The organism is Actinoplanes sp. NPDC019969 (assembly GCF_055562375.1).
This window is the reverse complement of the sequence record NZ_JBVHFK010000004.1, coordinates 227312-284982: the sequence shown is the minus strand read 5'-3', so window position 1 is coordinate 284982 and position 57671 is coordinate 227312. Positions and strand designations below refer to the sequence as shown.

46 protein-coding genes and 3 tRNA genes (2 of these 49 running past the window's edge) are annotated in these 57671 nt (G+C 70.6%); 26 read left to right on the top strand and 23 right to left on the bottom strand.

What is annotated here, in order from left to right; translation table 11 throughout:
- On the bottom strand, positions 1-82 hold the start of the coding sequence (locus ACZ3II_RS14670; protein ID WP_465518147.1) for an AfsR/SARP family transcriptional regulator. 2987 nt of this gene lie to the left of the window's left edge; the window shows 82 of its 3069 coding nt (coding positions 1-82); its start codon is at positions 80-82; its stop codon lies beyond the left edge, outside the window.
- Positions 83-287: 205 nt separating this feature from the next.
- On the opposite strand from ACZ3II_RS14670, the gene ACZ3II_RS14665 reads away from it, so the two are divergent.
- Complete coding sequence (locus ACZ3II_RS14665; RefSeq protein ID WP_465518146.1) at positions 288-710, top strand: acyl-CoA thioesterase; 423 nt, start codon at positions 288-290, stop codon at positions 708-710.
- Positions 711-916: 206 nt separating this feature from the next.
- Here the strand turns inward: ACZ3II_RS14665 and ACZ3II_RS14660 are convergent, their stop codons facing one another.
- Positions 917-1438 carry a hypothetical protein gene (locus tag ACZ3II_RS14660; protein ID WP_465518145.1) on the bottom strand — a complete coding sequence of 174 codons (522 nt, stop codon included), beginning with the start codon at positions 1436-1438 and terminating at the stop codon, positions 917-919.
- 246 nt (positions 1439-1684) lie between these two features.
- On the opposite strand from ACZ3II_RS14660, the gene ACZ3II_RS14655 reads away from it, so the two are divergent.
- From ACZ3II_RS14655 to ACZ3II_RS14640, 4 genes are all read left to right on the top strand, one after another.
- Complete coding sequence (locus ACZ3II_RS14655) at positions 1685-1873, top strand: hypothetical protein (protein WP_465518144.1); 189 nt, start codon at positions 1685-1687, stop codon at positions 1871-1873.
- Between the two features lie 136 nt (positions 1874-2009).
- Positions 2010-2081 (top strand) — tRNA-Gly (locus ACZ3II_RS14650).
- A gap of 38 nt (positions 2082-2119) precedes the next feature.
- A tRNA-Cys gene (locus tag ACZ3II_RS14645) sits at positions 2120-2190 on the top strand.
- 14 nt (positions 2191-2204) lie between these two features.
- A tRNA-Val gene (locus ACZ3II_RS14640) sits at positions 2205-2279 on the top strand.
- A gap of 573 nt (positions 2280-2852) precedes the next feature.
- Here the strand turns inward: ACZ3II_RS14640 and ACZ3II_RS14635 are convergent.
- Positions 2853-4505: a Na+/H+ antiporter gene (locus tag ACZ3II_RS14635; protein WP_465518143.1), complete on the bottom strand. Its 1653-nt coding sequence runs from the start codon at positions 4503-4505 to the stop codon at positions 2853-2855.
- 277 nt (positions 4506-4782) lie between these two features.
- Here ACZ3II_RS14635 and ACZ3II_RS14630 point away from each other — a divergent pair, with 277 nt between their 5' ends.
- A complete protein-coding gene (locus ACZ3II_RS14630; protein WP_465518142.1) occupies positions 4783-4986 on the top strand; it encodes a cold-shock protein in 204 nt (67 codons plus the stop codon).
- Between the two features lie 85 nt (positions 4987-5071).
- On the top strand, positions 5072-5362 hold the full coding sequence (locus tag ACZ3II_RS14625; protein ID WP_465518141.1) for a hypothetical protein: 291 nt from the start codon (positions 5072-5074) through the stop codon (positions 5360-5362).
- Between the two features lie 534 nt (positions 5363-5896).
- Here the strand turns inward: ACZ3II_RS14625 and ACZ3II_RS14620 are convergent.
- A complete protein-coding gene (locus tag ACZ3II_RS14620) occupies positions 5897-9088 on the bottom strand; it encodes an AAA family ATPase (RefSeq protein ID WP_465518140.1) in 3192 nt (1063 codons plus the stop codon).
- Between the two features lie 1226 nt (positions 9089-10314).
- Here ACZ3II_RS14620 and ACZ3II_RS14615 point away from each other — a divergent pair.
- The gene (locus ACZ3II_RS14615; RefSeq protein WP_465518139.1) at positions 10315-11667 is read left to right on the top strand and encodes an FAD-dependent oxidoreductase; all 1353 of its coding nucleotides are present in this window, start codon (positions 10315-10317) and stop codon (positions 11665-11667) included.
- Positions 11668-11713: 46 nt separating this feature from the next.
- Here the strand turns inward: ACZ3II_RS14615 and ACZ3II_RS14610 are convergent, their stop codons facing one another.
- Positions 11714-13591 carry an acyl-CoA dehydrogenase family protein gene (locus ACZ3II_RS14610; RefSeq protein WP_465518138.1) on the bottom strand — a complete coding sequence of 626 codons (1878 nt, stop codon included), beginning with the start codon at positions 13589-13591 and terminating at the stop codon, positions 11714-11716.
- A gap of 264 nt (positions 13592-13855) precedes the next feature.
- On the opposite strand from ACZ3II_RS14610, the gene ACZ3II_RS14605 reads away from it, so the two are divergent.
- Genes ACZ3II_RS14605 through ACZ3II_RS14585 form a run of 5 tightly spaced genes read left to right on the top strand, consistent with a single transcriptional unit; the run spans position 13856 to position 18642 of the window.
- Positions 13856-14701 carry a S1C family serine protease gene (locus ACZ3II_RS14605; RefSeq protein WP_465518137.1) on the top strand — a complete coding sequence of 282 codons (846 nt, stop codon included), beginning with the start codon at positions 13856-13858 and terminating at the stop codon, positions 14699-14701.
- 31 nt (positions 14702-14732) lie between these two features.
- Entirely contained in the window at positions 14733-15725 is a 993-nt protein-coding gene (locus ACZ3II_RS14600) for an AAA family ATPase (RefSeq protein ID WP_465518136.1), read from the top strand.
- Positions 15726-16601: a DUF58 domain-containing protein gene (locus tag ACZ3II_RS14595; RefSeq protein WP_465518135.1), complete on the top strand. Its 876-nt coding sequence runs from the start codon at positions 15726-15728 to the stop codon at positions 16599-16601.
- Positions 16598-17560 carry a VWA domain-containing protein gene (locus tag ACZ3II_RS14590; RefSeq protein WP_465518134.1) on the top strand — a complete coding sequence of 321 codons (963 nt, stop codon included), beginning with the start codon at positions 16598-16600 and terminating at the stop codon, positions 17558-17560. The genes ACZ3II_RS14595 and ACZ3II_RS14590 overlap by 4 nt, the downstream gene beginning before the upstream one ends.
- Entirely contained in the window at positions 17560-18642 is a 1083-nt protein-coding gene (locus tag ACZ3II_RS14585; protein WP_465518133.1) for a VWA domain-containing protein, read from the top strand. The genes ACZ3II_RS14590 and ACZ3II_RS14585 overlap by 1 nt, the downstream gene beginning before the upstream one ends.
- 333 nt (positions 18643-18975) lie before the next feature.
- On the opposite strand, the gene ACZ3II_RS14580 is transcribed toward ACZ3II_RS14585, so the two are convergent.
- Entirely contained in the window at positions 18976-20784 is a 1809-nt protein-coding gene (locus ACZ3II_RS14580) for a bifunctional sugar phosphate isomerase/epimerase/4-hydroxyphenylpyruvate dioxygenase family protein (RefSeq protein WP_465518132.1), read from the bottom strand.
- Positions 20785-20791: 7 nt separating this feature from the next.
- Positions 20792-21433 carry a TetR/AcrR family transcriptional regulator gene (locus tag ACZ3II_RS14575; protein ID WP_465518131.1) on the bottom strand — a complete coding sequence of 214 codons (642 nt, stop codon included), beginning with the start codon at positions 21431-21433 and terminating at the stop codon, positions 20792-20794.
- An 89-nt stretch (positions 21434-21522) separates the two neighbouring features.
- On the opposite strand from ACZ3II_RS14575, the gene ACZ3II_RS14570 reads away from it, so the two are divergent.
- On the top strand, positions 21523-22347 hold the full coding sequence (locus ACZ3II_RS14570) for a shikimate dehydrogenase (RefSeq protein ID WP_465518130.1): 825 nt from the start codon (positions 21523-21525) through the stop codon (positions 22345-22347).
- Positions 22341-23726: an Nramp family divalent metal transporter gene (locus ACZ3II_RS14565; RefSeq protein ID WP_465518129.1), complete on the top strand. Its 1386-nt coding sequence runs from the start codon at positions 22341-22343 to the stop codon at positions 23724-23726. Before ACZ3II_RS14570 ends, ACZ3II_RS14565 begins: the two co-directional genes overlap by 7 nt.
- A gap of 102 nt (positions 23727-23828) precedes the next feature.
- Here ACZ3II_RS14565 and ACZ3II_RS14560 read toward each other — a convergent pair whose 3' ends face one another.
- The 3 genes from ACZ3II_RS14560 to ACZ3II_RS14550 form a co-directional block, all read right to left on the bottom strand.
- Positions 23829-24605 (bottom strand): peptidase, encoded by a 777-nt coding sequence (locus tag ACZ3II_RS14560; RefSeq protein WP_465518128.1) that lies wholly within the window; start codon positions 24603-24605, stop codon positions 23829-23831.
- A gap of 1 nt (position 24606) precedes the next feature.
- Positions 24607-25857, bottom strand: coding sequence for a VWA domain-containing protein (locus ACZ3II_RS14555; RefSeq protein WP_465518127.1), 1251 nt, complete (start codon positions 25855-25857; stop codon positions 24607-24609).
- A 217-nt stretch (positions 25858-26074) separates the two neighbouring features.
- On the bottom strand, positions 26075-27241 hold the full coding sequence (locus tag ACZ3II_RS14550) for an acyl-CoA dehydrogenase family protein (RefSeq protein WP_465518126.1): 1167 nt from the start codon (positions 27239-27241) through the stop codon (positions 26075-26077).
- A gap of 65 nt (positions 27242-27306) precedes the next feature.
- Here ACZ3II_RS14550 and ACZ3II_RS14545 point away from each other — a divergent pair, with 65 nt between their 5' ends.
- From ACZ3II_RS14545 to ACZ3II_RS14530, 4 genes are all read left to right on the top strand, one after another.
- Positions 27307-28305 (top strand): polyprenyl synthetase family protein, encoded by a 999-nt coding sequence (locus ACZ3II_RS14545; RefSeq protein WP_465518125.1) that lies wholly within the window; start codon positions 27307-27309, stop codon positions 28303-28305.
- A 74-nt stretch (positions 28306-28379) separates the two neighbouring features.
- Complete coding sequence (locus ACZ3II_RS14540) at positions 28380-30113, top strand: putative Ig domain-containing protein (protein ID WP_465518124.1); 1734 nt, start codon at positions 28380-28382, stop codon at positions 30111-30113.
- A 17-nt stretch (positions 30114-30130) separates the two neighbouring features.
- The gene (locus ACZ3II_RS14535; protein ID WP_465518123.1) at positions 30131-30805 is read left to right on the top strand and encodes a prepilin-type N-terminal cleavage/methylation domain-containing protein; all 675 of its coding nucleotides are present in this window, start codon (positions 30131-30133) and stop codon (positions 30803-30805) included.
- Positions 30781-32349, top strand: a complete 1569-nt coding sequence (locus ACZ3II_RS14530) for a hypothetical protein (RefSeq protein WP_465518122.1) — start codon at positions 30781-30783, stop codon at positions 32347-32349. Before ACZ3II_RS14535 ends, ACZ3II_RS14530 begins: the two co-directional genes overlap by 25 nt.
- 22 nt (positions 32350-32371) lie before the next feature.
- On the opposite strand, the gene ACZ3II_RS14525 is transcribed toward ACZ3II_RS14530, so the two are convergent.
- Entirely contained in the window at positions 32372-33235 is an 864-nt protein-coding gene (locus tag ACZ3II_RS14525) for a hypothetical protein (RefSeq protein ID WP_465518121.1), read from the bottom strand.
- Positions 33232-33732 carry a SigE family RNA polymerase sigma factor gene (locus ACZ3II_RS14520; protein ID WP_465518120.1) on the bottom strand — a complete coding sequence of 167 codons (501 nt, stop codon included), beginning with the start codon at positions 33730-33732 and terminating at the stop codon, positions 33232-33234. The genes ACZ3II_RS14525 and ACZ3II_RS14520 overlap by 4 nt, the downstream gene beginning before the upstream one ends.
- Before the next feature lie 124 nt (positions 33733-33856).
- Between ACZ3II_RS14520 and ACZ3II_RS14515 the strand changes: the two genes are divergently transcribed.
- A complete protein-coding gene (locus ACZ3II_RS14515) occupies positions 33857-34633 on the top strand; it encodes a TSUP family transporter (RefSeq protein WP_465518119.1) in 777 nt (258 codons plus the stop codon).
- Here the strand turns inward: ACZ3II_RS14515 and ACZ3II_RS14510 are convergent.
- Positions 34621-35340: an AAA family ATPase gene (locus tag ACZ3II_RS14510; protein WP_465518118.1), complete on the bottom strand. Its 720-nt coding sequence runs from the start codon at positions 35338-35340 to the stop codon at positions 34621-34623. The genes ACZ3II_RS14515 and ACZ3II_RS14510 overlap by 13 nt on opposite strands.
- 74 nt (positions 35341-35414) lie before the next feature.
- Between ACZ3II_RS14510 and ACZ3II_RS14505 the strand changes: the two genes are divergently transcribed.
- Positions 35415-41390 carry a DUF7507 domain-containing protein gene (locus ACZ3II_RS14505; protein ID WP_465518117.1) on the top strand — a complete coding sequence of 1992 codons (5976 nt, stop codon included), beginning with the start codon at positions 35415-35417 and terminating at the stop codon, positions 41388-41390.
- Between the two features lie 114 nt (positions 41391-41504).
- Here ACZ3II_RS14505 and ACZ3II_RS14500 read toward each other — a convergent pair whose 3' ends face one another.
- On the bottom strand, positions 41505-43940 hold the full coding sequence (locus ACZ3II_RS14500; protein WP_465518116.1) for a glycogen/starch/alpha-glucan phosphorylase: 2436 nt from the start codon (positions 43938-43940) through the stop codon (positions 41505-41507).
- A 78-nt stretch (positions 43941-44018) separates the two neighbouring features.
- Here ACZ3II_RS14500 and ACZ3II_RS14495 point away from each other — a divergent pair, with 78 nt between their 5' ends.
- The gene (locus ACZ3II_RS14495) at positions 44019-44657 is read left to right on the top strand and encodes a 4'-phosphopantetheinyl transferase family protein (protein ID WP_465518115.1); all 639 of its coding nucleotides are present in this window, start codon (positions 44019-44021) and stop codon (positions 44655-44657) included.
- Here the strand turns inward: ACZ3II_RS14495 and ACZ3II_RS14490 are convergent.
- Positions 44645-46117, bottom strand: a complete 1473-nt coding sequence (locus ACZ3II_RS14490; RefSeq protein ID WP_465518114.1) for a glycosyltransferase family 39 protein — start codon at positions 46115-46117, stop codon at positions 44645-44647. The genes ACZ3II_RS14495 and ACZ3II_RS14490 overlap by 13 nt on opposite strands.
- A gap of 382 nt (positions 46118-46499) precedes the next feature.
- Between ACZ3II_RS14490 and ACZ3II_RS14485 the strand changes: the two genes are divergently transcribed.
- From ACZ3II_RS14485 to ACZ3II_RS14470, 4 genes are read left to right on the top strand one after another with little or no spacing between them, the layout of a single operon-like run.
- Positions 46500-47264, top strand: coding sequence for a 2,3-dihydro-2,3-dihydroxybenzoate dehydrogenase (locus tag ACZ3II_RS14485; protein WP_465518113.1), 765 nt, complete (start codon positions 46500-46502; stop codon positions 47262-47264).
- Between the two features lie 42 nt (positions 47265-47306).
- Entirely contained in the window at positions 47307-48455 is a 1149-nt protein-coding gene (locus ACZ3II_RS14480; protein ID WP_465518112.1) for an isochorismate synthase, read from the top strand.
- Positions 48445-50073: a (2,3-dihydroxybenzoyl)adenylate synthase gene (locus ACZ3II_RS14475; protein ID WP_465518111.1), complete on the top strand. Its 1629-nt coding sequence runs from the start codon at positions 48445-48447 to the stop codon at positions 50071-50073. Before ACZ3II_RS14480 ends, ACZ3II_RS14475 begins: the two co-directional genes overlap by 11 nt.
- A complete protein-coding gene (locus ACZ3II_RS14470) occupies positions 50073-50714 on the top strand; it encodes an isochorismatase family protein (RefSeq protein WP_465518110.1) in 642 nt (213 codons plus the stop codon). The genes ACZ3II_RS14475 and ACZ3II_RS14470 overlap by 1 nt, the downstream gene beginning before the upstream one ends.
- A gap of 76 nt (positions 50715-50790) precedes the next feature.
- On the opposite strand, the gene ACZ3II_RS14465 is transcribed toward ACZ3II_RS14470, so the two are convergent.
- From ACZ3II_RS14465 to ACZ3II_RS14430, 8 genes are all read right to left on the bottom strand, one after another.
- Positions 50791-51348 (bottom strand): RloB family protein, encoded by a 558-nt coding sequence (locus tag ACZ3II_RS14465; RefSeq protein ID WP_465518109.1) that lies wholly within the window; start codon positions 51346-51348, stop codon positions 50791-50793.
- 71 nt (positions 51349-51419) lie between these two features.
- Entirely contained in the window at positions 51420-52679 is a 1260-nt protein-coding gene (locus ACZ3II_RS14460; RefSeq protein ID WP_465518108.1) for an AAA family ATPase, read from the bottom strand.
- Between the two features lie 143 nt (positions 52680-52822).
- Positions 52823-53065, bottom strand: a complete 243-nt coding sequence (locus ACZ3II_RS14455; RefSeq protein WP_465518107.1) for a hypothetical protein — start codon at positions 53063-53065, stop codon at positions 52823-52825.
- A 33-nt stretch (positions 53066-53098) separates the two neighbouring features.
- On the bottom strand, positions 53099-53248 hold the full coding sequence (locus tag ACZ3II_RS14450) for a hypothetical protein (protein WP_465518106.1): 150 nt from the start codon (positions 53246-53248) through the stop codon (positions 53099-53101).
- Positions 53249-53299: 51 nt separating this feature from the next.
- Entirely contained in the window at positions 53300-54481 is a 1182-nt protein-coding gene (locus ACZ3II_RS14445) for a CynX/NimT family MFS transporter (RefSeq protein WP_465518105.1), read from the bottom strand.
- 36 nt (positions 54482-54517) lie between these two features.
- Positions 54518-55357 (bottom strand): siderophore-interacting protein, encoded by an 840-nt coding sequence (locus ACZ3II_RS14440; protein ID WP_465518104.1) that lies wholly within the window; start codon positions 55355-55357, stop codon positions 54518-54520.
- A 321-nt stretch (positions 55358-55678) separates the two neighbouring features.
- Positions 55679-57151 (bottom strand): hypothetical protein, encoded by a 1473-nt coding sequence (locus ACZ3II_RS14435; protein ID WP_465518103.1) that lies wholly within the window; start codon positions 57149-57151, stop codon positions 55679-55681.
- Positions 57152-57413: 262 nt separating this feature from the next.
- Positions 57414-57671, bottom strand: the 3' end of a protein-coding gene (locus ACZ3II_RS14430) for a glycerophosphodiester phosphodiesterase (protein WP_465518102.1). It continues 504 nt past the right edge of the window; 258 of the gene's 762 nt are visible here — the last part of the coding sequence; its start codon lies off the right edge, out of view; the stop codon is at positions 57414-57416.

Below are 57671 nucleotides of genomic sequence, written 5' to 3'. Positions count from 1 at the left end.
GATGCCGCTGTTTGAGAGCGCCCAGCGCGACGACCCGTTCCCCCTCGGCTGCCTCCACCGGGCCCAGAAGCCGGAACCGCACCACACCCCCCTCCGACACGGACGTTCGCGCCGGCCAAGCCTAGGTGGGGGAGTCGTCACCGTCTATGTCGATCTCATCTGCCGCCCGCCGCGCCGATCAGCCGGGTGATCCGCAGCAGCGGAGGCGGCGTGCTTCTCGTCACCGCCTTTGTCATACGGCAGCCACGGGGCCCTCTCCGGGGTTCGCTCTGTGCCACGATCGGGGCATGGCAGACCTGTTCCAGGTGCGTATCGCGGTTCGTGGCTACGAGCTCGACCTTCAGGGGCATGTGAACCAGGCGGTCTATCTGCAGTACGGCGAACACGCCCGCTGGCAGTGCTTCCTCGCCGCCGGCCTGGGCCCGGGCACCCTCGCGGCGGCCGGGATCGGGCCGGTCGTTCTGGAGACCACCATCCGCTATCTCAAAGAGCTGCGCGCCGGCGACGAGGTCGACGTGACCTGCCGGTTCCTGTGGGGCGAGGGCAAGACGTTCCGGGTCGAGCAGGAGTACACCCGCGCCGACGGCGCCCCGGTCGCGACGGTGACCGGGGTGGCGGGCGTGCTGGACCGGGAGACCCGGCGGCTGGTCCCCGACCCGGCCGGGCGGTTGCGGTCCCTGGCCTCCGATCCGGCCGCGATCAACCTCTGAACCCTTCTCCGGTACGGGCCACGCGGCGTCCCGTGACTCGCGGCGGCCACGGCAGGCGTTCCCTCACGACCGTCCGGCGGGTGCGGGCCATGCATGCCGTCCCGGTCACCCCCGGCTGGTTCTCAGGGCTGTCTCGGCAACGCCGAGACAGCCCCCACGGCCAGCCGGAACCGCCCGGCTTCTTCGGCTTCAGGAGTGCTTCGGGGTCAGGTGCCGGTGCCGGTGTCCTGCTGCTGGGTGCCGGAGCCGGGCTGCGTACCCGTACCGGAATCCGTGCTGCCTTGCGTGCCGTCCGGCGTGCCGCGCATGCCGCCACCCTGCGTCCCGCCCGGACCGCCACCACCGACGAACCTGCCACCGCCGGGTCCGCCCTGCTGGGTGCTCTGCTCGGTGGGGGTGGCGCCGATCGCGGACATGACGGCGGCGGTGATGCCGGAACTGGCTATCGCGGTGACCAGGACGGCGGCGATCAGGGTCAGCTTCGGGTTCTTCGGCTTGCGCGCGGCCGGTTGCGGCGCCGGCGGCCCGGCCGGGGGAAGCGGACCGTTCGAGTCGGTCGATCCCGCGGCGGGCACGGGCGGGGCGATCAGTTCGGCAGTGACCGGTGGCGCGTCCTCCGCCGGCTTCGCCGGGGCGGTGGGGATCGGCTCCGTGGGCGGCGCCCACGGATCCCGGGCGGCTGTCGTCTCCGCCGGGGAAGCGGTGGTGAGCTGGTTGTCCGCTGTCATCGGTGACCTCCTGGGCTGCGTCGGCGGAGACCATCGTGCGGAGGAAGATTGTGCGGGTTCTGTGTCCCGGCCAGGAGCGCGCTGTCCGCCCGGTCCGCGGAGTCGCGCGGCACCCCGGCCGCGTGATCGACCCGTTCGGACGGCTGATGCCCGCTGCCGGACCGGCTGGATCTCCTCCGACGGGCGACCGGTATTGCGACGGCCCCGGAACGTGCGAGATTGTCGCCCGTGTTCGAGGAGGCCCCCATGGAAGATGCATTTCTGGCGTACACCGCCGGTCACGCCGACGGCGAAGCCGGCCACCGGGACCGGATCCGCGCCGATCATCCGGAGACCGGACAGGACTACCGGGTCGGTGTCGTCGACGGCAGCGTGGCCGCGTTCCAGGCCGAGCTGGTCGCCGAGGTCCGCCGGCTGCTCGGCGGGAGCCACTAGTCGACAGCCGCCCCTGCCGGACCGGTGCAGGGGCTCTGACCAGCGCGTTCACCCGGAAGTCGGGGGGTGCTTTGGCAGGGCCGGGGAGGCTCGGCTAATGTTTCATCCGTCGCCGGGGGAAACGCCGGAGAGACAAGCGGAAGTGGCGCAGTGGTAGCGCATCACCTTGCCAAGGTGAGGGTCGCGGGTTCGAATCCCGTCTTCCGCTCGGAGAAGGCTGTTGCTGATCCTTGCATCGGCCGCCTCGGTGGAGTGGCCGAGAGGCGAGGCAACGGCCTGCAAAGCCGTGTACACGGGTTCAAATCCCGTCTCCACCTCGCTTTACAGTGCGGGGCGATTGGCGCAGCGGGAGCGCGCTTCCTTGACACGGAAGAGGTCACTGGTTCGATCCCAGTATCGCCCACCAGAGTTTATGCAGTTCAACGGCCCGTTACCGGGATTCTGGTAACGGGCCGTTGGCGTTGTGCTCCTTACGATGGGAGCGTTGTGGGAGCGCAAGATCATCTAGGGTGATACGGCTCGGTGGTCTGCTCCCGTGGGTGACCGGGCGGCCGCTGGATCGGTGTTACGAGGTCCGATGTTCATCAAGCCGCGTGCCAACGTGCGGTTGCGGCCGGTGGGGGTGTGTGAGTGGCCTGCCAGCGGGCTTGGAGGCAGTTGGTGATGCGGGTCGTCATTGCCGGGGTGACGTGGCTGTAGATGCCGCGGACGCCGGGTAGGCGGTGGCCGAGTCGGCGGGCTTGGGCTACCTCGGGAATGTCGTGTTCGATGAGCCAGGTTTTGTGTGTATGGCGGAGGTCGTGCAGATGCAGGCCTTGGATGATCGGGGCGGTGCGGGTCTCACACCCCGACCAGTGCGGTCTTCTCCTGTGAGAACCGTTTGTCATGTGGTCCTCGGTGAGGCGGGGCTCCGCCGGGATTCGGCCTCATCGCTGCGCGGGTGTGGACGAGAGGGCGACCGGACCCGCTGTAGTGAGGTTCACCTGCGAGTCGGTCGGTCCGGGAGCAGCCGCTCTTCGTGATCGAGTTCGCGCTCGAGGACGCGCAGGCCTTCGTCGGGTAGCCGTCCGGCGTCGCGCCAGCACAGCAGTTCGTCGCGTTGGGCGTCGATGACCACGCGGCGTACGTGCAGCGCGGCCTCGTATTGCGGTGAGATCGGCGTGCCGGTCGTGTCGTCGTTGGCGCGCAGGAGCACGATGCGGTCCTGGTAGCGGTCGAGCCGGGCACGCAGTTGCTGGCGCATCGTTTCGATGACGGGGGCGCTGATGTCGTCGTGTTCCTGTTGCTCCAGGTCGTCGAGTGCGGTGAGGGCTGCCCGTACCGACGCTGATCGGGCTTCGTTACGCAGTTGGGCCTGATCGTTGTTGTCCGCGCGTAGCCCGAGCAGGCCGACGATCGGTGCGAAGGTGAGGCCCTGGCCGACGAGGGTGACGAGTACGACGACGAAGGTGCAGAACAGCAGCAGGTCCCGAGCGGGGAAGTCGGCCCCGGTATCGGTGGTCAGTGGCAGGGTGAAGATCGCGGCGAGGCTGATGACTCCCCGGGTTCCGGCCCAGCTGAGCACGACGACCTCCCTTGCCGACCATCGTGTGGGTTCCGTCGCCCGGGGGCGGCCGCTGCGGGGGCGTGCGCGGAGCAGTGCTGCCGGCAGGATCAGGGTCAGCAGAAGCCACAGTGGTCGCAGCAGCAGGACGACACCCACGGTGACGGTGACCGCGGTTACCACGGTTGCGGTGTCGTATCCCGCCAGCCCGTCGATCACCTGTGGTAGTTGCTGGCCGATCAGCAGGAAGACCAGGCCTTCGAGCAGGAAGTCGACCAGTTTCCAGACGGCGCTCGTCTGCAGTCGCCCGGCGCCGGAGGCCGATCGTGGCGTGTGGTGCCCGACGATCAGCCCGGCGACGACCACCGCCAGGACACCGGAGACGTGGATGTGCTCGGCCAGGAGGTAGGCGCCGAACGGGGTGGCCAGCGAAACCGCGTTGGCCAGCATCGGATCCGCGCTCAGGGGCCGTGACAGCAGGCGCACCAGGAAAGCGGTCAGTACTCCGACGAGGGCGCCGCCGGTGGCGACGATCAGGAATCTGCCCAGCGCGGTGGGCGCGGAGAAGCCGTCACCGGTTGCCGCGGCGACGGCTACGCCCAGGATGGTCAGGGCGGTGGCGTCGTTGAGCAGTCCCTCGCCCTGGATCACCGTGATGATGCGTGGCGGTAGCCCGGCCCTGCGGCCGACGGCCAGCGCGGCTACCGGGTCGGGTGGTGCGACGGCCGCGCCGATCGCGACACCGGCGGCCAGGGTCGCCCCGGGCACCAGCCAGGCGAAGCCCAGACCGATGAGCAGGGCGGTGATCAGGACCAGAACGACCGACAGGCTCACCACCGTCGTCAGATTGCGGCGGATCGCGAGCATCGAGGAGTCCAGGGCGGCGCTGTAGAGAAGCGGCGGCAGGACGAGGGTGAGGATGATGTGCGGCTCGAGGGCGATGTTGGGGCCGGGCAGCAAGGCGTACCCGATACCGATGATCGGCAGCAGGGCGGCGGCGGGCAGCCCGGTCCGCGCCGCGATCCAGCGCACCACGGCGACCACGGCGACCGCGGCGAGGACAAAGACCAGAACCGACTCGACATTCACCGGCCAATCCTCGCGGACCCGCCCGCGAACAGCGAAAACCGGCGAGTTGGAACCGTGGCGTCCGGGTCCGCGCGGAATCCGGGTGGAAACCAGTAATTTCCGTGCTACGGTTGCCCGGTTGCAGTTTTGATTTCCTTAGACGTTTTCGGCGCCTCATGGATTTTGTGATCCGTGCAGGCGCTTTCGTTTTTTGCGTGTCGGTTCCGGCGCGGGTGATCAACGCGGCGGCGTCAGGGTCCGCACGGTGCGGCCCCTGCAAGCCTGCGAAGGAGCAGACATGACGACAGGTACCGTGAAGTGGTTCAACGGGGACAAGGGCTTCGGTTTCATCACCCAGGACGACGGCGGTGCCGACGTCTTCGCCCACTTCTCCGCGATCTCGGCCAGCGGCTTCCGCAGCCTTGAGGAGAACCAGCGCGTCGAATTCGACATCTCCCAGGGTCAGAAGGGCCTGCAGGCGGAGAACATTCGCTCGCTCTGACCTGCGATCCTCGAACGGCGGCCCGACTGGTTCAGCGGGCCGCCGTTCGGCATTTCCTCAATCTATCTAGCGGTTCATTCTGGTGATGTTCCGTGACCAGCCACACGTGCTTTTTCGCCGTGCCGTCCCCAGGAGCACTTACATCACCACGATCGTTACCATCGCGCCCGCGCTGGACACCCTCACCGGAATCCCGCGTTTCCGCCGATCGGTCACTGCCGACGACGGCAGCAAGACCGGCGCATCGTTTCTCGCTGCCGCCGCCACGGACCCGGGTCCGGCCCCTCGTGCCGCGGACCGCGGCGAGACGGCCATGCGCCGGCTACGCCACCCCTTCGCCGTCATGGCCAGCACGGTAACGCCGTCAGGCCGCTGACCTGACCGAACTTGAACCCGGACGTCAGGTCGCTGGATTTCTCCGGCGGTGATCAGAGGGGTTGGTGCTGGAGTAGCTCAGCCTCATTCGGGTGCCGGTGGTATCCATGCTGGTACAAGCGCGTTCGATGAGCTGGAGTCCGGTGACGCGCCGTCGCTGGGTGCCGATCCCTGCTACAGCGGGTATGAGTGCCGGGCCGGCACCGCACAACCTGTTGAGGTCTGGGCCGTGGATGCGGATCAGGTCCCAGGCATAGCCGGGGCGTGCGCCGGCGAACCCCGCGGGACCGTACTGGTTCATCGCTGCTCCTGGAATGGCTGACAGCGCCACCAGGGTCCGGGGTAGCGATTTCGGCGCAGACGGGCAGTGGTCCGTACGGCGCGGGTCAACGGTAGCGCGAAGCGGGCCTCCTGCGGTGCACCGGTTCGCGGATCCGAGTCGTGGGCGCACACGGCGATCTTCGGCCGTCGGCCAGGACGCCGCGGCCCTTGCGCAGCCGGACCAGCTCCAGCTCGGTCGGGGACCGGCCGGCGGTCAGGGCGCCACCACATCCTCCGGCAGCAGGGTGGTCAGCGCCTCCCGGGTGACCGTCGCGCCGCGCAGCCGCAGCGCCTGCCGTCCGGTGGCCAGCTCGAGGATCTGCCGTACGGCGCGGGCGTTGCCGAACCCCGGGTCCCGCCGCAGCCCGGCCAGATGGGCGCGCAGCGCGGTCCGGGTCTCCGGGGCGATCGTGTAGTCCTGCTCCTCCGCCATCCTGGTGAAGATCTCCAGCAGGTCCTCGTCGGTGTGCGGCTCGAACCGGATCGGCGGCCGGAACCGGCTGGCCAGACCGGTGTTGGCGGCCAGGAAACGGGCCATCTCGTCGGGGTATCCGGCGGCCACCACGACCACCTCGTCCCGGTGGTCCTCCATCAGCTTGATCAGCGTCTCGATCGCCTCCCGGCCGAAGTCGGAGCCCGGCCCCTCGTGCGGGGTCAAGCTGTACGCCTCGTCGATGAACAGCACACCGCCCCGCGCCTCGCTGAACTTCGCCCTGGTCTTCAGTGCGGTCTGCCCCACGAAACCGGCCACCAGATCGGCCTGGCCCACCTCGATCACGGCGCCGTTGGCGAGCACGCCCAACGCGGTGAGCAGCCTGCCGTAGATCCGCGCCACCGACGTCTTGCCGGTGCCCGGTGGCCCGATGAAGACCAGGTGCCGGCTCAGCGGCTGGACCGCCATGCCGTGCGCCGCCCGGTGCTGCGCCAGCTCCACCTGGGCGACCAGGGTGGCCACCTCCTGTTTCGCCTCGGACAGCCCGACCAGCGCGTCCAGTTCGGCGAGCAGGCGGGTCACCTCCGCCTGATCGACCACGCCGACGCCGACGGCGATGCCCGCGGCCCGGCCCGCCGCGGCGACATCCTCCGGGCGCAAGGTCGTCAGCGAGTCACGGTCCCGAGCGTCTTCCTTGATCGTACGATCGGCGAGGCTCTGCCTCATGTCGTGGAAGACCTGCCGTGCCGCCCGGGCGTTGGCGAACCCGGGCGTCCGGGCCAGCTGCGACAGCGCCGTGGTCAGCGCCACCGCGGTGTCGGCCGGCACCGTGTACTCCTCGTCGGCGGCGAACTTCGCCACGATCTCGACCAGCTCCGCCGGCGTGTAGTTCGGGAAGTCGATGGTCGCCCCGAACCGGCTCCGCAGCCCCGGGTTGCTGTTCATCAGCTTGCGCATCTCGTTCGGGTAGCCGGCCGCGATCACCACCGTGTCGTCCCGGTGATCCTCCATCAATTTCATGATCGTCTCGACGGCGTGCCGCCCGAAGTCCCGGCTCGAACCGTCGTCAGCGGCCAGCGCGTACGCCTCGTCGATGAAGAGGACCCCGCCCCGGGCCCGCCGGAACGCCGCCCGGCTCAGCTTCTCCGTCTCACCGATCACCGAACCGACCAGAGTGGACCGGTCCACCTCCTCGACGTGGTTGCGCCGGATCACCCCGAGCGCCGAGGCGATCGCCGCGTACCGCCGCGCCACCTCCGTCTTGCCCGTCCCCGGCGGCCCCGCGAAGATCAGGTGCCGGTGCGTGACCCCGCGCGGCAGGCCCTGCGCCTCCCGGCGGCGCTGATGCTCGATCAGGTCCGCCAGCCGGCGGATCTCGGTCTTCACATGGCCCAGCCCGATCATCGCGTCGAGCTCCGCGAGCGCCACCTCCAGGCTGGTCACCGGCTGATCCGCCACGGACGGCCGGCCCGGCCCGGACTCCGCGTCGCCAGGCCGCTGGGCTCCGGGTTTCCGGCCGCCGAATTCGGGGTCGCCGGGCCGCCGGGCTCCGGGTTCCTGGCCGCCGGGCTCCGGCAGCGGACCGGTGTGACCGGTGAACGTCACCCGGGGCGTGCCGGTCAGCACCACGTCGTCGCCGTTGCCGGTGGCCGTGCACTCGGCCACCGCCAGGGCGCCGCAGTCGGCGAACAGCAGGCCGGTCCCACGCTGATCGGTCACCGACACCCGGATCAGGTCACCGGTACAACCCTCGCCGGCGAACAGCCCGGTCTTGCCGCCGCTGACGACGGCGCCGGCCACCGACAGCCGGGTCCGCTCGGCGAACAGCCCGACCAGGGCGCCGGAGATCCGGAACCCGGTGCCGGTGAGCCGGGCACCGACCGCCGCCACACCGGTGTCGGCGGCGCCCTCCACGGTGAGGTCGTGCACGGTCACGGCGCCGTCCTGGACACCGACGGCGGTACGGACGTCGCTGATCCGTACCGTCTCCAGCCGCACCTCGGACGCGACCCCGCCGACCCCGACCGCCGGCAGGCTGGTCCGCAGATCGGTGATCGTCAGCTGCGAGTACTCGCCGCCCGCGTCGGCCACCGCCAGAGCCTGCCCGGTGCCGCCGGTCACCGTTACCCGCCGCATGGTGGGCGCCGCGCCGCTCAGCACCGAGATCCCGGTGGCGACACCGGTCAGGCGCAGGTCGTCGAAGTGCGTGGTGGCCCGCTCCCGCAGATGGATCGCGGTGTCGGAGGCCGACCGCTCGACCGAACAGTCCTCGAACACACCGGCCGCGGCACTCACCATGATCGCCTGACCGGGCAGGTCGTGCAGCCGGGCCCGGCGGATCGTCGGCCGCGCACCGCTCTCCACCGCTATCGCCGGCAGCCGGCTGCCGGTCACGTCCACATCCGAGCAGGTGCCGGTGGCGCCGTTGCGCCAGTACAGCCCGTTGCCCCGCGGATCCCGCACGGTGCAGCCGGTCACGTCCACCGCGCCACCGTCGGCCACCACCGCCGAGCCGACCGGCCCGATCGTGCACCGGTCCACCAGACCGGCCGCGCCGACCACGTGCACACCGTTCGCCTCACTGGACCGGATCCCGCAGCGCCGCACGGTGACCCGGCCGGCCGAGACGTACACCGCGGTACCGGCCGCCTGCACCTCGCAGTCCTCCAGGGTCAGCTCGCCGCCGCCCACCACGATCCCGCCGTTGTTCCGGTCGGTGGCGGTCAGGTGCAGCCCGGAGATCGCGACCGCGCCACCGGTGACCTCGACGACCGGCCCCTGCCCCGACGACCAGCGAACCGTCCCACTGCCCCGGGCCGGCACGATCCGCAGCGCCGCGAAGATCCGGATGCCCTCGTGGTAGTCCCCGGGCGCCAGCACGATCGTCGACCCGGGCGCCGCCGCCGACACCGCCGACAGAATCGTCTGGTGATGCCCCGCCCACCCCGGCGCGACGTGAACGACACCGCTCATCGGTTCCCCCCGCCGAGTGCACTGTGGATGACCACAGCAGACTATGCGAACGGTTCCGTGCCGCCGTGTGGGCTCACGCCCGTGATCATCGATCCCCGAAAGTGCTCCCACCATCCGGAGCGGCCACGTTTCCTCGCCTTCCCGTCGAGACGGCCGACCAGCCTCGGTTACCGCCCCTTGCGACTCGTTAACCGCGCCCGGCGACTCGTCGGCCGTGACTTGTCGGCCGCGACCCCGTGATTCGTCGGCCGTGACTCGTTGTCCGCGACCCCGTGTCTCGTCGGCCGTGACTCGTTGTCTGCGACCCCGCGACCCCGCGACCCCGCGACCCCGCGACCCCGCGACCCCGCGACCCCGCGACCCCGCGACCCCGCGACCCCGCGTCTCGTCGGCCGCGATCTCGATGGCGCAGACGTAGCGATTTTGAGCAGTCGGCAACCAGAACCGGCCGTCGCTTCGCAGATCTTGTGCAGCGCGCACCGGTCTCCCCGCCCCAAGATCGCCAAGGCTTGCGATCTTGGGGCGGAGGCGCCGGTTTCCCGAACCGGAATGCACAGGTTCGAGCAGGATGCCGATCTTGTGCGCCCCGCCCTGATGCCAGATCCCCGAGATCGGCCGCGTGGCAGCTCTGCTGCGGGAGCGCACGCCCGGCCGTCGCGGTGTCGCCGGGGCGAAGCGCGCGACGTGCCAGCCCTCGGAGAACCCCCGTTCGACGGTGGATCTTGGCTGGCTGGTTGTCATGGCTGTCTCGGGGCGGTTGAGACGGCCATGACAACCAGCCGGAGGGCGGGGCTGAGCCGGACGGCCCGCCAGTGGACGGGCCGTCCGGCTGTTGTTGGGGCCTCGGCCTGCCGAGGGATGGACGCCGACGTCCCAAAAGGGCGGGAAACAGACGCAACCGACCACCGCTGTCTACGGTGCTTGTCGCGACGGGGTGGGCGGTGGTTCTCAGGTGACTCAAGGCGGGCCGGTCTGGGTGATCTTTGGGGATGTCCGTGTGGGTGACGGGTGGTCCTAGGATTCAGTCTGTGGGGTGAGAGGGAGACCTGTTACACAGATTTGGGTGTTTGCGCAGCTCAGCGGCCTGCGTAAGGCTGCCCTAAGTCCGTTTTGGGCGCTTTGGTGACCAGGGTCGCATTGATCTAAACCTAGGTTGAGGTTTTAAAGTCGCTACGTTTGCCGTCGATCTTGGCTGACGGATCCGAAGCGCGAGTTAGGAAGCGACCATGAACCGCCCCCTGCGAGTTGCCGTCATCGGAGCCGGCCCGGCCGGTATCTACGCCGCCGACCATCTGATCAAGGCATCGGAGACGGTCACCGTCGACATCTTCGACAAGCTGCCGACCCCTTACGGCCTGATCCGGTACGGCGTGGCGCCCGACCACCCCCGGATCAAGGAGATCGTCAACGCCCTGTTCCGCATTCTGGACAACCCGCGGATCCGGTTCATCGGCAATGTCGAGTACGGCAACGACGTCAAGCCGGAGGAGCTGAGCCGCTTCTACGACGCCACGGTCATCTCGACCGGCGCCGAGAAGGACCGTTCGCTCGACATTCCCGGCATCGACCTGCAGGGCAGCTTCGGCGGCGCGGACTTCGCCTCCTGGTTCAACGGCCACCCGGACGTGCCGCGCGACTGGCCGCTCGAGGCCAAGGAGGTCGCCGTCATCGGCGCCGGCAACGTGGCGATCGACGTCGCCCGGATCCTCGCCAAGACCGCCGACGAGCTGCTGGTCACCGAGATCCCGGACAACGTGTACCAGGCGCTGAGGAACAGCCCGGTCACCGACGTGCACATGTTCTCCCGGCGCGGTCCCGGCCAGGTCAAGTTCACCCCGCAGGAACTGCGCGAACTGGACCACTCGCCGAACGTCGAGGTGATCGTCCACCCCGAGGGCATCGAGTTCGACGAGGCCAGCCTCGAGGCGATGCGGCAGACCCGGCACATCAAGATGTGTGTCGACATCCTGCAGAACTGGGCCGTCCGTGACCCGCGGGACCGCCCGCGCCGCCTGCACCTGTACTTCCTGCAGGCCCCGGTCGAGGTGCTCGGCTCCGACGGCAAGGTCGTCGGCCTGCGCACCGAGACGCAGGAGCTTACCGGCGACGGCTGGGTGCGCGGCACCGGCGAGTTCACCGACTGGAACGTGCAGGCGGTCTACCGGGCCGTCGGCTACCTCAGCTCGGCGCTGCCCGACCTGCCGTTCGACACCAAGACCGGCACCATCCCGCACGTCGCCGGCCGGGTCATCGACCTGGACGGCGAGCACATCCCCGGCATGTACGTGGCCGGCTGGATCAAGCGTGGCCCGGTCGGCCTGATCGGCCACACCAAGGGCTGCTCCGGCGAGACCGTCGCCAGCCTGCTCGAGGACGCCGACAAGCTGCCGGCCGCCGCCGAGCAGGACCCGGCCGCCGTCGTCACCTACTTGGAGCAGCGCGGCCTGCCGGTCACCACCTGGGCCGGCTGGCAGATCCTGGACGCGTTCGAGATCGCGCTCGGCGAGCCGCACGGCCGCAAGCGGATCAAGGTCGTCGACCGCGACGAGATGACGAAGATCAGCCGCGGCGAGAACTGACGAAGTGCGGAAGAGCTGCCGGGGTACGTACCCCGGCAGCTCTTCTCTATTTGATCGGCGGGATGCGGCGGCGGACGTCCTCCGTCGCGCTCGGGCCGGCCTGCCAGGCGGCCACCCACGGGGTGTCCGCGGGCGGGGCGATCACACCGTCCTCCAGGAACGCGTACCGGCCGCCGAGGACCCGCCGTGCCGCCTCCACGTCCAGGCTGTCGGTGTTGTCCCACAGGCCGGCGAAGAGCGCGTCGGCCCGGATCCGGGCCTGCCGGCAGAACAGGTCGGCCAGTTCCCGGCCCTCCGGGTGCTCGCCGGCTTCGGCGTGGGCGCGCACGCACACCGACGTCATGGCGAACAGTTCCGCCCCGATGTCCACGATCCGGCCCAGGAACACCTGCCGGCGCTCCAGCCGTCCCTGCCAGCGGGACATCGCGTAAAACGTGGACCGGGCGAGCTTGCGGGACGCGCGTTCCACGTACCGCAGATGGGCTGCCAGGGGGCCGAAGTCCCCGTACCCCGCAGGGTTTTGACCCGCACCGACCGCAAGCGTGGGCAGCCACCGTGCGTAGAACGCGCCCGCCCGTGCCCCCGCACGGGCCTTGCGGCCCAACCCGGCCTCCGGATCGATGATGTCGCCCGCGACGGACAGGTGCGCGTCGACCGCCTCCCGGGCGATCAGCAGGTGCATGATCTCGGTCGAACCCTCGAAGATCCGGTTGATCCGCAGGTCACGCAGGATCTGCTCGGCCTCCGACGGGCGCTCGCCGCGGGCCGCCAGGGAGTCGGCCGTCTCGTAGCCGCGTCCGCCGCGGATCTGCACCAGTTCGTCGGCGACCAGCCAGGCGATCTCGCTGGCGAACAGCTTGACCAGCGCGGCCTCGATCCGGATGTCGTTGCGGTGGTCGTCCGCGATCAGGCAGCAGAGATCCAGCATGGACTCCATCGCGTACGTCGACGCGGCGATGAACGCGATCTTCTTGGCCACCGCCTCGTGCTCGCCGACCGGCCGCCCCCACTGCACCCGCCGGGCCGACCACTCGCGGGCGATCGCCAGGGACCGCTTGCCCGCGCCGACACACATCGCCGGCAGTGACAGCCGGCCGGTGTTCAGCGTGGTCAGCGCGATCCGCAGGCCCTTGCCGAGGCCGCCGATCACGTTGGCCTCGGGCACGAACACGTCGTGGAACCGGGTCAGGCTGTTCTCCAGGCCGCGCAGGCCGACGAAGGCGTTGCGCCGCTCCACCGTGATGCCGGGGGAGTCGCCCTCGACCACGAACGCGGTGATGCCCTTGTCCGGGACCCGCGCCATCACCACCAGCAGGGTTGCGACGGTGCCGTTGGTGGCCCACAGCTTCACCCCGTTGAGCCGGTAGCCGCCGTCCACCGGCTCGGCGACGGTGCCCAGGCGGGCCGGGTCGGAGCCGACGTCCGGTTCGGTGAGCAGGAACGCGGACACCTCGCCGGCGGCGAGCCGGGGCAGGAACGCCTCCTTCTGCGCGGGCGTGCCGAACATCTTGAGCGGCTGCGGCACCCCGATCGACTGGTGTGCCGACAGCAGCGCGCCGAGCGACGCGTTCACCGAGCCGGTCATGGTCAGCGCCTGGCAGTAGTGCAGGTTCGACAGGCCGAGACCGCCGTACTCGGTATCGATCTTCATGCCGAAGGCGCCGAGCGCGGCGAGCCCCTGGAAGACCTCGTCCGGGATGCGGGCCTCGCGTTCGATGCGGGCGCCGTCCACGTCGGAGCGCAGGTACGCCTCCAGACGATCGAGGAATTCCGGGCGTGGGCCGGCCGGTGGCCGCGGATGGATCAGGTCGAGCCGGAACCGGCCGAGGAACAGTTCCTTGCCGAAGCTGGGTTGGCGCCACTCGGACTCGCGAGCGGCTTCAGCGGTCTGCCGTGCCTGTTTCTCCGAGACGTTCGTGCTCATACGCACCCTCCTTCTGCGCCACGCTACGCACTCCGGTTACCAGGCGGTAGGCCGTGTCGACGAGGACTACGGCGTTGGTAAAGATGATCGTTCTAAGAACACGCTAAGAACACGGCCACCGGCTATCCGCCGAATCCAGGCTTTTAGCGGGCTTTGCGCCGAATGGGCGGAAATAGCGTTCCGGAAATCATCAGAAGTCTCATGGCGAATTCCTAGGAATGGCTTCTAGGGTCGATGAATGCTGAGTGTGGCGGTCGTGCCGTGATGACGGTGCTCCGCCCGGACGGGCCGGACGCTCCGGAGCCCGTTCCGGAGGAGCCGAAGACCCGGTGGAACACGGCCGGCCTGCGCCGCAAGGTGCTCATCGGCGCCGTCGTGGTGTGGGCCGTGGCGATCACCGCGCTGGTGGCCGTCCGCGGCGGCGCGGATCCCGCCGCACCCGTGGCCGCCCCGCAGGCCTCGCCCTCGGCCTCCCCGGCCCCGCTCACCGTGGCGGAGATCTACCAGGCGCTCGCCCCGTCGGTGGTGCTGATCCGGACCACCGGGCACGACTCCGCGGACAAGGCCGAGGCCGGCACCGGGACCGGCGTGATCGCCAACGCCGACGGCACCGTCCTCACCGCACTGCACGTCGTCGACGGCGCCGAGGCGGTGAATCTGACCTACGCCGACGGCACCACGGCCGCCGCCGTGGTCACCAGCCGCAACCCGGCCCAGGACATCGCCACCCTGACCCCGCAGAAACTGCCGGAGACCCTGGTTCCGGCCGTGCTCGGCGGCGGCGGCGCGATCGGCGACGACGTGGTGGCGATCGGCAACCCGCTCGGCCTCACCTTCAGCACCACCAGCGGCGTCGTCTCCGGGCTGCAGCGCCGGATCGACGGCGAGACCGGCAAACCGGACATCGAGGGGCTCATCCAGTTCGACGCGGCGGTCAACCCGGGCAACTCCGGCGGCCCGCTGATCAACGACCGCGGGCAGGTGATCGGCATCGTCATCGCGCTCGCCAACCCCAGCGGCGCCGGCACCTTCATCGGCATCGGTTTCGCCGTCCCGATCGGCTCCGCCCTCGGCGGTGGCGAGGGTGACGGCCAGGCACCGCCCCTCTGATTCCCGTGCGACCAAGAGCAAGGACGGATACATGAGCTGGACCGACGCCCCGCCCGCCTCCGCCGGCCCGATCGAGAAGGTGCTCTACGAGGTCAAGAAGACCATCGTCGGCCAGGACAACCTCCTGGAGCGGCTGATCGTGGCGCTGCTGGCCCGCGGGCACATCCTGGTCGAGGGCGTGCCCGGCCTGGCCAAGACCCTCGCCGTGAAATCCCTCGCCGAGGCGATCGGCGGCGACTTCCACCGGGTCCAGTTCACCCCGGACCTGGTGCCCGCCGACATCGTCGGCACCCGGATCTACCACCAGCGCAGCGGTGAGTTCCAGGTGCAGCTCGGCCCGGTCTTCACCAACCTGCTGCTGGCCGACGAGATCAACCGGGCGCCGGCCAAGGTGCAGAGCGCGCTGCTGGAGACCATGCAGGAACGGCAGGTCACCATCGGCCGCGAGACCCATCCGCTGCCGAACCCGTTCCTGGTCATGGCCACCCAGAACCCGATCGAGAACGAGGGCGTCTATCCACTGCCCGAGGCCCAGGTCGACCGGTTCATGATGAAGGTCGTCGTCGGCTACCCGAGCGTCACCGAGGAGTTCGTCGTCGTCGAACGGGCGCTCGGCCGGGCCGCCACGATTCAGAAGATCATCGACCCGGTGGTGCTGGCCGGGCTGCAGGACGAGGTCGACCGGGTCTATGTGGACCCGTCACTGATCGAGTTCGCGGTCAACCTGGCGCACGCCACCCGCGACCCGGCCCGGGTCGGCCTCACCGACCTCGCGCGGTACGTCACGTTCGGCGCCAGCCCGCGATCCTCGATCAGCCTGGTCCTGGCGGCCCGGGCGCTCGCCTACATCCGCGGCCGGGAGTACGTGGTGCCCGAGGACCTCAGCGACCTGGCCCTGGACGTGCTCCGGCACCGCCTCGTCCTGTCGTACGAGGCACTCTCCGACGAGGTCACCGCCGACCTGATCATCGCCAAGATCCTGGCGAACATCACGTTCCCGGAACCCGCGGGCCGGGGCCGGTAGATGACCGGCACCCCCGACCGGTTGCTGCGGCGCCTCGAGTGGAAGCTCGGGCGCCGCCTCGACGGGCGCCTGCAGGGGTCCTACCGGACGGTGTGGCACGGCGCCGGGCTGGACTTCACCGACCTGCGCTCCTACACGCCGGAGGACGACGTACGGCACATCGACTGGAACGTGACGGCGCGCCTGGACGAGCCGTTCGTCCGGCAGTACACCGAGGACCGGGAGATGACCGCCTGGCTGGTCGTGGACCGGTCGGCGTCGATGCGGGCGGGGAAGTCGTCGTCGGCGGCCGAGTTGGCGATCAGTATCGCCCGGTTGATCTCCCAAGGCGGTAACCGCGTCGGGGCTCTTCTCTTCGACAATCAGTCGCACCGGGTGGTCCCCCCGCGGGCCGGGCGGGATCAGGTGCTGCGGATCGCGCGCGATCTCACCACCACCCTTATACCGAAAAAATCGGACAAAACTACGGATTTGGCGGCGATGCTACGGCTGGCCGCGACCACCACGTCGAAACGCCGCAGCCTTGTCTTCGTGATGAGCGACTTCATCGGCGACCCCGGCTGGGACCGCCCTCTCGCCCAGCTCAACCACCGCCACGAGGTCGTCGTCATCCGCGTCGTCGACCCGGCCGAGATGGACCTGCCCGACCTCGGCCTGATCCTCGTCGAGGACGCCGAGACCGGGGAACAGCTGCTCGTCGACACCAGCGACCCGCTGCTGCGGGCCAGGCTCACCGAACAGGTCGGCGCCCGCGAGGCCGAACTCGCCGACGGCATGCGCAAGGCCGGGGTCGACGCCCACCGGATCACCACCGACCAGGACATGCTCACCACCCTGGTCGACATGGTCCGCCGATCCGGACGGAGACGCCGGTGACCTTCCTGTACCCGGCGATGATCGCGGTCGCCGCCGTCCTCACCGCGGCTGCCGTCTACGGCTACACCACCCTGCAGAAACGCCGTACCGCCGCGTTCCGGGCGGCCGGTTTCGGGCCGCCGAAAGGCTTCCGGCGCCACCTGCCGTACGCGCTCCTGCTCGCCGCCCTCCCGGTCATGCTGATCGGGCTGGCCCGCCCGCAGGCCGAGGTCGCCGTCCCCCGGGTCGCCGGCACCGTCCTGCTCGCCTTCGACATCTCCAACAGCATGTCCGCCACCGATGTCGCCCCGAGCCGGCTCGCCGCCGCGCAGGCGGCCGCCACGACGTTCGTCGAGGACCAGCCGGACACCGTCGACGTCGGCGTGCTCGTCTTCGGCGACACGGCGCTGCTGACCCAGGCGCCGACCGACGACCACGCCGCCGCGATCGCCGCGATCGGGCGGGTCGCGCCCAGCGGCGGCACCTCGCTCGGCCAGGCCATCCTGGTCGCGCTCGGCACCATCACCGGCAAACCGGTCAGCCTCCCGGAGGAGGGCGCGGCCCCGGCCGGCCCGGACCTGGGGTACTGGCCGTCCGCGACGATCGTGGTCTTCTCCGACGGCGAGGAGACCGGCGGGCCGGACGTGCAGGCCGCCGCTGAACTCGCGGCCGCCGCCGGGGTACGGATCCAGACCGTCGGCGTCGGCACCGCCCAGGGCGCCACCGTCGAGGTCGACGGGTTCCAGCTCGGCACCGCCCTCGACGAGACGCTGCTGACCACGGTGGCGCAGGTGACCGGCGGGGCGTACCGGCAGGCCGGGGACGCCGCCTCGCTCGCCGCCAGCACCGGCGCCATCGACCTCCGGCTCACCACCGAGAAGAAGCCGATCGAGCTGACCGCGCCGTTCGCGGCCGTGGCCCTGCTGCTCCTGACGCTCGGCGGGCTGCTGGGCACCCGCTGGAACGGAAGGATCGTCTGATGTCGCTGAGCTGGCCGTGGGCGCTGCTCGCGCTGCTGGCCGTACCCCTGCTGCTCGTGGTCCGCTGGTGGCTGAACCGGCGCCGCAAGCGGAGCGCGGTCACGGTGTCGAGCATCGCGCTGATCCGGGCCGCGCTGCCCGGCCGGACCGCGTGGCGCCGCCGCGTCCCGGTCTACCTGTTCCTGGCCGGCCTGGTCGCGCTCGCCGCCGGGGTGGCCCGGCCGCAGGCGTCGGTCGCGGTGCCGTCCAACGACACCACGATCCTGCTGGCCATCGACGTGTCCGGCTCGATGTGCAACACCGACATCGCCCCGAACCGGCTCGCCGTCGCCGTCGACGCCGCCCGCGAGTTCGTCGAGTCCCAGGAGGGCGACACCCGGATCGGGCTGGTCGCGTTCTCCGGGATCGCCGGGCTGCTGGTCCCGCCGACCGCCGACAAGCAGCCGCTGCTGGAAGCCATCGACAACCTGAAGACGGCCCGCGGCACCGCGATCGGCCAGGCCATCCTCACCTCGATCGACGCCATCGCCGAGATCAACCCGGAGGTGGCCGCGACCGGCGTGGAACTCAGCGGCGCCACCCCGGACGGCACACCGGTCGACTACGAGCCGGACACCATCGTGGTGCTCACCGACGGCTCCAACACCACCGGCGTCGACCCGGTCACCGCCGCCGAACAGGCCGCCGCCCGCCGCCTGCGCGTCTACACGATCGGGTTCGGCACCACCGACCCGCAGCAGATGGTCTGCACCGCCGACCAGGTCAGCGGCGACTCCGCCTTCACCGGCGGCGGCTTCGGCGGCAACGGCTTCGGTGGCGGCGGACGCGGCGGCGGCAACCGGGAGATCGACGAGGAGGCGCTGACCGAGGTCGCCGACCTGACCGGCGGCCGCTACTTCAAGGCCCAGGACGCCGAACAGCTCACCGACGTCCTCGGCGACCTGCCCCGCGAGTTCGGCCTGACCAGGCAGAACGTCGAGATCAGCGTCTGGTTCCTGCTGCTCGGCACGCTGCTGGTGACCGCGGGCGTCACCCTCTCCCTCTGGTGGAACCGCGGCCCCGCGCCGCGTCGCTCACCGTAAACCCTTATTCGGTACGCCGTGCGCCGCCCCGCCGAACTCGACCGTCCCGTCAGCCTCCCCGCGAGGCAGGCGACGGGTCACGGCCGACTCGCGGCCTGCGGGCCGAATGCGGTGGTCCCGGTCACCCCAGCCGTCGCTCAGACCTGTTTTGCGTCTTCGGAAGCCGGTGTGGGTGACGGCTGGCGGTTGTGGCGGTTCGTGAGCCGTCGTTCAGGCCGGTTTCGGGTCTTCGGAAGCCGGTGTGGGTGACGGCTGGCGGTTGTGGCGGTTCGTGAGCCGTCGTTCAGGCCTGTTTTGCGTAGCCTGCGCCGGCGGGCCGAACCTTCGGGACTGCTACGGCGTACCGGGAGAAGGGTTTGAAGTAAGGCGGCGGTGACGTTGGGCGGCCATCCGGACCGGGGCGTTGGGTTCGCCGAAGCGGGCGTAGCCGTGGCGGCGTTCGACGATCTCGAAGAAGACGCGGCCGCCGAAGACGGGGGTGTAGAGGTGCAGCAGTTCGCCGCCGGACGGGTCGCGGTCGTAGAGGATGCCGTGGCGGCGCAGCGTGGCCAGGACGTCGTCCGGGAGGGCGAACCGGGCCGCCAGGTCGTCGTAGTAGTTGTCCGGGACCGGCAGGGTCGGGCAGGTCAGGGCCGCGGCGGTGGCGACGATGTCGTCGGTGGTGAACGCGACGTGCTGCGGGTCGGCGACCGCCGGCGCCCACTCGCCGCGGCGCAGCAGGGCGACGGTGAGGGCGACCTGGACCGCGCGGGTCGGGTCGGCGACGGCGCGGGAGCGCATCAGGCCGAACGGGGCGGCGTACTCCTCGGTGGCGAGATGGTCCAGGCCCAGCACCGAGTGGTAGAACAGCCCGGCCTCGTCGAAGTGGTCGAACGGCTGCGCCAGGCCCAGATGGTCGACGGTGAGCAGGCCGGCGGGCGCGGCGCCGGCCCCGGTGGGCAGGAAGTCGGACCGCCAGTCGTCGCCGGGTGGGGTGACGAAGACGCTGGTGCCGTCGGGGGCGGTGATCGCGGCGAGTTCGGCCTCGCCCGGCTCGCGGACGTTCGGGTGGGCGGGGGCCAGCAGCGCCGCGGCGCGGTTCAGTGAGCGGGCCGGATCCTCGGAGGTGACGGCGAAGGCGCTGATCGCGGCGGGGCCGGGCCGGGTGACGGCGCTGTTCAGGACGATGCGGCAGGAGTTCTGTTCCCAGAGTTCGACGGGTTTGGTGCGGTGCTGGCCGGTGTGCGCGAAACCGAGGCCGCGCAGCGCGGACCGGAGTTCGGGGCCGGATCGGCCGTCGACGTCGAACTCGGTGAAGGCGTGCCCGGCCAGCGCGGGGGCCGGCGGCAGGTGCGGCGAGATCTGATCCTCGAGGGCGATCAGGGAGCGCATCGCGTCGACGGCGGTGCGGGCCGGGTCGGACTGCCGGAACACGTCGTTGAAGACCTCCAGCGACAGTGGGCCGTCGTAGCCGGCGGCGAGCACCAGGCGTACGAAAGCAGGCAGGTCGAAAGCGCCCTGACCGGGGAAGAGCCGGTGGTGGCGGCTCCACTGCAGCACGTCCATGCTCAGGTGCGGGGCGTCCGCCAGCTGCAGGAAGAAGATCTTGCCGGGGGTGATGTCGGCGATCCCGGCGGGGCTTACTTCGCGGGACAGTACGTGGAACGAGTCGAGGCACAGCCCCAGCGCGGGATGGTCGGCGCGTTGCACGATCCGCCATGAGCGGTCCCATGTGGAGACGTGACGACCCCAGGCCAGAGCTTCGTAGGCGATCCGCATGCCGTGGTCCTGGGCGCGCCCGGCCAGGAGCGCCAACTGTGAGGCGGCGAGATCGTCATCGTCGATCGCGTCGAGGGAGACCGAAGAGCAGACGAGGACGGTGTCGACGCCGAGGTCGGCCATCACCGCGAACTTCCGGTCCGCTCTGTCCAGATTTTTCGTGACAAGGTCGGCGGGGACCGCCTCGAAGTCACGGAACGGCTGGTAGAGGTCGATGCTGAGGCCCAGGTCGGCACACCGTTTCCGGATCTCGGACGGTGCGAGCGGAGACACCACGAGATCGTTCTCGAAGATCTCGATGCCGTCGAACCCGGCGGCGGCCGCGGCCGTCAGCTTGTCGTCGAGGGTCCCGGACATGCACACCGTGGCGATCGACCGCCGCATTGCTACCTCATTTCCGTAAATATCCTGTCACCAGGTCGCCGAGCATGGTGCGGTAGTGCTCGCGGTGGTCCGGGGCGAGCAGATCCCGGTCGAACAGCGCGCCCCAGGTGTGCCGGTTCGCGACGCGGAAGAAACAGAACGAACTGATCATCATGTGTACGTCGAGCGCGTCCACGTCGTCCCGGAAGAGGCCGTCCTCGACGCCCCGGGTGAGGACGCCGGCGAGCAGGTCCACCGCCGAGCTGTTCAGGTCGACGAGCCGGGCGACATGGTTCATGTGTTTGGCGTGCTGCGCGTTCTCGACCCCGACCAGCTTGATGAACGCGGGATGCGCCTCGTGGTGGTCGAAGGTGACCTCGGCGAGCCGGCGGACCGCGGCCACCGGGTCGAGGTGGTCGACGTCGGCGGTCCGTTCGGCGGCCCGGATCTCCGCGTACGCCCGCTCCAGAACGGCCAGGTAGAGCTGCTCCTTCCCGCCGAAGTAGTAGTAGATCATCCGTTTCGTGGTGCGCGTGCGGGCGGCGATCTCGTCGACCCGGGCACCGCTGTAGCCGCGTTCGGCGAACTCCTCGGTGGCCACGTCGAGGAGTTCGGTTCGGGTGCGTTCGGCGTCGCGCCGCCGTTCCGCCACGGCCTTCTCCTGCGTCATGGCACCAAGTCTGCCGTGGGCCTTGACAGTGTCGGCCGTCACACCCGATAACTAACGTACCAGTTCGTACATAAGAAGTGGAGATCGATATGGCGTCCTGCCGATGCGGGTTGATCGGGACCGGGATCGGCACGTCGCTGTCACCGGCGCTGCACGAGGCCGAGGGGCGCCACCACCACCTCGGGCTCACCTACGAGCTGTTCGACGCCGAGCACCCCGCGGACCTCGAACGGCATCTCGACGACGCCGAACGCGCCGGCTTCGCCGGGCTCAACATCACCCACCCGTTCAAACAGCAGGTCATCAAGCACCTCGACGACCTGTCACCGCAGGCCCGGGACATCGGAGCGGTCAACACCGTGGTGTTCCGGGACGGGCGGCGGCAGGGCCACAACACCGACGCGTACGGGTTCGCCGAGTCCTTCCGTGGGCAGCTGTCCGGCGCGGCCACCGGCCACGTGGTGCAACTGGGCGCCGGGGGCGCGGGGGCCGCCTGCGGTCACGCGCTGCGCGGCCTGGGCGTGGACCGGCTGACCATCGTGGACCCGGACCCCGGCCGCGGCGCCGACCTGGCCGATCGTCTCGGCGCCGAACACGTGCGGGAAGCCGGGCCGGACCTGCTCGCCGACGCCGACGGCCTGGTCAACGCCAGCCCGATCGGCATGCATCACCACCCGGGGATGCCGCTGCCCGCCCTGGCGCTGCACCGCGGCCTGTGGGTCTTCGACATCGTCTACATGCCGGTCGAGACGGAGCTGCTCCGCGCCGCCCGTGCCGCCGGCCTGCAGGCGGTCGGCGGCACGGCGATGTGCGCCTACCAGGCCGCCGCCGCGTTCGAGCTGTTCACCGGGCGTACCCCCGATATCGCGCGGATGTTGCTTCACCTCTCCCACCTCCTGGAGCGGCAATGTTGACCGACACCACCACCCGTGAACTCCCCGAACCCTTGTCGCTGCGCAGAATGATCGGCCCCGGCATCATCGCCGTCGGGATCGGCATGGCGGCCGGCGAGATCATCCTCTGGCCGTACCTGACCGCGATCGGCGGTCTCGGCCTGCTCTGGCTGGCGTTCACCACGCTGGCCGTGCAGTTCGTCATCAACATGGAGATCGAGCGGTACACCCTGGCCACCGGGCAGACCGTGATCGGCGGCTTCTCCCGCTGGTGGAAGGGCTGGGGCATCCTGATCTGCCTGGCCGGCGCGTTCCAGTACGTCTGGCCCGGCTGGGCGACCAGCGGCTCCACCGTCTTCACGTACCTCGTCGGGGGTGGCGACCCGGTCTGGATCACCGTGGCCAGCCTGGTGATCGTCGGCGTGCTGCTGTCGCTGTCCAAGGTGGTCTACAAGACCGTCGAGCGGGTGGAGACCGTCAAGGTCGCCCTGACGCTGTTCTTCCTCGCCGTCGTGGTCGTCTTCGTCATCTCGCTGACCACCTGGGGCGACGGCGCGAAGGCCACGGTCACCGAGTTCGGGCAGATCCCGGCCGGCATCACGTTCACCATGCTGCTCAGCGCGATCGGCGCGGCCGGCGCCGGCGGTGTGCACAACCTGGTGCTGAGCAACTGGATCCGGGACAAGCGGTACGGCATGGGCGCCCACGTGCCGCGCCTGATCTCGCCGATCACCGGCCAGGAGGAGGCGGCAGGCGGCGACCGGTACACGTTCCCGCTCGACGAGACCTCGCTGGGCCGCTGGAAGGTGTGGTGGAAACGGGCGAACGCCGAGCACCTGGTCACGTTCGTGGCGGTCTGTTTCGTGACGATCGGCGTGATGAGCCTGCTCGCGTACGAGACCCTGTTCGGCCGCAACGACCTCAAGTCCGACCCGTCGTTCCTGCGGATCCAGGGGAGCATCTTCGAGGCCGAGGTCGGCACCTGGCTCAAGCTGCTGTTCCTGGCCGTCGCGGCGGTGTCGCTGTGGGCGGCGGCGATGGGCCTGCTCGACATCATCGGCCGGGTCGCGTCGGACTTCCTGCGCCGCAACTACCTCGAGGGTTCGACCCGCTGGACCGAGCCGCGCCTCTACCTGATCGTGGTGTGGGCGGAGATCGTGCTCGGCTCGGCGATCCTGCTGGCCGGTTTCAGCCAGCCGCTCGGCCTGCTGATCGTCTCCACCTGCGCGGCCTCGGTGGTGACGCTGCTCTACTCGATCCTGCTGGTCCGCCTCAACACCAGAGATCTTCCGGCTCCGGTACGGATGAAGGGCTGGCGCCTCGGCGGCATGATCGTGGCGATCGCCTTCTACGGCTTCTTCGCCGTCGCCATGGTCGTCACCCAGCTCGACAAACTCTGAACCCCGCGTGTGGATTTCGGCCGCGTATGACTGCCGAAATCCACACGCTTTCCGGTGTGTGTAGTTCGGCCGCGATACGCGCCCGAACTACACACGCGGGGTTCAGGCCCGGCGCTTGCGGGTCCAGGAGAAGCCGATCAGGCCGGTGATCGCGGCGAGCACGCCACCGCCGGCCGTCCAGATCCAGCGGGACGAGAAGTCCGGCAGCCAGTCCATCGACAGAGAGAACGTTCCGTCCTCCTCCGCGACCGGGGTGGTCGTCGGGACGCTGGTCAGCACCTTGCCCGGCTTGTTGTTCGGGAACAGCGGCGCCGACAGCTCGCCCTGGTCGCCCCCGGTGTCCCCGGTCGGGGCCGTCAGATCCAGCGTGACGCCGACCGGCAGGCCCAGGTCCTTCTCCGGCAGTTCGGTGGACACCTTGACGAAGTAGGTGCCCGGCAGCGGGTCGCCGTCCCACGGCTCGGCCCAGGACCGGATCTGGCGCAGCCGGCAGCCCAGCTTCACCTCGGTGGCCGTGGTGGCGGCGATCGGGCTCTGCTCACCGGCCACGCACGCCTGCCGGCGCCGCAGCCCGTCGAAGACCTCGACGGTCCACGCCTGGGAGCCGGTACGGTCGGCGGCCGGCGGCAGGGTCACCGCGATCGCCAGTTCCGGGCGCTGCCCGGCCTCGGCGGGGAACGACCAGTACAGGTAGTCGCCGGTCACGGCGGCGACCTCGACCGGCTGCCCGGGGGCGATCGGCACCGCGGTCAGGAACGAGGTGCCGACGGTGTTCACCCCCTTGATCGGGGTGGGCCCGTCCGACGGGTCGGCGAGCGCGGGCGGGGCGGCGAGCGCGACCAACGCGACCGCCGCCGCGGTGACGAGGAAGGACCTCATGTCAGTTCTCCCTCCACTTGGCGACCCACCAGCGGGTCAGCCAGCCGGCCAGCACACCGGCGACCAGGCCGGCGATCGCGAGCACGAACAGCAGCAGCCAGCCGCGGCCCAGCCCGGGCGCGTCCGGCGCCTGCGAGGCCGCGACCACGTCGATGCTCAGCTCGACCGGCATGCCGGGGGCCCCGGCCGCGGTCGCCGAGGCGAACGAGTTGCTGACCACCAGGCAGACCTCGCCCGGCTTCGCGTCCTCGCCGGCCTCCTCCGCCGTCGCCGACCAGCGCAGTCCGGCGGAGAGCACGTCGGAACGCCCGCTGCCCGCGTCCACCCCGCGGACCAGCTCACGGCCGTCCACGGTGGTCGCCGTCAGCAGGATCCCGTAGTCCCGGTTGAGCGGCCGGTCCAGGGCGATGCTGACCGACGCGCGGACCTCCTGGTCCGCGGTCAGGGGCACCCGGTAGAAGCGGTGCTCGCCGATCAGCTCCCGGTCGGTGTAGACACCGGCGTCCAGCAGCGGCGCGGTCGCGCAGTCCTTCGCGCCGGCGACCACGGCCGGGGTGACCGGCACCGGCGTCGCGGCCCGGTCCACGAGCTGCTTGATCCGGTCGGTCAGCTCCTCCTCGCTCTGCGCGGCGGCGTACGTGCCACCGGTCGCCTGCGCCACACAGACCAGCTGCTTGCGGGTCTTCTCGTCGGGCGCCAGGCCGAGCGTGTCGACGACCAGGTCGGTGCCCTGCGCGGCCAGTTGCCGGGCCACGTCGCAGGGGTCCGGCGGGGTGCAGGTGTCCTCGCCGTCGGTGATCAGGACGATCCGGCGGGCCGCTCCCTGCCCCTCCAGGTCCTTCGCCGCCGAGCGCAGCGCCAGCCCGATCGGGGTGTAGCCGGTCGGTTTCAGGGTGGCGATGGCGTTCTTCGCCGCGACCCGGTTGACCTGCCCGACCTTCACGATCTGCTGGGTGTCCTGGCAGCCGAGCTTCTTGTTCTTGCCGCCGTACGTCGCCCCGAGCACCCGGATCCCCAGCTGCGTCGTCTCCGGCAGCGCGTCGACCACGTCGTTGAAGGCCCGCTTGGCGACCGTCATCCGGGTCTCGCCGTCGATGTCGGCGGCCTTCATCGACCCACTGACGTCGAGCACCAGCTCCACCACGGGCGGCTCGGTCTCGGTCTCGTCGGCGTGCGCGGGGGCCGCTCCCATGAAGGCGGAGGCCGCGATCAATCCTATTGCTGCCACTAAGGACAGTTTTCTATGGACCACGCGGCAAGATCATAAAGACACTTCATTCGTACGGGTCAACGGCACCCCCCAACCGCGCTGCCGCTCCCGTGGCAGTCCTCCGCGATGTCCGCGGTGGTTCCGGCCGAATCGCGGCCGGCGGGCTGTGCGCCAGCCGGATCCGACCGGCCTGCCGAAAGCCCGCGTTTCGGTCCCGGCCGGTGCGGGCGGCGCGCCGCGGACCCGGAAAGGGTTCGACCTATCGGTAGGCGGCGTGGCCGGTCAGGGTCTGGCCGATGACCAGGGTGTGGATCTCGGAGGTGCCCTCGTAGGTGAGGACCGACTCCAGGTTGTTGGCGTGGCGGAGCGGGGAGTACTCCAGGGTGATGCCGCTGCCGCCGAGGATGGTGCGGCACTCGCGGGCGATGGCGAGGGCCCGGCGTACGTTGTTGAGCTTGCCGACGCTGATCTGGTGCGGCTTGATCGTGCCGGCGTCCTTGAGGCGGCCCAGGTGCAGGGCGAGCAGGGCGGCGGTGTTCAGGTCGACCGCCATGTTCGCCAGCTTCTCCTGGGTGAGCTGGAAGGCGGCGATCGGCTTGCCGAACTGGATCCGCGCGTTCGCGTAGTCGATCGCGGTGCGCAGCGCGTCGAGGGCGGCCCCGGTGGCGCCGAAGACGATGCCGAAGCGGGCCTCGCTCAGGCAGCTCAGCGGCGCGCCGAGACCGGTCGCCAGCGGCAGCCGGGCGGAATCGGGCAGCCGGACGTCGTCCAGGGACAGCTCGCCGGTGATCGAGGCGCGCAGGGACAGCTTGCGCTTGATGGTGCGGGTGGTGAAGCCGGGGGTGTCCTTCGGGACCAGGAAGCCGCGGATGCCCTCGTCGGTGCGGGCCCAGACGGTCGCGACGTCGGCGACGCTGCCGTTGGTGATCCACATCTTGGAGCCGTTGAGGAGCCAGTCGCCGCCGTCGCGGACCGCCCGGGTGCGCATGTTCGCCGGGTCGCTGCCGAAGTCGGGCTCGGTCAGGCCGAAGCAGCCGAGCGCCTCGCCGGCCGCCATCCGCGGCAGCCATTCCTGTTTCTGCTCCTCGGAGCCGTACTTCCAGATCGAGAACATCGCGAGCGAGCCCTGCACCGAGACGAAACTGCGCAGGCCGGAGTCGCCGGCTTCGAGTTCCAGGCAGGCTAGGCCGTACGCGACGGCGCTCGTCCCGGCGCAGCCGTAACCGTCCAGGTGCATCCCGAGGACGCCGAGCTTGCCGAGTTCCGGGGCGAGTTCGCGGGGGAAGGTGCCTGCTTCGAACCAGTCCGCGACGTACGGCCGGACGTGCTCGGCCACGAACCGGCCGACCGTCTCGCGGATCTGCCGTTCCTCGTCGCTGAGCAGGCTGTCGAAATCGAGAAGATCGAGCGGATCGGTGATGGTCATGCCCTGATTCTGCAACGACGGGCTCGTCAGCGTTCTCCCAGCGCCCATGATCTAGCCTCTTGATCATGGCGGCCTCGATACCTGGACTGAGCGACCTCGTCGATCCCGGCGTCCGCGACGCGGTCGCGGCCTTCCTGGCGGAGGTGGAGAACGACCTGCGGGCCGCCGTGCGGAGCCCCGACCCGCTGATCGACGAGGCCGCCGCGCACCTGGTGCGGGCCGGCGGGAAGCGGTTCCGCCCGCTGACCGTCTCGCTCTGCGCCCAGCTCGGCGACCCGGACCGGCCCGAGCTGCTCACCTCCGCGGTGCTCATGGAGCTCACCCACCTGGCCACCCTCTATCACGACGACGTGATGGACGAGGCGCCACTGCGCAGGGGCGCGGCCAGCGCGAACTCGCGGTGGAGCAACCGGATCGCCGTGTACGTGGGTGACTTCCTGCTGGCCCGGGCAGCGCAGATGGCCGCCGGGCTCGGTGACGAGGCGGTCCGGTTGCAGGCGAGCACCCTCGCTCAGCTGGTGCGGGGCCAGCTGGCGGAGACGGTCGGCCCACGGGGCGGCGACCCGATCCGTCACCACCTGCGCGCGGTCGAGGACAAGACCGCCTCGCTGATCGCGACCTCGGCCCGGTTCGGTGGCCTCTTCTCCGGCCTGCCGGCGCGGCACGTCGAGACGCTCGCCGAGTTCGGCACCGCGATCGGCATCGCCTTCCAGCTCTCCGACGACCTGCTCGACATCGCCTCCGAGACCGCCCAGTCCGGCAAGACGCCCGGCACCGACCTGCGGGAGGGCGTGCCGACCCTGCCGGTGCTCTACGCGTTGTCCGATCCTGCGGCCGGCCATCCCCGCCTGCGGGAACTCCTTGCGAAGGGCCCTCTCACGGACGATGCGGAACACGCCGAGGCGCTCGGTCTGCTGCGCGAGTCGGCGGCGCTGAAACAGGCACGGGAGACCGTGCACGGGTATGCCGCGGCGGCCCGGGGCAGCGCCCGCACCCTGCCGGCCGGAGCGGCCCGCCGGGCGCTGGAGCAACTCTGCGAATACATCGCGGACCGAACCGGCTGAAACTCTCCACTCCCACGCCTCGCTGCCGATGGTGGCCTAGAAGAGGTCTGCGTCCGAAAGCAGCGGGGAGTGAGATGCGTAGCGAACGTGTCGGCCGTCATGGCGATGAGGGATTCACCCTCATCGAGATGCTGGTGGCGCTCACCGTGCTCAGCGTCACCATGGCCGGGCTGGGCGCGTTCTTCGTGAACAGCTCGCTGACCGTCGCGCAGCAGCGTGATCAGCGCAACGCCGCGGTGCTCGCGAGCAACGTGCTGGAGCAGATCCGCGCCCTCGAGGAGGCCGCGCTGCTCGACGGCCGTGGCCAGGCCAAGGTCGACAAACAGTTCCAGGACGCCGCCGCCGGTCCTTTCAAGGACAAATTGAAGCCGTACTTCGACAACATGGATGCCGAGGGCATCGCCGGCGCGAGCGGCGGCGAGAACGCGGCCCTGCCGACCGCACGGAAGACGTCGAGCGTCAGCGGCACCACCTTCGGGCAGACCGTCTTCGTCGGGCCCTGCGAGGTGTACGTGGACCTCGACGACGACAACTGCGTCCGGCCACTGGAGGCCGGCAATCCGAAGCGGCCGGACGATCTCTGGATCCTGCAGTACTTCCGGGTGGTCGTGCTGATCGACTGGCAGAACAAGAGCTGCACCGCGAACATCTGCGGTCACGTCGCCTCCACGCTGATCTCCCGCAAGGCGGACGACGCCGCGTTCAGCTCCAAGCGCGGCTGGCCGGACATCTGGCCGCCGTACATGAAGACCTTCTACCGGGGCATCAGCAGCGTCAACGTCAAGATGAACGTGCGCGGCGGCAACCTGCCCAACCACTGGACCGCGGTCAACCTGCCGGACGGTCTCAAGATCGACGAGCTGACCGGCAACATCACCGGAACTCCGACCAAGGTCGGCACCTGGTCCTACGCCACCACGGGCACCTTCATCAGGGTGGTCGAGAACGAGGCGCCCGCCGGTTCGGTGTCCCCCCGGGCCGACCAGGACACCACGTTGACGTGGAAGGTGGTCGAGCCGCCCACCCTCACCCTCAACCCGGCGCCGGTGAGCAACATCGGCGCCGCGGTGAACCTGAAGCTGCTGACCGGTGGAGTGGCGCCGTTCACGCTCGCCGCCGTACCGGCGCTGCCCGCCGGGCTGACCCTGAACGACGACGGCTCGATCACCGGCACCGCGACCCAGACCTACACCACCACCGTCACGGTGGCCGACGTCAACGACATGAAGGCGTCGCTGACCTTCACGCACACCGTCTACCAGCCGCTCGCCGTCACCACGGTCACGGACCAGAAGGTGGCGGTCCTCTCGACGGTCACCATCCCCGTGACGGCCACGGGCGGCGACGGCAAGTACACGTACAGCGCCACCGGTCTTCCGTCGGAACTCGCGATCGATCCCGCTTCGGGCGTGATCTCGGGGCTGCCGGTGCTCACGCCGGGCCGCTACCTGCCGGTCGTCACCGTGAAGGACGGGCGGGGCGCCACGGTGACCAGCACCTTCGTCCTGGAGGTCATTTCGCCGGACGGGCTGCGGATCACCTCCCCGGCGGGCAACCTGACCACGCCCCGGAACCAGAAGGTCGACCTGACGGTCACGACCAACGCCGACGAGATCGGCGCGAAGGGCACCAAGATCGACGTGGTCAGCGAGCTGACGCTGCCGCCGGGCGTGACGTGGAACAAGGGCAAGGGCGCCTTCAGCGGCACACCGATCGTTCCCGGCACGTACCTCGTCACCGTGACGGCGACCAGCACGAACCCGGTCACGGCGAACGCCCTCTTCGCCTTCGTCTGGACAGTCAGTTGAACGGGGAGGAGTCCCGCATGCGGCAGTGGACATGCCGCCGGCCGGCCGGCGACGAGGGTTTCTCGCTGACCGAGGTGGTGGCGGCGATGGCGGTCATGTCCGTGGTGATGGCCGTCGTCACGACCTCGCTCATCCGGATGTTCTCCGATGTCAAGCGGACCGAGCAGATGGCGGTCGCCGCCGACCAGCTGGACAACAGTTTCGGACGGCTCGACCGTGAGCTGCGGTACGCGACCCACGTCTCCGCTCCCGGGAAGGGGGCGGACGGCACCCGCTGGTACATCGAGTACGCCGTCCCGCCGCGGCAGAAGCTGTCGACGGACATCACCGATCCGCAGTCACGCTGCCGGCAGCTCCAGTTCGACACCAAGGAGAACGCCTTGCGGCTGGCGACGTGGGAGCTGCCGAACCTGACGCCGAGCAGACCGGCCACTCTCGCCACGGACGTCTTCCTCGACGAGAGCGCGCTGCCGTTCACCGTCTACCAGCCGGGTCCCGCGACCACGACGGTCACTCCCGGGCTGGTCTCGGTGCCGGGCAACAAGTACTCGATGATCCAGCTCCGCTTCAAGGCGACGAGCGGCGACCTGGATCAGCCGGTCGACCTCACCTTCACCTCCCAGAACATCACCAGCGACACCATTGCCAGCCCGCAGACGGAGAAGCGATGCAGCCAAGCAGCGAGGCCGTGACCATGACGAAGCCGCGGGGAACCGACGACGACCGTGGGTCGCTGACCATGGCGCTGCTGGCGGTCGTCATCGGGCTGTCCCTCTCGGTGGCCCTGCTGCCGGTGGTGGTCCGCCAGGTTCAGAGCTCCCGGGTGGTGAAGGACCGTACCGTTGCTCTCACCGGGGCCCGGATCGGTTTGGACGTCGTGATGGCCCGGGTCGCTGCGGCCTCCTACGGCACCGCCGACGAGAAGACCGGCCTTCTGGAGAACCTGCCGGGTTGCCTCATCAAGGGCGACGCCGGGGTGGGCGGGGAGAAACTCCAGTACGAGGTGGAGATCAAGTACTACAAGGAGGACGGCACGTACATGCCGTGCCCGATCAAAGAGGCCCCGAAGACCGCGAAGCTGTTCTCCAAGGGCGTGGGCACTCTCAACATGGCCGCTCCGGGCAGCGCCAAGGAGGAGTACCTCTCCCGCAGCCTGGACGCGACGTACACCTTCAAACTCGACAACCGGAACCTGCAGAGCACCGGTGGTGTGATCCGGATCGACTCCTCCACGACCGGCTTCCTCTGCATGGATGCCGTGACGAACTTCCCGGCGCCGGGCGCGCCGCTCAAGATGCGCACCTGCAACGGCGGCAGCACGCAGCAGTTCGAATACACCAAAGAGCTCTACATCAAACTGGTCAATTCCACCTCGGCCACCTACCCGAACGGCATGTGCGTGTTCGCGGCGACGGATCACGCCGTGGGCAAGCAGGTCGGTTTCCAGCCCTGCCCGAGTCCGAGCGGGACCATCAACCCGCTCTACCAGTGGAGTCTCGACAACAGCAGCTTCCTCAAGTCGACGAGCGCCGACCGGAAGGTGGAGAACTTCTGCATCAGCCTGACCACGGCGAACAAGGTCGACTCCACCGTCCAGCTGGGCTCCTGCGGCAGCAGCAACTCGGCCGTGAACGTGTGGCGGTTCGACGCCGGGGTCGGCGCCGGCATGGCCGGCGAGGAGACGTACCAGCTGGTCAATTACGCCCAGTTCAGCCGCTGCCTGGACGTCACCAGCCGGTCCACGTCCTCGACGTACATGATCGCGTGGTTCTGCAAACAGGACCCCAACGGTGTCGTCGACTGGAACCAGACCTGGCTGCACCCGGTTCCGGTGGAGCCGGCGACCGAGAAGAAGGGCGTCATCTACGTCATCACGGGTGGTTCCCGGTTCTGCCTGAAGTCGCCGCTGGTGGCCACCTCCAGCAGCTGGGTGACGGTGACGAAGACCGGCTGCCCGCAGACGAACGTCACCGCCCTGACCGGCATCTCCTCCGACCTGATCTGGAACGTGCGGCGCGCCACGAAGAGCTACACCACCAGTTACCGCATCGAGGACAGCGCGGGTTTCTGCCTGCAGCCGACCGACCTGAAGACCGGCGTCAAGAACGTGGACCTGCACGCGGACGGGACGAGCAAGGTCAAGGTCGCCACGTGCAGCAGCTCCGAGCTGCAGAAGTGGAACGCCCCGCCGAACATCAGCAACTCCAGCCCGATCACCGACATCATCGAGAACTGACCACTGCCGTGGCCCGTACCACTCAGAAGAAGTTGCCGTAGACGTCCAGCGAAGCGGACCCGGTGGCGGCGACGGCCTGGTAGGTGTCGCCGCCCGCGCCGCGGCCGCCGGCCGGGTAGGTGTATTTCGCCGTGAACGTGTAGGTTCCCGGCGCCAGGGTGTCGGCTGAGGCGAGGGTGAAGCGGTAGAGCAGCGCGCCGGGCTCCTCGGTGACCGCGGTGGTGACGCTGGCGCCGGGCGTCTGCTTGGTGCCGCCGCGGGAGACGAGACCTTCGGTACGGGCCACCCGGATCACCACCTCCAGCGCGGTGAGTTCCTCGGTCGTCTTCAGGGTGATCACGCTCGCGCCCTGGGTGTCGCCGCTGTCCGGGTCGATCGAGCCGTCCGACCAGAGCGGCCCCTGCGACTCGCGGGTGAACCCGGGCTGCCCCTTGGTGAGCCCCGGGGACGGGGCCGTGGTGGCCGGCTCGCCACCGGCCGGGGTGGTGCGGGACGGGGACGGCCGGGTGGTGGTGGGACTCGCCGGGGTGGGACTCGCCGGGGTGGCAGGCGACGGGCTGCTCACCGCGGGGCGGGGAGCGGTCGTCGTGGGCGCCACCGTCGGCGCCGCGGTCGTGGGGGACGGCTGGGCCTCGTCCCGGTCGTCGGCGCCGGCCAGGGCCCACGTGCCGACCCCGCCCCCGCCGAAGATCGCGACGACGGCGGCGACGACGGCGGCCATCCGCACCCGTGGCCCGCGCCGGCCGGGCATCGCGGCAGGCCGGCGGGAACCGCTCTCCCGCATCGCGGCCATGGAGATCCGGTCCAGCATGGCCTCGCGGTCCGGGGTGTGCGCCTCGGCCTCGACCCGCAACGCGGCCCGCAGTTGCTCGTCGGAGAGCCTCATCGTGCCGCCTCCCAGCCGTCGATGCGGACATGGTCGCCCAACAGGTCGGCGAGCTGTTTCGCGCCCCGGGAGGTCGCGCTCTTCACCGCGCCGACGGAGATGCCCAGGATCGTCGCGACCTCACGTTCCGGCAGGTCGAAGGCGTACCGCAGGACGACGCAGGCGCGCCGCCGATGCGGCAGCCGGCGCAGCGCCCCGCGCACGTCGAGGACGGCCGGAACGTCGGTGTCCCGGTCGCGGCGCAGCGCGTCGAACGAGAGCAGGCGTTCCCGGCTGCGGCGGCGTACCCAGTTGCGGGCCAGGTTCATCACGATGCCGTGGCCGTAGGCGACCGGGTCGTCGGCCGCGTTCACCCGGTCCCAGTGCCGCCACACCTCGGTCAGCGCGTCGGCGGCCAGGTCGTCGGCCACGTCGGTCTCGCCGGTCATCAGGAACGCCAGACGCGACAGCGAGGCATGATGCCGCTCGAAATACGCGCGGAACGCCTCGTCACGCATCGGCACCCCCCGCGGCATTGTTCGGACCGGACGACGGTAGAGATCTTGGCAGGTGTACGGCAAGAGGAGTTCGGCCGGTGAGACACGAATATCAGCCGAACGCCGGGGACGGTAGGTTCGCCCGGTGGACACCGGCTGGCAGACCGGCCTGGCCGGGTTCGCCGCCGGGCTGCTCATCTCGATCGTGACCGCGCCGGTCGGCGTCTCCGGGGCGGTCTTCCTGCTGCCGGTCCAGCTCAGCGTGCTGCACGTGCCGAACCCGGCGGTCACCCCGACGAACCTGCTCTACAACGTGGTCGCCGGCCCCGGCGCGCTGCTGCGGTACCTGCGCTCACGCGGGTTCGACCGGGCGCTGACCCGGCTGCTGATCGCCGGCACCCTGCCCGGTGTGGTGCTCGGCGCGTTCCTGCGGGTGTTCGCGCTGCCCGGCCCACGGATGTTCCGGTACGTGGTGGCGGCCGTCCTGCTGCCCCTCGGGCTCTGGCTCTGCCTGCGCGCGGTCCGCCCGGCCCGCCGGATCCGGACGCCGCTGCGGTCCGGCGCGGTCGCCGGGCTGGGCCTGCTGGCCGGTACGGTCGGCGGCGTCTACGGCATCGGCGGCGGCTCCCTGCTCGGCCCGATCCTGGCCGGTCACGGCATCCCGATGGCCACCGTCGCCCCGGCCGCCCTGGCCTCGACGTTCGTCACGTCGATCGCGGGCGCCGGCGCGTACGGCCTGATCGCGGTCACCACCGGCGCCGGGGAGATCGCCCCGCACTGGGTCCTCGGCCTGCTCTGCGGCCTGGGCGGCCTGATCGGCGGTTACCTGGGCGCCCGCCTGCAGCGAAGGATCCCGGAGGCCGCGCTGCGGTTCCTACTCGGCGCGCTGGCCGTCGCCCTGGCCGTGTCCTACCTGCGCTGAAGGTGCCGCAGGAAGCGGCCGGGGTCGGCGAGGAAGGCCCGGGTCATGGCGACCGGCTCGGCCTGGTCGTAGGCGACCTCGGTGACGGCCCCGCCGGGCCCGATCTCCAGGATGGTGGCGCCGGGGCAGGCGAGCAGGACCGGCGAGTGGGTCGCGATCACGAACTGGCTGCCGGCGTCGACCAGGTCGGCGATCCGCAGCAGCAGGGCGAGGCAGCCCTGCACGGACAGCGCCGCCTCCGGCTCGTCGAGCAGGTACAGCCCGGCCGGCCCGAACCGATGCGCGGCCAGGTCCAGGAACGATTCGCCGTGCGAGCGCTGGTGCGGGGAGACGCCGCCGTAGGAGGCGGTCACGTCGAGGCGCTCGATCTCGGTGGCGACGTTGTAGTACGACTCGGCGCGCAGGAAGAACCCGGTGCGGGGCTTGCGGCCGGGGTGGCGGACCAGGGTCAGGTGCGCGCCGAGCGACGACTCGGTGGCCCGGGTGGCGAAGTTGAACGAGGTGGTGCCGCCCTCGGGGTTGAACCCGGCGGCGACCGCGATCGCCTCGATCAGTGTCGACTTGCCGCTGCCGTTGTCCCCGGCGAGCATCGTGACCGGGGTGGGCAGGCGCACCTCGCCGTGGCCGGAGAGGGCCCGGACGACGGGCAGGCTGAACGGATAGCCCTGATGCGGTGTCTCGTCCAGCCGGATCGCCCTGATGAACACGACGGCCACGTTACCGGGAGCGCGATCGCACGAAACCGGAACAAATCTCATATCCGCCGCATATCTTGAGGCCTGTGTTCGGACGGATCCTGCTCAGCGCCATCCTGGGCACGCTGCTCGTGGCGTTCCCGTACGAACGACGCCCGGCCCTGGCCGCGCCGACGGTCTGCCCGGCCGCGACCACGCTGACCAACGGCGACTTCGAGACCCCGGTCATCCCCGAGGGCACCTACAAGGTGATGTCCCAGACCCTGGTGCCGGGCTGGCTCACCACCGCCTCGGACAACCAGATCGAGCTGTGGCACGAGATGACCGGCAACAAGTACGCCGCGCCGGACGCCGCCGTCGGCACCCAGTACGCCGAACTCAACGCGAACCTGGTCTCCACCCTCTACCAGGAGCTGCCGACCGTGCCCGGCGAGACGCTGCGCTGGGAGCTGCGGCACCGCGGCCGGCTCGGCACCGACACCATGGGCGTGTGGATCGGGCCGGCCGGCTCCGAGGCGCTCGGCGTCAAGCAGGGCGGCGACATCGTCGACCCGAACACCGCGTGGGGCTCCTACTCGGGCATGTACACCGTTCCGTCCGGGCAGACCACCACCCGCTTCGCGTTCCGGTCGATCTCGGCGGCGCAGAACAAGCCGACCCACGGCAACTTCCTGGACGCCATCAGCTTCGGCACCTCGGCCTGCCTCACCACGACCACCTCGGTCAGCGCGGCCACGGCGAACATCGGCGACACGCTCACCTACACCGTCGCCGCCCGCAACGACGGCGGCAACCCGGCCCGGCTGTCCGTGCTCACCGACACGCTGCCGGCCGGCGTGAGCTACGTGCCCGGCTCGATCCGGTCGATCACCGGGTCGGCCAGCGCCACGGTCAGCGACCCGGCGGACGGCGACACCGGCGAGTACGACCCGGCGAGCCGGACGATCCGGGTCCGGGCCGGGGACGGGGCGGGCGCCTCGGCCGGCGGCACCCTTCAACCGGGCGAGACCCGCGCCTTCAGCTACCAGGTCACCGTCGACACGGCGACCGCCGGCTCCACCGTGAGCAACGACGCCACCGCCACCTACACCGACGCGCTGACCGGCAACCGGCCCACCTCGGTGTCCGGCGCCGCCGCCACTGCCGTCGCGCCCGCCGCCGACCTGTCCGTGACCGCCGTGCTGAGCAGCGCGGGCGTGGTCGCCGGGCAGCGCGCCGAGATCACCGCCACCGCCACCAACACCGGGCGGAACACGGCCACCGCGGTGAAACTCGCCGCGACCGTCCCGCCCGGGCTCACCGGCATCGGCGCGACCGCGCCCGGCGGCACGTGCGCGATCAGCGGGCAGGTCGCCACCTGCGACATCGCGGCCCTGCCGGTCGGTGCGACGGTCACCATGCGGGTCGGTGCGGACGTGCCGTCCGCGGCCACCGTCGGCGCGCAGGCGGTGCTGCCGGTGACGATCAGCAGTGCGACGTACGAGATGAGCGCCGCCAACAACAGCGCCTCGGTCAGTGCCGCCGTCACCGCGATCGGCGACCTGGGCGTGACGATGACCGCGTCACCGCCGGTGCCGGTGGCCGGCGACACCGTCACCTACACGATCCCGGTCACCAACACCGGGCCGTCGATGGCGCGGCAGATCGGGCTGTCCGACCCGGTCGCGACCGGGAACACGTACGTCAGCAGCAGTGTCTCGGGCGGCAACGGCGGCGCCTGCGCCTACACGGCCACGGCCCGGATCGTCGAGTGCGGGCTCGGGCCGATCGACACGGGCGTCACCGTCACCGTCACCGTCGTGATCCGGCTGGGCGCCGGCGTCACAGCGATCAACAACGCGGTCTCGGTGGTCTCCCTGACCCCGGACCCGAACGTCGCCAACAACAACGTCTCGGTGCAGTCGGCCGGCACCGCGGTCGCCGACGTGGGGGTCTCGCTCAGCATCGGGGCCGCGACCGCGTACCCCGGCGAATCGGTGTCCTACTCGCTCACCGTGACCAACAACGGGCCGTCCGAGGCGACGAACGTCTCGTTCAACACGGTGGTGCCGCCCGGTATGACGATCGTCCGGCCGGCGTTCTGCACGGCCACCGCCTGCACGCTGGACCGGCTCGGCCCCGGCGAGACGAAGACCCTGAACGGCGTGTCCCAGCTCGGCTGGGACACGCAGGCCGGCCCCGGCCAGGCCACCACCACGGTGATCTCCCCGACCACGGACAACGTGAGCGTCAACGACACCGCCACGGTCGCCTTCACGGTTCTGCTGCGCAGCGACGTCGGCGTCACCCAGACCGTCTCGAACCCGGGCGGCGGCGCGGTGGTGGCCGGGGAGAACCTGCGCAGCGCGGTGGTCGTCGGCAACAGCGGGCCGACCCGGGCCGAGGGCGTGGTGGTGCGGCAGGCGGTCCCGGCCGGCTGGGAGGTCCCGTCCGCGACCGCCCCGGGTGGCACCTGCGTCTTCCAGACCACCGGCGCCTGGAGCGTCGGGACGGTCACCACCGTCGGCGGGGTGTGGGACTGCACCCGTACCGTCCTGGCCACCGCCGCCACCTGGAACGTCACGTTCGAGGGCCTGTTGCCGGCCGCGTACGCCGGCGTCGCGGTGACCCGCGTCGCCGAGGCGAGCACCTCCTCGCCCGACCCGGCGGCCGGCAACAACACGGCGACCGGGACCGTCCCCGTGCAACGCCGCTCCGACCTGTCGATCACCCAGGCGCTGATCACGGTCCCGCCGATCGTGCAGTCCGAGGAGGTACGGTTCCGGGCCACCATCCGCAACACCGGGCCGTCCGATGCCCGGCAGGTGATCGTCCGGGACGAGCCGCAGGCCGGCCTCTCGATCACCTCCGGCGTGCCGAGCTCCGGCGCTTACAGCGGCTCGACCTGGACGATCCCGGTGCTGGCGGCCGGCGCCACCGCGATCCTCGACTTCACCGGCATCGCCCAGGGCTACGGCGCCCTCACCGGCCGGATCACCGTCGTGTCGTCGGAGAGCACCGACCCGGCCGCCGCCAACGACACCGCCACGGTGACCATGACGGTCGCCGCGGCCGCCCCCGCGCTGGGCCTGACCGTCACCCCGGCGGTGTCACCGCTGTCGAACCAGAACGGGGTGCAAGCCGGTAACACGATCAGTTACCAGTACGCGGTCCGCAACACCGGCAACCTGACGATGAGCCAGATCGGCGTGACCGGCTCGAAGGGCGGGACCGCGTCCTGCCCGCAGACCATCCTCGCGGCCGGGGCCGGGCCGATGATCTGCACGGCCGGGCCGTACCCGGTGGCACAGTCCGACATCGACAGCCGGCTCCCGGTCACCGACACCGTCCGGGTCGTCGCGGCCACCCCGGGCGCCGCGAACACCAGCCAGTACGGCCTGGTCACCGCGAGCGTGCCGGTCGCCGTCGCCACCGACTCCCTCGCCGTGCTGGTCACCCCCACGGTCAGCCCGCCCACCCGGCAGAGCGCGGCGGCCGTGGGCGACACCGTCACGTACGCGTTCGAGGTCACCAACAACGGCAACCTCACCATGTCGTCGATCACCGTCACCGACGTCCTGCTCGGCCCGGTCAACTGCCCCGGCAGCCTCGCCGTGGGGGCCTCGGCGTCCTGCGTTCCGGTGCCGCACACGGTGACGCAGGCACAGGTCGACGCGGGGGTGCCGATCGCGTCGAGCGCCACCGCGCGGGGGATCCCGGCCGGTGGGGTGCTCACCCCGTACGGGCCGTTCACCTCCGCCGTCGCCGTGGAGATGCCGGCGCCGGTGCTGACCCTGGACGTGGATCCGCAGGTCACCGGGCGGGCCGGAGCCGGCGACCCGATCACCTACGAGTACGAGATCGCCAACGACGGCAACGTCACGATCAGCGCGCTCGCCCTGGTCGACGCGATCGGCGGCAGTGCCGACTGCCACGGGCAGACCACCCTCGCCGTGTCGGCCACGCTCACCTGCCGATCGACGGCGCCGTACCTGGTCACCCAGGACGATGTGGACGCCGGCGCCGATATCCGCAACAACGCCGTGGTCACCGGCCAGGGCGCCGGAACCGGCCACCCGCCCGCGTCGGCGCAGATGTCGGCGCCGGTCCGGGTGGCCGTCGCCGCGCCCGCCCTGACCATCCGGGCCACCGCCGCCGTCGACCCGCCCGAACGCGCCGGCGGCGTCGAGGCCGGGGACGTGGTCACCGTGGATCACCTGGTCACCAACACCGGCAACGTGACGATGCGGGACGTCTCGGTGACCGGTGATCCGGTGCCGGTGTCCTGCCCGCGCAGCACCCTCGCGGTGGCCGCCTCGATGTACTGCGCCACCACGCAGGGCTACCCGGTGTCCCGCGCGGACGTGGACGCCGGAGTCCCGCTGTCCTTCTCCGCCGCCGTCCTGGGGCGGCAGCCGAGCGCCACCGCGCCCACCGAACAGGCCGCCACCACCGTCACGGTTCCGGTCGCCCCGGCGTCCGGCCTGCTCACCGTCGTGGTCACCCCGGCGGTGACCCCGGCCGCGCACGCCGACGCGGTCGAGGCGGGCGACCGGATCGATTACACCTATCTGGTACGCAACGCCGGTAACGTCACGATGCGCCGGATCGACCTGACCAGCGCCCGCTTCGGGCCGATCACCTGCCCGGGCGTGTCGGTTGCGGCCGGCGACACGATGACCTGCGCCGCGCCGTCCGGCTACACGGTCACCAGCGCCGACGTGGCCGCCGGGAACCCCGTCGTCGAGAAGGTCCGGCTCACCGCGCAGACGCCGGCCGCCACCACGCCGGACGACTTCGGCTCGTTCACCTCGGAACTCCCGGTCATGGTGCCGGCGCCGTCGCTGACCATCGAGACGTCCGGCGCCGTACGGACCGCCGGAGTACGCAAGATGACCGGGATACGGTCCGCCGTCGAAGCGGCCGCCGGGGACACCGTCGCCTGGACCTATCTGGTGACCAACAACGGCACCATCTCGATGGGTACGGTCACCGTCGTCGCCGCTCTCGGCCGGGACGTCAGCTGCCCGGCCGCCACCCTCGCCGTCCGCGCGTCGATGACCTGCACCGCCGCCGCCTACCCGGTGGCCCAGGCGCATGTCGACACCGGCGGCGGGATCACCGAGACCGCGTACGTCACCGGCGTCCCGGACTCCGCCACCGCCGTCCAGCGGTACGGGCCGTCCACCGCGACCGTGCCGGTGGTGTCCGGCGCCCCGTCGCTGACCCTGACGGTGACCGCCGTGACCAGCCGTGCCGGGGTCGAGGCCGGCGACACCGTCGGCTTCCGCTACCGGGTCACCAACGACGGCGACGTGACGATGACGGGTGTGACGGTGGCGAGCGCGATGTTCGGTTCCGGCGCCTGCCCGGAGACCACCCTGGCGGTACGGGCCACCGTCGTCTGCGCCACCGCCGGCACGCATCGGGTCAGCCAGGCCGAGATGGACCGGGGCAGCGCGTTCCGGGAGACGGCCCGGGTGATCGGAACCCGGCCCGGCCACGACCCCGTCTCGTTCCGCCCGGTCGCCGTGACCGTCCCGCTCGCCGCGGCCCGCCCTGTCCTGACCGCCGCCCAGACCGCCACCTGGACCGATGTGGACGGCGACGGGGTCCTCAGCGCCGCCGACGACGTGACCTCGCAGATCGTCGTCACCAACACCGGCAATGTCACCGTCACCGCGCTGCGGATCACCGGCCTGCCCACCGGCGTCACCTGTGTCCCGGCCACCCTCGCCCCGGGCGAGAAGGCGGTCTGCGTCTCCGGCGTGTACCACCTGACCCGCCAGGAGATCGTGTCCGGCCGCTACACCAACGAGGCGCGGGCGACCGGCTCGCTGACCCGCGCCGACGCGGGCGACGAGGTGGAGGCGACCGCCCCGGCGAGCGTCGTCACCCCACGCCGCCCGGACCCGGCCGGCCCGCCGGGCGCCCGCCCGGACATTCCGCTCACCGGGTCCCCGGCCACCGCCCTGGCCCTGACCGGCGTCCTGATCCTCGCCACCGGCGGCCTCCTGCTGGCCGGCTCGCACTCCCGCCCGCCCGGCCGCCACCGCCTGCCGGCCCCCGGTCGTCATCGTTAGACCCCGGCTGGTTCCGGGGGCTGTCCCAGCGAAGCCGGGACAGCCCCCGGAACCAGCCGAAAAGCAGGTGGGACGGCGCGTCAGCGACGCGCCGTCCCGGTGCTGCGGCAGACCTCAGCCGTCGTGCGGGACCGGCACCGGGGCGACGCGCCAGATGCGGGCGGCGTAGTCGGCGATCGTGCGGTCGGAGCTGAAGAAGCCGCTGTGCGCGGTGTTCAGAATGGACATCCGGGTCCAGCGTTCCCGGTCGCGCCACGCCTGCTCGACCTCTTCCTGGCAGTCGAGGTAGGAGCGGTAGTCGGCGAGCGTGAGGTATTCGTCCCAGTTCATCAGGGAGGCGGCGACACGCTGGCCGGATTCGCCGAACGTGCCGGAGCCCAGCGCGTCCAGGGCGGCCCGCAGCTCCTTGTCGTGTTCGTAGTAGCGGTGCGGGAAGTACCCGTTGATCCGCGCGTTGGCGGCCTCGTACGCGTCCAGGCCGAAGAGGAAGAAGTTGTCCTCACCGACCCGGGCACGGATCTCGATGTTGGCGCCGTCCAGGGTGCCGATGGTGAGCGCGCCGTTGAGCGCCAGTTTCATGTTGCCGGTGCCGGACGCCTCCTTGCCGGCGAGCGAGATCTGCTCGGACAGGTCAGCGGCCGGGATGATCCTCTCGGCGAGGGTGACGTTGTAGTTCGACGGGAAGACCACTTTGAGGTACGGCGAGACGACCGGATCCCTCTCGATCGCGGCCGCGACCGTGGCGATCAGCCGGATGATGTCCTTCGCCGCGTGGTAGGCGGGCGCCGCCTTCCCGGCGAACAGCACCGTGCGCGGCACCCAGTCGCGGCCCGGTTCCTGCCGGATCCGGTGGTACAGGGTGATCACGTGGAGCAGTTTGAGCTGCTGCCGCTTGTACTCGTGGAACCGCTTGATCATCACGTCGGTGAGCGAGTCCGGGTCGCCGGCCGCCAGGTCCACCTTGTTGGCCCGTTTGATCGCCTGCCAGCGGTCCCGGAACGAGGCGTCGTCGGCGAGCCGCTCCAGCCCTTCCAGGCGTTCCAGGTCGCGGATCCAGGTGTCGGTGCCGAGGCCCTCGGTGATCAGGTCGGACAGCCGCGGGTTGGCGATCCGGACGAACCGGCGCGGCGAGATGCCGTTCGTGACGTTCTGGAACTTGGCCGGCCACAGCTCGGCGAAGTCGTTGAGCACCGTTTCGCGCAGCAGTTTCGAGTGCAGTTCGGCGACGCCGTTGACGGCCTCGGTGCCGACCACCGCGAGGTGCGCCATCCGGACCATCCGCGGCTCCTCGCCGATGATCGACATCCGCCGCAGCCTGGCGTGGTCACCGGGGAACCGGGCCTCGACCTCCCGCAGGAACAGCATGTTGATCAGGTAGATGATCTCCAGGTGGCGGGGGAGCAGCCGCTCGAACATGTGCACCGGCCACGTCTCCAGCGCCTCCGGCAGCAGGGTGTGGCAGGTGTACGCGAAGGTCTTCCGGGTGATCTCCCAGGCCCGGTCCCACTCCAGCTCGTACTCGTCGACGAGCAGCCGCATCAGCTCGGCGATCGCGATCGTCGGATGGGTGTCGTTGAGCTGGATCACCGTCTTCTCGGCGAAGTCGTCCCAGCCCTCGTTGCGCAGCCGGAACCGCCGGATGATGTCCCGCAGCGAGCAGGACACCAGGAAGTACTGCTGCTTGAGCCGCAGCTCCCGGCCCAGTTCGGTGCTGTCGTCGGGGTAGAGGACCTTGCTGATGTTCTCGGCGCGGACCGCCTCCTCGACCGCCTCGGCGTACTGCCCGGCGGAGAAGCGGGACAGGTCGAACGACGCCTCACTGGCCTTGGCGCTCCACAACCGGACGATGTTGACGGTCTCGGTGCCGTAACCCGGGATGAGCATGTGGCTCGGCTCGCCGAGCACGATCTCGCCCGGCACCCACACCTTGCGGGTCTGCGAGCCGGGAACCGGCTCGGTGTGGCCGTAGAAGCCGACGGTCTGCCTGTCGTCGGGCGCCGGGAACTCCCACGGGTTGCCCTGGAACGCCCAGTCGTCGGGCAGCTCGGTCTGCCCGTTCTCGGTGATGACTTGGCGGAAGATGCCGAGGTCGTAGCGGATGCCGTAGCCCACCGCCGGGATGTCGCGGGTCGCCATCGAGTCGACCAGGCAGGCCGCGAGCCGGCCCAGGCCGCCGTTGCCGAGGCCCGGCTCGACGTCGAGGCCCTCCAGGTCCTCGATGCTGAAACCGAGGGCCTTCACCGCCTCGGCGGCGATCTCACCGGTGCCGGAGTAGAGCAGGTTCTGTTCGAGCTGCGCGCCGAGCAGGTATTCCGCGGAGAGGTAGTAGACCCAGCGGGGGTTACTGGCGTAGTGCGCGGCGGCGGTTCTGGCGCGTCGTTCGGCGAGGCGGTCGCGGACGGTCTGCGACAGCGTCTCGTACGCGTCCCGCGCGCTCGCCGACTCGACGGTGGTGCCGCGCCGGTAGTAGAGGTTGCTCAACAGGTCCTGCTGGAACTCTTCGGCGGTCTTGCCCAGTTTGCGTAGACCGATGCCCTGTCGAAGATCCATGCCGCCATTGTGCCTCCGTGAGGTTTCCAGCGAATGCCCTTCGCGTATTCGGCCGGCCGGGGGTGACACACTTCCCTGGTGCTCGATGCCCTACTGCCCTCCTCGGTGATCACCGCCGAGGCGTTCACCGACGACCCCGACGAGCCCTGTTTCCCGGGCGAGGAGGACCTGATCGCGACAGCGGTGGCGGGCCGCCGGCGGGAGTTCGTCACGGCCCGGCGCTGCGCCCGTGAGGCGCTGGTGAAGCTGGGGTTCGCGCCGGTGCCGATCCGGCCCGGGCCGCGCCGGGAGCCGATCTGGCCGGCCGGGGTGGCGGGCAGCATCACGCACTGCGCCGGGTTCCGTGGCGCGGCCGTCGTCCGGACCGCCGATCTGGCGAGCGTGGGCATCGACGCGGAGACGCACGCCCCGCTCCCGCCGCGGGTGATCGGCGCGGTGACCGCCCCGGGCGACGTGGAGCATCTGGCGGCGCTGGCCGAGGCGGATCCGTCGGTGCACTGGGACCGGCTGCTGTTCTCCGCGAAGGAGTCGGTCTACAAGGCCTGGTTCCCGCTGACCCGGCGGTGGCTCGGGTTCGAGGACGCGCGGATCGAGATCGACCCGGCCGCCGGCGCGTTCACCGCGTGGCTGCGGGTCGAGGCGCCCTGGCCCGCGATGCACGGCCGGTTCCTGGTCGGCGACGACCTGGTGGTGACGGCGGTCTGTCAGGAGAAGTGAGCCAGCCGGGGCCAGACGTCAGACCACGGCTCGGTGCGGCGGCAGAGGTAGACGCGGGCGCCGACCTCCTCGTTCTCGACGCCGAGGGAGTTGCTCAGCCGGGCCCGGGTCTGGCAGGCGCCGAGCATCGCGGACGCCCGGTCCGGCTCGGCCTGCAGGACCGCGATCACCACCGTCTTCGACTCCGGCGGCGGGCCGTACCGGTGCAGCTCGTTGTGTCCGCTGTAGACCTCCGGCAGGCCGAGTGACGGGCCGTACCGATCCAGGGCGCCGGCCTCCCCGTAGTTGCCGGTGAACAGCACCGCCTTGCGCCGGTCGGCCTCGGCCAGGCCGGCGTGCACGGCGCCGACCTGCCACACGTACTCCCGCCAGCCGATCTGATCGGCGATCGTCTGGTTCACCTCGGCGGGCAGGGACCCGGCCAGCCGGTCCACCGGGATCACCGGCAGCGAGCCCAGCACCCCGGCCACGGCGGTGATCAGCACCCCCGCGCCGGCCAGCGCCTTCCGCCCGGCGCGGCCGGCGGCCCACCGTTCCACCGGCACCGCGCCGATCGCGAGAAGACCGAGGAGCAGACCCACCGGATAGTACGGCTGACCGGCCGTGACCAGCACCAGCAGCAGCATCAGCGGGTACGCCACGGCGATCGCGCGGAGCACCCGCAGCCGGGGGTGCCGCAGCACCACGACGATCCCGGCGATCCACACCGGCGGCAGGGTGAGCAGCGCGAACTGCAGCGGCAGCAGCATCCGCCGGGACTCGCCGCCCTTGTCCGCCGCGATCGCCGCCGCCATCTCCGCCTGCGGGAACCCGTTGGCCACCTGGTAGATCAGGTTGGGCAGGCCGATCACCAGGGCCAGCGCCGCGCCCGCCCACAGGTGCCGGGAGCGCAGCGCCGACCGTGGCCCGGCCAGCAGCAGCGCCGCGCCGAGGCAGAGCAGCAGGAGCACCACCAGGTGCTTGTTGTAGAGCCCGAGCCCGGCCACCACGCCGGCGCCGAGCCAGGCCCGGGGGCGGTCCCACAGCAGGGCCCGGACGGTGCAGAAGAGCACCCCGAGCCAGACCAGCAGATCGGTGGTCGTGGTGGATGTCACATGTGCCGACGAGAGCGGGAAGACGCCGAAGACGGCGGACGCCGCGATCGTCTGGGCGACCCGGCCACCACCGGTCTCGCGGGCGATCAGCGCGGCCACCACGGCGGTGAGCCCGAGCAGCACCGCGGCCGGCGCCCGGATTGCCCAGAGGGTGTCGCCGAAGGCCTCGATTCCCAGCCTGACCAGCATCGGCGTGAACGGCGGCTGGTCGGCGTAACCCCACTGTGGATGCTCGGCGAGGAGCCGGAAGTACAGCTCGTTGCGGTGGTAGCCGTATCGGTTGGAGGTGATCAGAAGCAGTAGCGTGACGGAGGCCGCGATCAGGCCGACCGGCCACCAGGCGATCGGCCGGCGGGCAGACTCCATACGCTGCGTCGTCACTACGTCACTGAGCGCATCGACCACGTGCCCCACCGTACGGGCCGTACGCCCCGCGCTGCCAATGTCATTTCTGCCAATCGGCTCCCAGGACGCAGTTTCCGCAGCCCCGGCAGGCGCCGTCGCCGTCCACGGTCCCGTCCGTGCGCAGCGTGTAGGGGCAGGGATCCCCGGTCGGCGTGGCGTAGCGCTCGTCCTTGCGGGGCTGTACCGAAACGGTCGTGGTCATGTCCTCATTGGCGCACGGGAGGGATCGCGCGGTCCCGGGCCGAAAGTCCCCCTCTGCCCGCCGCGTGGCGTCAGTGCTAGGTTAGCCTTACCTAAGTAAGGAGCCGTCTGTGGACAGCAACGACATCGCCGGTGAGGCCTGGTGAGGGGCCTCGACGGCAAGACCGCTCTGGTCACCGGAGCCGGTCAGGGCATCGGCCGGGCCGTCGCCCGGGCGCTGGCCGCCGAAGGGGTCCGGGTCGCCGCCACCGACCGCACCGACGAGGGCGTCAAGCAGCTCGCCGACGAGCATCCCGGCATCCTCCCGCTGGTCGCCGACGTCACCGACGCGGGCCTGGTGGAGGCCACCGTGGACGCCGCCGAGCGCTTCCTCGGCCCCCTCGACCTGCTGGTCAACGTGGCCGGTGTGCTGCATCTGGGCGAGGTCGTCGACCTCACCGACGAGGACTGGGCACATACCTTCGCGGTCAACACCACGGGCGTCTTCCACACCAGCCGCGCGGTGGCCCGGCGGATGGTGCCCCGCCGCTCCGGCGCGATCGTCACCGTCTCGTCGAACGCGGCCGGCGTGCCACGGACCGGCATGTCCGCCTATGCCGCGTCCAAGGCCGCCACCACCATGTTCACCAAGTGTCTCGGCCTGGAGCTGGCGCCGCACGGGATCCGCTGCAACGTGGTCGCCCCCGGCTCCACCGACACGCCGATGCAGCGGCAGCTCTGGACCGGCGGCGTGCCGTCGCCGGTCCTCGACGGGGATCCGGCCAGCTTCCGCGTCGGCATCCCGCTCGGGCGCATCGCCACCCCGGAGGACATCGCCGACGCCGTGCTGTTCCTCGCCTCCGACCAGGCGCGGCACATCACCATGCACGACCTGTACGTCGACGGCGGAGCCACCCTCCGAGCCTGATCACCGACCGGCTCGTCCTCAGCCGGTGAAGGGAGAATCTTCGTGTCCGTCGCCGTCTCCACTCTCGACGGTGCCGACCTGCTCGACGCCTACACGGCCACGCAGTCGTCGGTGTTCGTGTCGCCGGGCGGCACCCTGCTCGCCGAAGGCGTTCACGAGGAGGTGAACACGTCCGGTCTGGACGGCCTGCCCGAACAGGTCGCCGACGTGTTCGCCACCTGCGGGCACCCGGTACGGACCGTCGTCGGCGCCGTCCCGTTCGCCCCCGACGCCCCGGCCCGCCTGATCGTCCCGGAGCGTCTGCGCCGGGCCGCCGTGATCGGATCGGCCCCGGCGGTGCCGCCCGCGTCGGCCGCCCGGGAGAGCCTGCCGCCGATCCCGGATCCGGGGTACGTCGCGGCGGTCGCCCGCGCCGTCGAGGACATCCGGGCCGGCGCGTACACCAAGGTGGTGCTGGCCCGGGCGCTGCGGCTGGCCGCCGACGGGTTCGACCCCACCCCGGTGGTGCGGGCGCTCGCGCTGAGCGGCGCCGGCAGCTACACCTTCGGCATCGACCTCGGCGGCGGCCGCACCCTGTTCGGCGCCAGCCCCGAACTGCTGGTCGCCCGGCACGGCCGGACCGTCAGCGCCAACCCCCTGGCCGGTTCGATCCCGCGCAGCACCGACCCGGCCGAGGACGCCCGCCGCGCCGCCGGCCTGCTGGAGTCCGCCAAGGACCTGCACGAGCACACGTTCGCCAGCGAGGCCGTCGCCGAGGGCCTGCTGCCGTTCTGCCGCGATCTGCGGGTGCCGTCCGAGCCGACGCTGACCGCCACCCCCACCATGTGGCACCTCGGCTCGCGGATCACCGGCGAGATCCGGGACCCCGACGTGTCGTCGCTGGCCCTGGCCACCGCCCTGCACCCGACGCCCGCGGTGTGCGGCACCCCGGCCGCCGTGGCCCGCCGGGCGATCGCCGAGCTGGAACCGTTCGACCGGGGTTTCTTCGCCGGCATGGTCGGCTGGAGCGACGCCTCCGGCGACGGCGAGTGGGCGGTCACCATCCGCTGCGCCACGTCCGGCCCGGACGGCCTCGAGGTGTACGCCGGCGCCGGCATCGTCGCCGCCTCCGACCCCGACTCCGAACTCGCCGAGACCACCGCCAAGCTCGGCACGATCCTGACCGCGCTGGGAGTGTTCGATGTGGCCTGACGACTTCGCCGACCGCTACCGCAAAGCCGGTCACTGGACCGGGCAGACCTTCGACGACCTGCTCCGTACCGCCGCGGACAGGTTCGGCGACCGCATCGCTGTCGTCGACGGCGAACGCCGGATCAGCTACCGGTCACTGCGCGAGCGCGCCTTGCGGCTCGCTGCCGGTTTCCACAACCTCGGGGTACGCCATGGCGACCGGGTCGTGGTCCAGATGCCGAACGTCGCCGAGTACTTCGACGTGATCTTCGCCTTGTTCCGGCTGGGCGCCCTGCCGGTGTTCGCCCTGCCCGCGCACCGCGCCGCCGAGATCGGCTACTTCTGCTCGCACACGTCGGCGACCGCGATCGTGACCACCGACGTGTACGACGGCTTCGACCACCGCACCCTGGCCGCGGTCGCCGGCTCCGCCCGGATGATCGTGGCCGGCGACCCGGGCGACCACACCGCCCTCGCCGACCTCTACGTGGACGGTGACCTGCCGCCCGGCCCCGTCCCCTCGGACCTGGGTTTCCTCCAGCTCTCCGGGGGCAGCACCGGCCTGCCGAAACTGATCCCGCGCACCCACGACGACTACCTCTACAGCGTCCGGGAGAGCGCCGGCATCTGCGGGCTCACCCCCGGCAGCTCCTACCTGGTCGTGCTGCCGGTCGCGCACAACTTCGCGATGTCGTCGCCCGGCGTCCTCGGGGTCTTCCACGCCGGCGGCACCGTGGTCCTCTCCACCACGCCCGACCCGGCGACCGTGTTCCCGCTGATCGCCCGCGAACGGGTCACCATCGCCGCCCTGGTCCCGCCGCTCGCCCTGCTCTGGCTCGACGCGGCGGAACGTCTCTCCCCGGACCTGTCCAGCCTGGAGGTGCTGCAGGTCGGCGGCGCCAAACTGCTCGACTCGGTCGCCGCGCGGGTCGGCCCGGTGCTCGGCTGCAAACTTCAGCAGGTCTTCGGGATGGCCGAGGGACTGGTCAACTACACCCGCCTCGACGACGGCGACGACATCGTCCTGCACACCCAGGGACGGCCGATCTCCCCCGACGACGAGGTGCTGATCGTCGACGACGCCGACGTGCCGGTGCCGGAGGGGGCCGTCGGGCATCTGCTGACGCGGGGCCCGTACACCATCCGGGGTTATTGGAACGCAGAGGCTCACAACCGGACCGCGTTCACCGCCGACGGCTTCTACCGCACCGGCGACCTGGTCCGGCGGGTCGGCGGCGGCTACCTGATCGTCGAGGGCCGGGCCAAGGACCAGATCAACCGCGGCGGCGAGAAGATCGCCGCCGAGGAGGTCGAGGACCACCTGCTCACCCACCCGGCCGTGCACGACGCGGCAGTGGTCGCCCTGCCCGACGACTACCTGGGTGAACGCACCTGCGCCTTCATCGTGGTCAAGGACGGCGCGACCGCCCCGCGGCTGCCGCAGATCCGCGCCCACCTGCGGGACCGGGGACTGGCCGCCTTCAAGATCCCGGACAAGCTCCGGGTCGTCGACCGCTTCCCGGTCACCGGCGTCGGCAAGACCAGCCGCCGCGAGTTGCGCACCCTCCTCCGTGACCTGGCCACCACCCCCGGCGCCTCCTCTGCCGCCACCCCTGGCACCTCGAAAGGAACCGACTGATGCTTCCCCGCATCACCCCGTACCACGTTCCGAGCGGCTTCACCCGTTCCGCCGGCAAGGTGGACTGGCGGGTCGAGCCGTCCCGGGCCGCGCTGCTCGTGCACGACATGCAGAACTACTTCCTCGCCCCGTTCGGCACGGCCGACAACGCCCTGCTCTCCAAGGTGATCGGCAACATCACCACGCTGCGCGAGCACGCCGCCCGTACCGGAATCCCGGTCTTCTTCTCCGCCCAGCCCGGCGGCCAGTCGGCTGAGGAACGCGGCCTGCTCCAGGACTTCTGGGGCGACGGCCCGCCCGCCGACCCGCGGGCCCTGGCGATCACCGACGCCCTGCGTCCCGCCCCCGGCGACGTGGTCCTGACCAAACGCCGCTACAGCGCGTTCGTCGGCACCGACCTGGCCGACCGGCTCGGCTCCCGCGACCAGCTGATCGTCACCGGCGTCTACGCCCACATCGGCGTCCTGGCCACGGCTCTGGACGCTTTCATGCGCGGCATCCAGCCCTTCGTGGTCACCGACGGGGTCGCCGACTTCAGCCCCGCCCACCACGCCGACGCCCTGCGCCACGTCCAGACCCGCTGCGGCGTGATCAGCTCCACCAGCGACCTCACCGCCGACCTGCTCACCCCCGCCGCCTGACCTCGCCGGCGGCCCTCGAACAGGCCCGGTGTGCCGGCCCTTCCTCGGTCCCGGCACACCGGGCCGTCCCATCGGATCAGCCCTCCGGTCCTTCCACCGCCGTAAGGAACCGGTGCATCCCCGACGACGGATTGTCGTGCGGAAAGGACACACCCGCGCTCGCATGCCGATTGTCGAGCCGGAGCGCCCGGCGAGCGGCCTCCTTGCGCAACGGCATGTAGAAGCCGGCGTCGATGCCCTTGCCTTTACGCCCTTCCAGCGCCCGGCTCGCTCTCTCGACCACATCGGTGTTGTCGAATCGCGGATAGTCTCGGTGATGCAGGATCAACCACAGCTCGAAGCACGGGTTGGAGACCGCCAGGTTGATGTCATGTGCCTTGGCGAGTGTGGTGGCCGCGTGCAGACTCGGATGGTTCTGCGGCCATTCGACGTCGAACAGGCACCAGCACTCGTCGACCTCGGGGTCCTTCTTCCGCTCGACCGCCATCCGCACCAAGGTGATCGGCGCTCCCTGTTCAGGGTGGATCTCCAGGTTGAGGGCCGTGTTCTGCTTGACGTGCGGTAACCGTTTGATCCCGTTGACGTAATCCGGCTCGGACTTCTCTCCTTCGCAGAAGACCACGACGGTTCGCAACTCTGGACGCTTCCCCGTCACACGCTTGAGCGGCTTGCCGCCCCGTCGACGTTGGCTCACGCCCCCGGAACTCATCCGATAAGGCCCAGTGCGCGCAGCAAACTCGTCTGATCGACCTGTGGAAGCGCGCCGAATCGTCCGTGCAGATAGGCGCTTTCAAGGTTCTGCGATCTGCGTACCCGTTCCCCGGCGAATTCCGCCAGAGCGCCCAGCCGGGTGGACCCGTCGGGACGTTTGTCGGTGAGCCAGACTTCGTCCCTGTTCAGATGGCCGAGCAGGCTCGTGTCATGGGAGGTGAAGATGAGCTGCGCGCCGTGCGGGTTGAGCGTCCGGCTACCGAAGATCTTTAGCAGTTCCGCGGACACCGTCGGGTGAAGGCTGCTGTCGAGTTCGTCGAAGGCGATCGTCGAGCCCTGCTGCAGAGCCTCAAGGACAGGGCCGATCATCTGGAACCAGATCCTGGTTCCTTCGGATTCCGCCGCGAAGTCGAGGGGGAAGGTGCGTTCTCCGGCTTCATGGATGAGGCGCATCCTTCGCCGTCTCATCCGGACCCTCGGAGCGTCGTCGGGGAACAGCTCTTCCTGATCGATGACGACGTCGGAAATCCCCAGGTCGGCGAGTCGGAGCATGGCCAGTGCGCGCTGGCGATCCCCTTCCAGCTGCTGCGCGTCCTCGAACAGCCGCATGGTTTCCCGGGTGCTCAAGAATCCTGGGGTGAGCGACCGGGACGGGCTCTTGATCATGCGTGACTGCAAGGAGAGGCCGAAAATCTGAATCTGCGAGAGCTTCGTGGCGAATTCGGCCACCGGAGCCTCGTTGAGGCGGCGTGCGACGGACAGCGCCAGGGTGGTCGGTGTGAGCAGTTCGCGAGTGCCGGACAGGCCGCCGAGGCCTCGTTGTACTTTCAGATCGAGATCGTCGCGTTCGAAGATCCGCCGCCGCTTCTTCTCCGGGTAGTGGAACAGCCCTTCGTAGTGGACTTTCTCCCGGCCCAGAGCGAGCAGGTATTCGAACCGGATGCCGTCGATCAACAGCTCGAGCACGAACTCCGTGGGCCGAGCCTCTTCGCTGAAGGCGAAGGGGTCGACGGGGATCTCGTCTTCCCAGGAGCGCAGGGAGTGCACGACCGCGTCTCGCAGCCAGGCGAGCGCCGCGATCACGTTCGATTTCCCGGAAGCGTTGGGGCCGTAGATCGCCGCGACCGTCAGCAGGCTCTCGCCGAGATGAGGTGCCTCCCGGGCACCCTCGCGGTCACGGTCGACCGCCACCATCGACAACTCCACGTTCTCGTCGAGCGAGCGGAAGTTCGATGCCTCGAACCGGATCAACACCGCTCCACCATACCTGTTGCTCTTCTGCCGACACGAAGGCATTCTCGCCAGAGTCTGACGAAAACCGGGCCTTATCAGCGCCTCTCGTGCTCAATGGAGCCGTCTTCTCGACGCCCGCGGCCGCGAACGCCTCGGCGACGTCCTCAGCAGAACTCTCGGACCAGCTGCTGCTGCAGGGTGATCGCCGACTGATCCGGCACCGCCTGCCAGCAGAAGTCGAAGATGCCGTAGACCACGTCGCCGACCAGGCCCTCCGGGGCTTCCTGGCAGGCGATTAGGGCGGTCATAACGGAATGCACGGCCAGGTCACCGGCGTCGGCCTGCACATCGAGGAACGAATCGACCAGATGCTGCGGCAGCTCCGGTCGTTCCCGGCCGGCCGCCACCGCTGCCCGGCCCGCCGTCAGCGCGGCGGTGATTCAGTTGAGGGCCTCGGGTGGCTCGATCGGGTTCAGGCGTTCTACCGTGCCCTCGATCGCCCGGATCGCCAGGGCCAGTCCGCGCCGCCGGTCGAGCCCGGCGAATCGTGCCCGTAGAGGCGCCATCTCGGTGTCCCAGTGGTACGTCACTCGCCCATCCTCGCCGTGCCGTGACGGCCCGGACAGCCGGGGCCGGACCGGTCAGATCTGGCGGTTACGGCCGGCGGCCATGCCGGCGATGATCTGCGGGATGGTCAGGGCGACCATGAAGCCCAGCGGCAGCCGCCAGCCGCCGGACCAGTCGTGCAGGGCGCCGACCAGGATCGGGCTGGGGATGGCGATGAGGTAGCCGACGCTCTGGGCGAAGGCGGACAACCGGACGACCGTGCCCGGATTCTTGCCGCGCAGCGCGATCATGGTCAGGACCAGGGGGAACGCGGCGTTGGCCACGCCGAGGAGGATCGCCCACAGCCAGGGGGCGGCGGCGGGGGAGACCCACAGGCCGGTCCAGCCGGCGATGCCGAACAGGCCGAGGGCCAGGGCGATGTGGCTCTGCGAGCGCAGCCGGCCGGCGTACGCCGAGAGCAGGAACGACAGTGGCACGCCGAGCAGGGAGGTGACCGCGAACAGCACCCCGGCCAGCGATGGGGACAGGCCGGCGTCCCGGTAGATCTCCGGCAGCCAGCCGATGATCACGTAGGCGGAGGTGGACTGCATGCCGAAGTACACGGCGAGGGCCCAGGCGACGGGGTGACGGCTCACCCGTACCGCGGGTGGGTCTGCGGAAGCCGCACCGGCGGTGGCGCCGCGCGAACGGGCCAGCAGCAACCACGGGGGAAGCGCGACCAGTGCGGCGAGTGACCAGATCGCCAGGCCCGTCCGCCAGTCGTCGCCGAAGGCGCCGGTGATCGGGACGGTCGCCGCGGCGGCGGTGGTGGCGCCGATGTTGAGCGCCACCGAGTAGAGGCCGGTGACGGTGCCGACCTGATCCGGGAACCGGTCCTTGACGATCGACGGCAGCAGCACGTTGACCAGTGCGATGCCGGCCAGGGCGACGGCGCTGAACAGCAGGAACGGTGCGGGATGGCCGGTGTACGGCCGGATCGCCAGGCCGGCGGAGAGCAGCAGCAGACCGGCCAGGATCACCCGGGACGGGCCGAACCGCTGGGCCAGCCGGGGCGCGGCCAGGCCGATCGAGGCGAAGCAGACCACCGGCACGGAGGTGAGGAGCCCGGCGACGGTGGCGCTCATGCCGAGCCCGGTGCGGATCTCGGTGAGCACCGGGCCGATGCTGGTGACCGCGAGCCGGAGGTTGACCGCGGCCAGCAGCAGGGCCGTCAACGCGAACAGGCTGCCGGTACGGGTCTTCTCACTGATCACCACGACACCCAGCGTATCGGGTGCTCGCGGTCACACTCCTTACACCGTCGCGGCTTGTTCCTGCTCACGCTCGACTTGCTGGTTCCACTCGCGCTTGCTGGACTGCCAGCCGTCCTCGTTCAGGCCGCGTCGCCAGTACCCCGAGATGGACAGCTGATCCATCGTCAGACCGCGCTCGAGACGCAGGTGCCCGCGCAGCTCCTTGACGAACGTCGCCTCGCCGTGCACGAACGCCTGCACCCGCGCGTCCGGGAAGGTCAGCCCCTTCACCGCCTCGACCAGAAGCTCGCCGACCTGCCGGTCGCCCCGGTGCAGCCAGACGATCTCGGCACCGGCCGGCGCCTCCAGTTTCTGCTCCTCGTCCGGGCCGGCGACCTCGATGAACGCCGTGGCCGGCACTCCGTCGGGGATCCGCTCGAGGGAGGCGGCGATGGCCGGGAGGGCGCTCTCGTCGCCGGCGAGCAGATGCCAGCCGGCCTCGGGGGCCGGCAGATAGCCGCCGCCGGGACCCATGAACCGGAACGCGTCGCCCGGTTTCGCGGACGCCGCCCACGGCCCGGCGATGCCCTGGTCGCCGTGCACCACGAAGTCGACCCACATCTCGCCGATCTCCGGCAGCCATTTGCGCACCGTGTAGGTGCGCACGACGGGCCACTGCTCACGCGGCAGCGTCTCCCGGATCACGCCCTGGTCGAACGGCTGCGGATAGGTCACGCCGGGAAGCGGGAAGAGCACCTTGATGTAGTGATCGCTGAACTGCCCGGCCTCGATGTGAGCGAGCGCGTCACCGCCGACCACGACACGCACCATGTGCGGGGTCAGCTGCTCCACCCGGGTGACCACACCCTCGTGGGCCGGTCGCGCGGGTCTGGTCGCCATGGTCGCACCTCACTGCCATCGGGAAGATCCGGCAGGTAAGGCTACCCTTATTCCGGGCGTTCAACCGCCCCCGTGCAGGTATTCGTGAAAGTCTGCCACCCCGGGCCGCCCTCCGGCACCGCTTGCCGGAATCTTCCGGCCATCCGGCCCGGCAAGGCCAAGAAGCGGATGTGGTACGCCGTGAGCCGCCCCGCGCCGGACCACGACGCCCGTGGCAATCCCCGGCGACGGGGCTGCGGCGTACGACCGCAACGCCCCTCACGGGCGAAGCGGCCCATCAGGATCGGAGAGCGGGCAGGACGAATCCTGCCCGCTCCGGGATCACCGCCAGTTGTTACGGGGCCGGGCCCGCAGGAACGCCGTGATCACCAGGCCGACCAGCAGCAGCACCGCGCCGCCACCGACCCAGGCCAGGTTGTTGCTGATCAGGTCGAGCGGCCCGCTCTGCTTCGCCGGCGGCTCGGCCAGGGTCTCCGAGGTGCCCGCCGGCTTGTCGGGCGCGCCGTCGCCGTAGTCCTCGGCCAGGGCCGGCCCGTCGGTCTCGGTCGCGCCCGGATCCGGCTCGTCGAACTCCGGCGCGGTCGTCGTCGCCTTCTTCGTCGTGGTGGTCTTCGGGGCGTCGTCACCGCCCGTCGTCTCGCTCGTGTCGTCCTCGGTGGTCGACTCCACCCTCGCGGGCGTCCGGGTCGGTGTCGGCGCGGGGGCCGTGGTGGCCTTCGTGCCGCCGTTGTTGCCGTTGTTGCCTGCGGCGTTCGCGTCGTCGTCGCCGGCCGCGGTGGTGGTACGCGTCGCCCGCGGCGTCGCGGTCACCGTCGTGCGGTTCGGCGTGGCGGTCGCGGTGGCGCCACCGCCCGGCGTCCCGGCCGGCTTGGTCGTGGCGGGCTTGGCCGGTGCGGTCGTCGGCGGCGTGGTGGGCTGTGCGGCGCCGTTGTCGTCCCCGCCGCCGTTGTTGTTGCCGCCCCCGTTGTTCCCGCCGTTGTTGCCGCCCCCGTTGTTCCCGCCGCCCTGGTTGCCGCCGTTGTTGTTGCCGCCGTTGTTTCCGCCGTTTCCGCCCTGGTTCCCGCCGTTGTTTCCGTCGTTTCCGGCGGCGCGGACCGTGATGCGGACCGAGTCGAGCGCGGGCGTCTGGTTGGCCCGCTCCATCATCGGGATGCGGTGCGAGCCGTCACCTGCCCACGACGAGCACTGTGCCGTCCCTGCCTGCGGCAGCCCCGGCACCTGGATGGTCACCGTGTCCGGGTCGGCGCCGCCCCGGCTGTCCTCGGTGGCGACGAAGAACGCCGGCACCGGCGCGGGCTCGGGCGCCGAGCGGGTGCTGTCGAGGATCCGGCAGGCGGTGTGGAAGTGGCCGCGCACCAGGCCGTTGCGCAGCACGCTGCTCTCCACGTAGTACCCGCCCTGCCCGGCCGCGAGGAACCGGTCCCGGATCAGGTTGCGGGTGCTGATCTGCAGGGTGAAGGGCTGGCCCACGGTCACGTCGCGCGGCGCCTGGGTGATGAGCAGCGTCGGGTTGTTCGCGGCCGCACCGACCTCACCGAACTCGGTGGACACGCATCGTTCGCCGCGCTGGAAGCCGTCGTGCGGCGTCAGATCGCTGTCCACGCAGGTGTCGGTGAGGATGGTCAGGTTGTTGCCGACCACCTTGCCCTTGCCGCTCTGCCCCTGCTGCTGTTGCTGCTCGCCGGGGGTGTCCGCGGCGGAGGCGAACTGGGTGAAGCCGATGACCCCACCGATCGCGGTGAGCACTGCGCCGGCGGCTAGCAGCCGGGTACGTCGTTGACCCGAGCTTCGCATGACGAGACCTTCTTTTCCCCTGAATTCCGGTCACTCGGCGCCGGAGCGGGCGCCGACGCCCGAACGTTAGGAGCAGGTCTCACAGAAAGCAATTCCGCAGCGTGAATTAGGGAATTCTTACGGCGAACTTAAAATAAATTTGTGGGAGCCGGCCCGAACCCCCGGCATCAGCCGAACGGATGATGTCCCGGGTTCACGCGATCTCAGCCGTAGCTCTCTGACCTGGGAGAGTAGCTGATAGTACGGTGAACGTGAACATCCCCTAGCCGGGCCAGTGCCCGCGTGCCGCATAGACGTCCCGCAGCACCTCGATACGGTCGGTCATGATGCCGTCGACCCCCATGTCGATCAACCTTTCCATTTCCGCGGGATCGTCGATGGTCCACACGTGCACGGCTAATCCGAGCCGGTGCAGATAGGCCAGGAAACGCGGCGTGAGCACGGTGACGCGGCCGTGCCGGACCGGGATCTGGGCGGCGGCCACCGACGACGGCAGGCGCAGCGGCAGGCCCACCGTGGA

What these genes read in the sequence shown, in the direction of transcription:
- ACZ3II_RS14625 (WP_465518141.1), top strand. Translation starts at nt 5,072, where the DNA reads ATGTTCCGTGACCAGCCACACGTGCTTTTTCGCCGTGCCGTCCCCAGG.
- ACZ3II_RS14610 (WP_465518138.1), bottom strand. Translation starts at nt 13,591, where the DNA reads ATGAGCACGAACGTCTCGGAGAAACAGGCACGGCAGACCGCTGAAGCC.
- ACZ3II_RS14605 (WP_465518137.1), top strand. Translation starts at nt 13,856, where the DNA reads ATGACGGTGCTCCGCCCGGACGGGCCGGACGCTCCGGAGCCCGTTCCG.
- ACZ3II_RS14580 (WP_465518132.1), bottom strand. Translation starts at nt 20,784, where the DNA reads ATGCGGCGGTCGATCGCCACGGTGTGCATGTCCGGGACCCTCGACGAC.
- ACZ3II_RS14570 (WP_465518130.1), top strand. Translation starts at nt 21,523, where the DNA reads ATGGCGTCCTGCCGATGCGGGTTGATCGGGACCGGGATCGGCACGTCG.
- ACZ3II_RS14585 (WP_465518133.1), top strand. Translation starts at nt 17,560, where the DNA reads ATGTCGCTGAGCTGGCCGTGGGCGCTGCTCGCGCTGCTGGCCGTACCC.
- ACZ3II_RS14530 (WP_465518122.1), top strand. Translation starts at nt 30,781, where the DNA reads ATGCAGCCAAGCAGCGAGGCCGTGACCATGACGAAGCCGCGGGGAACC.
- ACZ3II_RS14545 (WP_465518125.1), top strand. Translation starts at nt 27,307, where the DNA reads ATGGCGGCCTCGATACCTGGACTGAGCGACCTCGTCGATCCCGGCGTC.
- ACZ3II_RS14435 (WP_465518103.1), bottom strand. Translation starts at nt 57,151, where the DNA reads ATGCGAAGCTCGGGTCAACGACGTACCCGGCTGCTAGCCGCCGGCGCA.
- ACZ3II_RS14540 (WP_465518124.1), top strand. Translation starts at nt 28,380, where the DNA reads ATGCGTAGCGAACGTGTCGGCCGTCATGGCGATGAGGGATTCACCCTC.
- ACZ3II_RS14620 (WP_465518140.1), bottom strand. Translation starts at nt 9,088, where the DNA reads ATGAGCGGTGTCGTTCACGTCGCGCCGGGGTGGGCGGGGCATCACCAG.
- ACZ3II_RS14575 (WP_465518131.1), bottom strand. Translation starts at nt 21,433, where the DNA reads ATGACGCAGGAGAAGGCCGTGGCGGAACGGCGGCGCGACGCCGAACGC.
- ACZ3II_RS14550 (WP_465518126.1), bottom strand. Translation starts at nt 27,241, where the DNA reads ATGACCATCACCGATCCGCTCGATCTTCTCGATTTCGACAGCCTGCTC.
- ACZ3II_RS14630 (WP_465518142.1), top strand. Translation starts at nt 4,783, where the DNA reads ATGACGACAGGTACCGTGAAGTGGTTCAACGGGGACAAGGGCTTCGGT.
- ACZ3II_RS14660 (WP_465518145.1), bottom strand. Translation starts at nt 1,438, where the DNA reads ATGACAGCGGACAACCAGCTCACCACCGCTTCCCCGGCGGAGACGACA.
- ACZ3II_RS14600 (WP_465518136.1), top strand. Translation starts at nt 14,733, where the DNA reads ATGAGCTGGACCGACGCCCCGCCCGCCTCCGCCGGCCCGATCGAGAAG.
- ACZ3II_RS14525 (WP_465518121.1), bottom strand. Translation starts at nt 33,235, where the DNA reads ATGAGGCTCTCCGACGAGCAACTGCGGGCCGCGTTGCGGGTCGAGGCC.
- ACZ3II_RS14565 (WP_465518129.1), top strand. Translation starts at nt 22,341, where the DNA reads ATGTTGACCGACACCACCACCCGTGAACTCCCCGAACCCTTGTCGCTG.
- ACZ3II_RS14655 (WP_465518144.1), top strand. Translation starts at nt 1,685, where the DNA reads ATGGAAGATGCATTTCTGGCGTACACCGCCGGTCACGCCGACGGCGAA.
- ACZ3II_RS14615 (WP_465518139.1), top strand. Translation starts at nt 10,315, where the DNA reads ATGAACCGCCCCCTGCGAGTTGCCGTCATCGGAGCCGGCCCGGCCGGT.
- ACZ3II_RS14535 (WP_465518123.1), top strand. Translation starts at nt 30,131, where the DNA reads ATGCGGCAGTGGACATGCCGCCGGCCGGCCGGCGACGAGGGTTTCTCG.
- ACZ3II_RS14520 (WP_465518120.1), bottom strand. Translation starts at nt 33,732, where the DNA reads ATGCGTGACGAGGCGTTCCGCGCGTATTTCGAGCGGCATCATGCCTCG.
- ACZ3II_RS14470 (WP_465518110.1), top strand. Translation starts at nt 50,073, where the DNA reads ATGCTTCCCCGCATCACCCCGTACCACGTTCCGAGCGGCTTCACCCGT.
- ACZ3II_RS14475 (WP_465518111.1), top strand. Translation starts at nt 48,445, where the DNA reads ATGTGGCCTGACGACTTCGCCGACCGCTACCGCAAAGCCGGTCACTGG.
- ACZ3II_RS14665 (WP_465518146.1), top strand. Translation starts at nt 288, where the DNA reads ATGGCAGACCTGTTCCAGGTGCGTATCGCGGTTCGTGGCTACGAGCTC.
- ACZ3II_RS14490 (WP_465518114.1), bottom strand. Translation starts at nt 46,117, where the DNA reads ATGGAGTCTGCCCGCCGGCCGATCGCCTGGTGGCCGGTCGGCCTGATC.
- ACZ3II_RS14440 (WP_465518104.1), bottom strand. Translation starts at nt 55,357, where the DNA reads ATGGCGACCAGACCCGCGCGACCGGCCCACGAGGGTGTGGTCACCCGG.
- ACZ3II_RS14595 (WP_465518135.1), top strand. Translation starts at nt 15,726, where the DNA reads ATGACCGGCACCCCCGACCGGTTGCTGCGGCGCCTCGAGTGGAAGCTC.
- ACZ3II_RS14500 (WP_465518116.1), bottom strand. Translation starts at nt 43,940, where the DNA reads ATGGATCTTCGACAGGGCATCGGTCTACGCAAACTGGGCAAGACCGCC.
- ACZ3II_RS14560 (WP_465518128.1), bottom strand. Translation starts at nt 24,605, where the DNA reads ATGAGGTCCTTCCTCGTCACCGCGGCGGCGGTCGCGTTGGTCGCGCTC.